Genomic DNA, 52,179 nt, shown 5'->3' with positions numbered 1-52,179 from the left:
GCAGACCACCCTGGCTGCTGGTCGACAATCGCCGGGATCCGGCTGCGGAACGCATCGACCTGGCCGCGTCCGAACTGGCCGGCTCGTTGCTGCAACGCGCCGGCGTCGATGATGCCGCAATCTTCGCGGAAATCGAGCAGTTGCGTCGCGCACGCGTCGCCGGCGAACTGGATGCCGAACGCGTCGAGGCCTGGCAACGCGCACTGGCCACGGATTCGAACTGCCGGAACGCCCGGCCAGCACCGCCGAACGGCGACGCGACCGCGCAGGTGATCGTCAGAATTGCGTCGGGTCGACGTCGCGGGCGAAGAATCCTGCACGTCCTCCAGTTCGGATACGCGTGCGCGGCAGCGGCGGCAGGCTGTCGAAGGTGCGCCCGTATCCTTTGGGCACTCAGGCGCGGATCGCACAGCACCAGCACGCCGCGGTCGTCGTGGGTGCGGATCAGCCGCCCCGCGCCCTGCTTGAGCGCCATCGCGGCGTAGGCGGCTGCCAGTTCCGGGAACGGATTGCCGCCCTGCGCGGAGTCGCATTCAGGCGCGCTTCCAGCACCGGATCGTGGCGCGCGAACGGCAGTTTGTCGATCACCACCACGCTCAGCGCTTCGCCGGCGACGTCGACCCCCTCCCAGAAACTGGCGGCGCCGAGCAGCACGCCGTTGCCGGAATGGCGGAACCCTTCCAGCAGGGTGTGACGGGGTGCGTGCCTTGCACGAACAGCGGGAAGCGCCACTCCGCCAGCATGTCGGCCACCTCGCGCAGTGCGCGATGCGGGTGAACAGCAGGAACGCCCGGCCCTCGACGCATCCAGCACCGGCAACACCACCTCCACGACCGCGTCGATGTGCCGCGCGCATTCGGCTCGGGCAAGCCCCGCGGCAGGTAGGCCAGGGCCTGGGTCGGGAAATCGAAAGGGCTCGGCTCCAGCAGGGTGCGCGGCGCATCGATGCCGAGCTGGCGCGCAAGGTGGTCGAAGTCGCCGGCCACCGCCAGCGTGGCCGAGGTGAATCCACGCCGCGCGCGATCGCTCGCGGATTCGGCGCAGCGGCGCGGACGCGTCCAGCGGCGTGAGGTGGCAGCGAGAAACCACGCGGCGTGGTCTCGTACCAGCGCACCTCGCTTCCGCATCCGGGTCGCTGCCGATTGCACGCAGGCGATCGCGCAGATCATCGGCGCGCTCAGGCAGCCTGGCCAGTCCGTCACTGCGCTCGCCCTGGACCTCGAGCACGGCATGAGGCGCCTGCAACGCCAGGCGAGACCGCTTCCAGCGCCGTGGCGCAAGAGGCGTCGCTCAACAAGCCTGGCAGCGCGCCGCGCCCGGGCAGGGATCATCGCGAGGCGCAGTTCGCGCGGGCGCTGTTCGAGCTGGCGCACCGGTTCCTGCAGCGCGCCCCAGGCACCACTCGCCGGATCGCACTCGGCCATCGCATCGCGTCGCCAGCTCCTGCAACTGGCGTGCGATGCCCGCCGAAGAACTGCGAAGCCAGTTCCGGCAACTGGTGCGCCCTCGTCCAGCACGAAGGCGTGCGCGCCCGGCAGGATCTCGAAACCCTTCGCGCTGGAGCGCCAGATCGGCGAACAGCAGATGATGATTCACCACCACAGATCGGCCTCCTGCGCCGCCCGTCGCGCCTTCACCACGAAGACAGTCCACCAGAACGCGCAATCCGCGCCGAGGCAGTTCTCGGTACTGGAGGTGACCTGCGGCAGGAGCGGCGAATCTCCGGCACAATCCCGATCTCGCCCAGGTCGCCGCGCACGCTGCGCCCGGCCCAGGCATGGATGCACCGGCAACTGTTGGGCCAGATCGCGCGAGGGGAACTGGCCCTCGCCGTTGGCCCGCTCCAGGCGATACCAGCACAAGTAGTTGCTGCGCCCCTTGAGCACGCCGTCTTGGCCGGACGCCCAGCGCCTCGCGCACGCGCGGCAGGGTCACGGTGGCAAGCTGGTCCTGCAAGGCGCGCGTGCCGGTGAGACGATCACGGGCAGCCCCGGAAAGCAGCGCCGGCACCAGATAGGCAAAGGTCTTGCCGGTGCCGGTGCCGGCCTCGACCACGAGTTCGCCGCCTCGCGGATCGTGTCCTCGATCGCCGTCGCCATGTCCTGCTGCACGGCGCGCGGCGTGAAGCCCTCGATCGCTGCAGCCAGCGCCGCCTTCCGCCAGCGTCTGCGCAGCGCGAGGTCACCTCGGCATCCGGATCGGTGCAGGCACTGGCGCAGGCATCGGCCTTGCCGCGTGCGTCGGCTCTCGCCGATGGCGTCGTGCGCCCATGCCGGGCCGCGCCACGGTCAGCCAGTTGCGCACGCACAGGCTGCCGAGCTGGGACCGATCGCCTCGACTTGCGGCGATGCGCGACGGCATCGTCGAAGCGACGCCCGGCCAACGCGATCTCCGCGCGCCATTGCCACAGCGCCGGATCGCTGGGCGTGATCGCAAGCGCCGCATCCAGGGTGGCATCGGCGGCATCGAACTGTCGGCGGTTTCGCGACGCGCGCTCGCGCAAGTCCTCGACCGCGGCTTCCCTGCAACGGATCACCTCGACGTTCGACGGCAGCTTCCGCGCCTCGGCACGAATCTCGGCCACCCAGTCGCGTGGCGGCGGTCGGCGCTTTTCGCCACCGCTTTCCCGGCGGCGCTTGGTCGCGCGGGCGGCCAGCGCAAGGGCAGCGATCAGAGCCGCCAGTCGACGGGATCAGGTTCATCATCATCGTTCCATTGTCCATCGGCCGATGGCGGTTCGCGATGCAACACGCGATTGCGGAACGCCGTCATCGATCTCGTCCAGCGGTCGCAGTCCATGTGGTCGGTCGGCTCGTAGCCGTGAATGAAGAGCAAGGCGCGCGCGCCCTCGCATTCGGCACTGGTCGCGCGCTGGGTCGCGGATCGATCCAGCGCACCACCGGATTGCCGAGATCGAGTTGCGGCGGCTCGCTCGGCAGCTTCTCGAACAAGCCGGCCCACAGCCGCATCGCGCCGGTCAGAGCCGTAGAAGCCGGTCTCTTTGTCGTCGCGGCCGAGCCAGACCACGGCCAGGTGCCCACCGGTAGAATCCCGGCGACCGGGAATCACGCAGGTCATCGGAAGCGTGCCGTGCTTGCCGGCGACGTCGAGATCGCCGGAGACCGAGTCCGATCAAGGCCGCACCGGTGCCGGTGCGAGAGCCTTCCTGCATCGCGAAGCTGACCAGACGCGCCGCTTCGACCCAGCTCACCGGCCCGCTGCGTCGCCCGATAGCGCGAGATCGTGCGCCATTGCGATCGATCACCGCGGTGACCGAGGACAGCGGCAGCTGGTGCCCGTCGGCGGCGAGATACTGGTATGCGCGACTTGCAACGGCGTCATCTCGGTCGCACCCGAGCAGCAGCGACGGATGCGGCGAGACATCGACGCCGGGCACCAGGGCTTCGAGCAGGCGCTCGATTCCTGCACGCCGACATCGAGGCCGAGATGCACGGTCGCAAGGTTGTGGGACCGTGCCAGCGCGTCGATCAGGGCAACGTCGCCGTGCTCGAGGTTGTCGGAGTTGCGCGGCTGCCGTCTGGCCGTTGCGCTGTCGCAACGCGATCGCGCGATCCGGCAGCGGTCATCAGCGACCAGCGCTCCGGTTGCGCGAGGGCGACCAGATTCACGAAGGGCTTGACCAGCGAACCGATCGGGCGCGCCGCCATCGCAGCGCGATTGAATCGGGCCGCTGCGGATCACGGTCGCCGACCACCGCCTCGATCGCCCCGGTCGCGGCACGCGTCACCACCATCGCCGTCTGCAGGCCGCTGGGTGTCCTGGCCAGCGTCTTGATCTTCTCGGCGACCACGCGCTCCGGCATAGTCCTGCGTCGATGGCGCCAGCGTGGTGTGGATGGCAGGCCTTCGCTGGACAGTTCGGCGGCAGCGTAATCGCGGGCGATCTGCGCCTGCCAGCTCGATGAAACCGGGATAACGATTGCGTGCATTGGCGCCGCTCGGCGTCACGGCCAGACCGAGCGTTACGCCCGCGGCCTCGATGGCGCTGGGCAGCCCGGCCTCCTGCATCTCGCGCAGCACCAGTTGCGCCGCTTCGCAGCGCATTCGCCGGCGAACGTCGCGGGTCGTACAGCGACGGCCTCCTGGATCATGCCGACCAGCAGGGCCATCGTGCGGCGCCAGCGCTTCGAGTCGCGCCCGAAATAGAACTCGGCCGCAGCGCCGACGCCATGCACCGATTGCGCGCCATGCTGGCCGAGATAGACGTCGTTGAGGTGGGCCTCGAGGATCGCGCCCTTGCTGTAACGCGCCTCGATCAGCAGGGCGAGCCCGATCTCGTTGAACTTGCGCGCCCACTTCTTGCGCCGATCGAGGAACTGGTTGCGCACCAGCTGCTGGGTCAGGGTCGACCCGCCTGGGGACAGTTCGCCCGCCACGTTGACGAACATCGCCCGCGCCATGCCCCAGGATCGATGCCGTGATGGGTCGCGAAGTCCTTGTCCTCGACCGCGAGCAGGGTCCGCAGGAACAGCGGCGGCACCTCGTTGATCTTGACCAGTCGCCGCTCCTGGCGCGCCTTGCCATACAGGGTTGCGATGCGCGCCGGATCGATCACACCGATTCCAGCGCACGCTTTGCCGCCACGTCCTCCAGCTTGCCGACGCGCCGATTGGCCCGGTGACCCGGATGCGCCGCGAGGGCTGCGCCGGCTCCATCGACGAAGGCACGGGTCTGGATCAGGAAGCTATTGCCGTCACGCGCATAACTGCCGGGCTGCAGCGCATCGGTGGCCTGGCCATAACGCGCGGCGTCGGTTCGAGCAGCAGGGTCTCGGCATCCATGGCGCGACCGGGACGCAGCTCCAGCGCCCGCGCATAGACGCGACTCGGCGTATCGAAGCGCAGGCCATCGAATCCGGCACGCACCAGCCGGTCCAGATACCAGAGATAGGGACCGAGAAAACCGATCGCGAGGCCCAGTCCCAGCCAGATCGGCACCCGGAACCAGCGGTAGAACCTGCGCAACAGGTCGAGGAAGCGGGCCAAGCGGACACCGGGGACGAGGAATGGCGTCGCAGTCTAACGGAGCGAATTTGCGCCTCGCATGGCGGCCCGCGGGCGATTCCGCGATAATTCAGACTTAGCGCACCACCCAGAGTGCGCAGCGCCCAACTCCGTGACCCATGCCCGCCCGCTCTGCGTGGCCGTGCTCGGCCAGCCCGACGAGGCCTGGCTGGGTGCGTTGCTCGCGCAACTTCCTCCCGACATCGAACTGGTCGTGCTCGATGCGCATGCGCGCGTCGTCGACAGCGTCGATGTCGGCCAGACTCCTGCGCGTGCTCGCCAACGCACCGCTACCGCCATCCGCGATCCGACGTCTGCGCGATGCCGCGGCGGCAGTGCCGGGCTTCGATGTGGTCACCGCAGCCGATGTCGGCGTCGCGACGCTGAACCCGTTGCCGGAAGCGCAAGCGTTCGCGGGCGATGCGATGACGCTCGATGCCGCGCTGTGGTTGCTCGGCACCCGCAGCGTGCGTCCCTGCGATGCGGCGACCGGCGCACTGGCCTTGCTCGGTGGGGACGCCGCGACACGCATTGCCCAGGGCCTGCCGCTGCGGTACGGCGTCCTCGACAGTCTGCACGTCGCGGCCGCGGGCGCACCGTTGCGCGGCCCGGACGCGCCCGAACATCGCCATCTCGCGGCGCCGCAGGTGGCGCTCGCGACCTGCGCGCCGAACTCGCGGTCGCACCAGAAGCTTCACCGAACCTGCGTCCCGGACTGGACCGTCGCGGCGTGGTACTGCATGTGCTGCACGGCTGGGGCGGTGGTGTCGAACAGTTCGCGCACGATCTCGCCGAAGGCGACAGCGAAACGCTGGCACCTGGCCCTGTCCGCACGCGGCGAATCATCGCGACAACGCTGCGGTGAAGTGCTGGAACTGGCCTTGCTGCAGGCCGGCCGGGCGTGGCCGCTGGCGCGCTTCGAACTGGCTGCGGCGATCACCACCTGCGCCGTCGACAGCGTCGAATGGCGTGCAGTGTTCGAGCAGATCCGGCTGCGCTTCGGCGTCGGCAGCGTGATCGTGTCCTCGCTGATCGGACACTCGCTCGATGCCCTGCTACCGGCCTGCCGACCGAACTCGTCTGCCACGACTACTTCCCGCTGTGGCCGGTGCTGCATGCCGATTTCGATGCCGTCGATGGCAGCGCGGCCTCGCTTGCGCAGGCGCTCGTGCAGGCGCGGGCGCCGGAGTTCCCGTTCGCCGAGCGCGAGCCGGCATTCTGGCTGGCGTTGCGGGCGGCCTTCCTGGCGCGGCTGTCCAGTGAACTCGTGGTCCTGAGTGCACCGACCGCCGGAGTGCGCCGCAATTGGCTGCGCCTGGCCCCCGAACTCGCCACGCGCCGTTTCGATCTGATCGGGCACGGCCTGCGCGCCTTCGGCGCAGCACCCCTGCCGAAGCCGCCGGTGCGCGGGCGCATGCGCATCGTCGTGCTCGGACGCCTGAACGGCGGCAAGGGCGAACGCCTGTTGCGCGCCCTGCTCGCGACCGATCTGCGCGAACACGCGGAACTGTTCCTGGTCGGCTGCGGACGCAGCGGTCTCGGCTTCCTCGGCGAACGCGACGTGCACCTGGTCTTCGACTATCGCCGTGACGAACTGCCGCAGTTGCTGGCCCGCATCGCTCCCGACGCCGCCCTGTTGCCGGCCACGGTTGCCGAGAGTTTCAGCTACACGCTCAGCGAACTGCGCGCGCTCGGCATCCCGGTAATCGCGACGCGACTCGGTGCCTTCGCGGAACGCATCACGCACCCGCACGATGGCCTGCTGGTCGAACCCGATGCGGGCGCGATCGCCGCCCTGGTCGCCGAACTGCATGACGAACCCGGTGCATTGGCGGCGATTCGCGAACAGCTCGCGAGTGCGCCGGCCCAACCCGGCATTGCCGAGATGGCGATCGCGCACCGTGCCCTGCTCGTGGCCGATGCCGCGGCACCCCACTGGCAATCACCGGTCGATCCTGCCGGCGCGACGCTGGCCGCACGGGTGCTGTCCGCCGAACGCGAGCGCGACGCGCTGCGCATCAGCGATGTCGAGCGGGAACACGAATTGGCAAGACGCGCGGAATGGGCACTGGCGCGCGAACGCGAGCGTGCGAATGCCGCCGCGCTTGCCGACCAGCGCCTGCAGGAATGCCATCGTCTGGAAGGCACGATCGACGAACTGCATGGCCGCATCGGCGGACTGGTCCACGACTTCGACGAGCGCACCGCCTGGGCGCGGCAGCTCGATGCCGAAGTGCAGCGACTCGGCAGCGAACTGCAGGCCGCAGGCCAGCGCCATCACGATGCGCAACGCGACTGGGACGCCGCCGCCGCCCATTTCATGGCGCAGATCGCGCAACTCGAAGCCGACAAGGCCAGCCTGCTTGGCAGTCTCAGCTGGCGGTTGATGGCGCCGCTGCGCGTGGCGCGGCGCACGCTGGGCAATGCGCGCGTGCGCACCGGCTACCTCGCACGCCGCCTGCTCGGCCTGCCACCACGTGTGTTGCGCAGTCTGCGCAGTCGCGGCCTCAAGGGCACGATTGCGCGCGCCCGCGATGGTTCGGGTGCAGGCCTCGTCGCGACCGATCTGCCGACTCCGGCGCTGATGCCGACCACCCAGCCGGGCACTGGATTCGAAGGCTTTACGCTGCCGCGCGCAGAGGTGCCGCGCGCCAGCATCATCATCCCGATCTACAACAAGTGGGGCTATACCGAGGCCTGCCTGCGTTCGCTCGCGAAAGAGTCGCAACGCTCCGGTTTCGAGGTCATCGTCGTCGATGATGGTTCGACCGACGAGTCCGCCGAACGCCTGACCCGGATCGCCGGCATCACCGCGCATCGCAATGCCGAGAATCTCGGCTTCGTCGGCTCCTGCAATGCCGGCGCGGCCTTGGCGCGGGGCGAATATCTGGTCTTCCTCAACAACGACACCCAGGTCGCACCGAACTGGCTGGACACCCTGCTCGACACGTTCGACCAGCATCCGCGCGTCGGCCTGGTCGGATCGAAGCTGGTCTATCCGGATGGGCGCCTGCAGGAAGCCGGCGGCATCGTCTTCAGCGACGGCTCCGGCTGGAACTATGGCCGCTTCGGCGACCCGCGCGATCCGGCCTGCAATTTCGTGCGCGAAGTCGACTATTGCTCGGGCGCCGCGATCGCTATTCCGCGCGCGCTGTTCGAGCAGCGCGGCGGCTTCGATGCACGCTATGCGCCGGCTTACTACGAAGACACCGACCTCGCCTTCCAGGTGCGCGAAGCCGGCCTGCGCGTGCTCTATCAGCCGGCCTCGACCGTGTTCCATTTCGAAGGGGTGTCGGCCGGCACCGACACGACGACCGGGATGAAGAAGTACCAGGTCATCAACCAGCAGAAGTTCCTCGAACGCTGGGCCACGGTGCTGCCGAAGCAACCGCAGCCGGGCACGTCGATTGCGCTCGCGCGCGAACACCGTGTCGGTCGGCGCGTGCTGATTGTCGATGCGACCACGCCGCATCCGGACGAGGATTCCGGTTCGGTGCGCATGGTCAATCTGATGCAGTTGCTGGTCGCACTCGGTGATAAGGTCTATTTCTTCGCCGAGAACCGCGCGTTCGACGGTCGCTATTCGGAAGCGCTTCAGCAGATCGGCGTCGAGGTGCTGTATCACCCGTGGATGCCCGAGCCGATGCGCTGGCTGCGCGAGAACGGTGCGCAGTTCGATGCGGTGATCCTGAGTCGCCACTACGTCGCCGCGCCGCTGCTGCAGGCCGTGCGCCACTATGCGCCGCAGGCGAAGCTGGTGTTCGATACTGTCGATCTGCATTACCTGCGCGAGGAGCGCGAGGCCGCGCTCGCCGACCGCGAAGACCTTCGCCGCCAGGCCGCTTCGACCAAGCTGGCCGAGCTGCGCCTGATCCGGCAGAGCGACGTGACCCTCGTGGTCAGCCCGATCGAGCAGGAGCTGCTGCAGCGCGAGGTGCCGGGTTCACGCATCGAGGTGCTGTCGAATGTGCATGAGGTGGTCGGCCTTCGCGCCGGCTTCGATCAACGCAAGGACCTGTTCTTCGTCGGCGGTTTCCAGCATCAGCCGAACGTCGATGCGATGCTGTGGTTCGTGCATGCGATCTGGCCGCTGGTCGCGAAGGCACTGCCGGAAGCGCGCTTCCACATCGTCGGCAGTCGCATGCCGGACGCGATCAAGGCACTCGCCGGCGATCGCGTGATCGTGCACGGCTTCCTGCCCTCGCTCGACGAGATGCTCGACGGCTGCCGACTGTCGGTGGCACCGCTGCGCTACGGCGCCGGCGTGAAAGGCAAGGTCAACCAGAGCATGGCGCACGGCCAACCGGTCGTCGCGACCACGGTCGCCGCCGAAGGCATGTACCTGAAACACGAAGTCGACGTGCTCGTCGCCGACGACGCCGAAGCCTTCGCCCGAGAGATCATCCGCCTCTATACCGACGAAGCCCTCTGGACCCGGCTGGCCGACGGCGCCCTCGCCAACATCGCCACCCACTTCAGCTTTGCCGCGGCGACGCAGGCGTTGCGGCGCGTGTTGGGCTAGTTCATCGCGGGCAGTACACTGGCAGCTGGCGGACCTTCAAGCGACAGCCAGGAGTGTGCATGCCCGTTGACCTGTCCGATCATCCGGCCGGAAGCACGCCAGCGTCCTTTCTCCGTGCACTCGATGTTTTGATCCGCGAGATCAACGGCGTACTGGTCGTGCGCGCGCTTGGCGTCGCACTGAGCGCGGTCGCGGGCTTGGGCTTGGTGCTCGTGCCTGGCGCGACCCACGCCACGACGAGGACGGTCACCAGTCTCGCCGACACCCCGCTCGACGGATGCGATAGTAATTGCACCCTGCGCGAGGCCGTCGTGTCGTCCCAAATCGGCGACCAGGTCGATTTCATGCCCGGCCTGACCGGCACGATCATCTTGAGTCGCGGGACGATCTCGGTGCTCTGGAGCATGACCATCAACGGCCCGGGGGCCGGCGTGATCACGCTGGATGCGAACTCCGACCCCAGTGACGCTCAGGGCGAATCACGCATCTTTAATGTTCTGGGGTCCGCTCCGCTGGTCACGATTACCGGATTGACGCTGCAGAACGGATTCAACGCCACCAATGGCGGCGCGATCTATGCCGGTGGCGAGGACACGCATCTCATTCTGGACGGCGTCGTGGTGCAGAACAGCCAGACGGACGGCGACGGTGGTGGGATCTATTCGGTGGGAAAGCTCACGTTGATCAACAGCACCCTCCACGGCAATGTGGCCGGATCTGGCGGTGGGTTTTACGCCCAAGACGCCACCCTGACGCGCAGCACGATCAGTGACAATGCAGCGTTGGACGCCGGCGGTTTCTTCCTGATTGGCGTCGCCACGCTGACCCAAAGCACCGTCAGCGGCAATTCGACCAGCAGCGTCGGCGGCGGGTTTTGGGCGCAAGGCGACGTCACCCTGACCAACTGCACCGTCAGCGACAATTCGGCGGAGAACGAAGGCGGCGGAATTGGCATGTATGGCGACGCCATCGTGATCAACAGCACGATCAGCAACAATTCTGCGAATGTAGGCGGCGGGCTTCATCTGGTCGGCGATGCGGTGACCACGAACAATGGCACCCTCATCCTGCGCAACAGCGTGGTGGCCGACAATGTCGCCGCAACCCCGAGCCAATGGAACGAGTTCAAGGCCAATGTGGCGACGGTCTCCTACAGCCTGATCGAAGGCGGCAGCCTGCCCAATCTCCCCGTTGGCACCAACGGCAACCTCATCGGTGTCGACCCCAAACTCGGCCCCTTGCAGGACAACGGCGGACCGACCCTGACTCGGGCCCTGTTGAGCAGTTCGCCGGCGATCGATGTCGGGCAGAACAGCACCTGCGCGACCACCGACCAGCGCGGCGTCACCCGGCCGGCGGATGGAGACGGCAACGGCAGCAAGATCTGCGATCTCGGTGCCGTGGAGAAGGTGATCGACGCCGTCTTTTCCAACGGCTTCGAGAGCACGTAGACGCGTTGACGGATGGAAGCCGGTGCGGCTTCGGTCGCGCCCATTTTCGTGGGCGCCGTTGACTGCCCGCGAACGCAAAAACTCGTGCCGTTCCCGCACTGGAACGGCTCCGGAAATTGGACTAGTGTCGCTCCGGCCCGGCTTGTCACGATGGACATGCCGTCCTCTCGGCGGCACACCCGGGACAGCGCCACAGGCAGTGCCCGGTGAGTGCGGGATCTATTGTTCTCTCCGCCCCTCTCTTCAGACCCGTACCAGGAGCGCGACATGGCGTTCGAACTGACGATCAACGGCAAGGCAGTGCCGGTGGATGCCCCCGACGACATGCCTTTGCTGTGGGTGTTGCGCGATATCGCCGGGCTGACCGGCACCAAATACGGCTGCGGCATGGCCCAGTGCGGCGCCTGCACGGTGCATGTCGCCGGCCAGCCGATCCGCAGTTGCGTGACGCCCGCGAGCGCGCTGGTCGGCCAACCGATCACCACGATCGAAGGCGCGGCCGCCACCGGGCCGGTCGCCAAGGCGGTGCAGGACGCGTGGGTCGCCGGTGCGGTGGCGCAGTGCGGCTACTGCCAGAGCGGACAGATCATGGCCGCGGTCGCGCTGCTGGAACGCAACCGCAATCCCGGCGACGACGATATCGATGCGGCGCTGGCCGGCAATCTCTGCCGCTGCGCTACCTATCAGCGCATCCGCGCAGCGATCAAAGCTGCGGCCGCGACGCTCGCCTGAGGAGCACAGATCATGTTCAACGGTCGCAAACTCTCCGCCTTGGCCACCGCCATCGCGACACCCACGCTGTCCCGTCGCCAGTTCGTCCTCGGCGCGAGCCTGATCGGATCGGCGCTGATGGTCGGCTGCCGCATGGACGCCGACGACGCCGACAACGGCGATGCGCCGGCCGCCGGCGCCGCGGTCAAGCCCGCGGCGGATTCGCCATTCGAGGCCTACATCGCGATCGCGGCCGACGGCTTCGTCACCGTGTACTCCAGCCAGTTCGACATGGGCCAGAATTCGTACCACGGCCTGGCGACGCTGGTCGCCGAAGAACTCGACGTGGCGCTGGACCGGGTGCTGGTCGAAGGCCGCGCCGGCAATCCGACGTGGTACGGCAACCTCGCGATGGGCGGCGCTTTCCAGCTCACCGGCGGCTCCAGCAGCATGCCTTCGTCGTGGGAGCGCTACCGCAAGGCCGGCGCCGCCGCGCGCGAGCTACTGAAGCAGGCAGCCGCGAAGCAGTGGAAGGTCGACATCGGTGAACTCACGACCGCGAACGGCGACGTCGTGCACGCCGACGGCCGCCGTGCGCCTTACGCCAGCCTGATCGCCGCCGCCGCGCCGCTGCCGGTGCCCGGCGACGTGGCGTTGAAGGACGCGAAGGCGTGGACGCTGATCGGCAAGGACGAGACTGCGCGCATCGACGCACGCGCCAAGTCCGACGGCACCCAGGCCTACACCATCGACATCCGATTGCCGGGCATGCTGGTCGCCACCGTGGCGCACAGCCCGCGCTTCGGCGGCAAGGTCGCCTCGTTCGACGCCACCGCGGCCAAAGCGGTGCCGGGCGTGGTCGACGTGGTCCAGATCTCGCGCGGCGTGGCGGTGGTGGCGAACAACACCTGGGCCGCGATCAAGGGCCGCGAAGCACTGCAGGTGACTTGGGACGACAGCGGCGCGGAGACGCGTTCGTCGGACACTCTATTCACCGAGTACGCCGCCCTGTCGAAGCAGGACGGCAAGGTCGCGCTGCAGCGCGGCGACGCCAAAGCTGCGCTGGGCAAGGCTGCGAAAACGCTCGAAGCGACCTACCGCTTTCCCTATCTCGCCCATGCCGCGCTGGAACCGCTCAACGCCGTCGTCCACAAGGACGGCGAGCGCCTGCACGTCCACGGCGGGCTGCAGATGCCCGACGCGGTGCAGGCCGCCTGCGCACAGATCGCCGGAGTCAAACCCGAGCAGGTCGACCTGCACGTGATGAAGACCGGCGGCGGCTTCGGTCGACGCGCGGTGGCCGACTGCGACGTGTTCGTCGAAGTCACCGAGATTGCCAAAGCGCTGGCATTCCGCGCCCCGATCAAACTGCAGTGGACCCGCGAGGCCGACATGGGCGGCGGCCGTTATCGTCCGCTGCACCTGCACCGTGTGCGCGTCGGCCTCGACGCCGACGGCAAACTCAGCGGCTGGGAACATCACATCGTCGGCCAGTCGATCATGGCCGGCACGCCGTTCGAAGCGATGATGCTGAAGGACGGCATCGATCCGACCTCGACCGAAGGCGTCGCCGATACGCCTTACGCGCTGCCCGACATCGACGTGCGCGTCACCCATCCGGTGTCACCGGTACCGGTGCTGTGGTGGCGGTCGGTCGGCCACACCCACACCGCGTACGTGATGCAGACCATGCTCGACGAGATCGCGACCGCGACCGCGCAGGACCCGGTCGCGCTGCGGCTGGCGCTGCTGCCGGCCGACGCGCGCGAACGCGCGGTGCTGTCGCTGGCCGCCGAGAAGGCGGGCTGGTCGCAACCGGTCGCGGCCGGCCGCTTCCGCGGCGTGGCCGTGCATCAGTCGTTCGGCAGCTACGTCGCCACCGTCGCCGAAGTCTCGAAGACCGCCGACGGCGGCATCCGGGTCGAACGCTGCGTGGTGGCCTCCGACTGCGGCACCGCGATCAATCCCGACGTGGTGCGCGCGCAGCTCGAAGGCGGCACCGGTTTCGGGCTGAGCGCGATGCTGGGCGAAGCCATCGTGCTGGACAACGGCGCACCGACCGCGCGCAACTACGACGCCTACCGGGTGCTGCGGATCGATGCGATGCCGTCGGTCGAAGTGCACATGCTGCCGTCGACCGTCTCGCCGACCGGCATCGGCGAATGCGCGGTGCCGCCGATCGGCCCCGCGGTCGCCAATGCGATCTTCCAGGCCACCGGCAAACGCGTGCGCGATCTGCCGTTCCGTCAGGCATGACTGCGGTGCGCGATGCCGCGTGCACTTGAGCTGTTGATCGCCAGCGCGCGGCGGAACGAAGGCTGCGCGCTGGTCACTCTCGTCGGCATTCACGGCGCGGCCCCGCGCCGCATCGGCGCGCAGATGGCAGTGACCGAAGGCGGCGAGATCGCCGGATCATTCTCCGGCGGCTGCCTCGACCGGTCGGTGATCGAGGACGCGCGACGCGCGCTGACCGACGGCAGCAGCCGGCGCGTGCGTTACGGCGAAGACTCGCCTTACGTCGACATCGTGCTGCCCTGCGGCAGCGGCCTGGACCTGCAGTTCGACGGCGCAGTGCCGGCCGCGACCGTCGAGGCGATCGCGCAGGCAATCACGCGCCGCGAAGCTTTCGCGCTGCACTGGCGCGATCCCGCATCACCACCGAAATGCGTTCCCGACGCGATGCCGGTCACGGATGCGGTCGTCGTCCAGCACATGCCTGCACTGCGGCTGATGCTGGCCGGTGCCGGCGACACGCTGCTGGCGATGTGCCGGCTGGCGCGGGCAGCGGACATCCAGGTGATCGCGTTCAGCCCGGAGCGCGACCTGCAGGCGCCGCTGGATGCGCTCGGCGTGCGCCTGCACGTGTTGCAGGCGCAGCACGCCCTGCCACCGCTCGCGCTCGAGGCTTGCCTATTCGATCCTTGGACTGCGGCCATCACCCTGTTTCACGATCACGACTGGGAACTGCCGTTTCTGCAGCGGGCGCTCGCCAGCGACGCCTGCCTGGTCGGTGCGATGGGTAGCCCGCGCACGCAGGCGCTGCGCCTCGAACGTCTGGAAGCACGCCGCGTCGATGCCGCATCGCTGGCGCGCTTGCGCAGCCCGCTGGGGCTGTTGCCGCGCGCGCGCGACCCGCAGGAACTCGCGGTATCGATCCTCGCCGAAGCGATGCAGGCTTATCGCGAACGCTGCCATCCCGAAGAATCGCGTGCAGCCGAAACGCGATCGACAGAAGCGCGTGCGACCTCCGCGACGCACGCGGACGCATGAGCACCGCGGTCGCCATCCTCGCCGCCGGGCGTTCCTCGCGTCTGGGCCAACCCAAGGCGCTGGTGACATGGCAGGGCCGCTCCCTGCTGCAACGCGCGCTCGACACCGCCTGCGCGGTGACGCCGCGGGTGGTCGTCGCGCTCGGTGCGGACGGCGATGCATTGTGGCGGACGCTGCTGCTTCCGACCCAAGGCACGTCCATCGCGCGCGTCGATGTCGGCGCTGCCGGCGACGGCCTCTCGGCCTCGCTTCGTGCGGTGGTCGCGCAGGTCGACGCGGACCCGGCGGTCGAGCGCCTGTTGGTGCTGTTGACCGACCAGTACGCCGTCGACGCGGTCTGGCTGCACGCGCTGCTGGCGCAGGCGGACGCCCACCCGAACCGGATGGTCGCTTCGCGTTACGACGGCGTACGCGGCGTCCCGGCGGTATTCCCACGCGCGGTCTTCACCGCGCTGTCGACCCTGCGCGGCGACCAGGGCGCACGCACGCTGCTGCGCGACGAACGCGATCCTGTCGATCATCCGGCGCCGCACCCGCCCGGCGATGTCGATACGCCCGCGGACTTGCCACGCGAGTGAGCGCGGTTGATGAACGCGCTGGATCCTCCCGAAGCGTATGCGTTGAGACGCTGGAGCAAACCCCGCGAGCGCATGCGCGGCAGAGTCACGGATGCGTGTCTTCGGCCAATAACGGTCAGTCATTGCGCTTGAACCCGCCTCGGCCCGCCGCGCTCCGCTTGGGGCGCGGCAAGCTGACCGTTATTGCCGCTGCCGCATGGCGAATGCCGCCAGCAAACCGACCATCGCCAGCAACAGCCAGCGACCGTAATCGCCCAGCGTCGGTATCGGCTGTGGCGTTGCCGGCACTCCGAAGCCCTGCGCGAACGCCGGGCCGCTCGGGTCGACAATTGTGCCGTTCGCGAGCAGATCATCATCGCCCGCACCACCGTCGGTGAGCGTGTAGGTCGCGGTCGCACCGACGATCGCCGCCGGGTACTGATACCAATGCGCCGTCGGATTGGCCTGGGTGCGTCCGTACTTCCAGAACACCGTGCCGGCCGCGAGCGCTTGCGGGTAGGTGACAGTGAAGCTGAGCGTCGCGCCGGTGGTGCAATTACTGATCGTGCTGGCAAAGACGCCGTGCGGGAACACGTAGCCGCCCGCGGGCAACGGTTGCGGCGCCGCCACCAGCGCGCTGCCGGCGTCGAAGCCGCAGGGGTCGCCACCACCGGTGAAGACGATGGTCTGCGTGCCGCTACCGGGCTGGGTCGGACCGCTGAAGATCTTCACGCCAGAGACAGGTGCATCGTCGTCGGTGATCGTGAGCACGGCAGTGTTCGGTGCGCCCAGCGATGCGCCGCCTGTGGGCAGGCTCAGCGCGAGGTTCACCGTTTCATCGAGTTCGTCGATCGCGTCGTTGTTGATCGGAACGGTGAACGTCTTGTCGGCGACATCGCCGGAGAGCCAACTCAGTGTGCCGCCCGTGGCGGTGTAGTCGCTGCCCGCGATCGTGGCGGTGCCGTCGGTGGTGGCATAAGTCACACCCACAGGGCCGCTGCTTCCGCCGGTTCTCGTCACTGTAATCGTTGCAGCGACGCCGGATTCGCCCACGGCATACGTGGCGGCGGAGAACTGCAGCGAGCCGTTCACTGACGGTAGATCGTCGTCGGTAATGGTGAGTACCGACGTGCTCGGTGCACCTAGCGCCGCGCCACCGGTCGGCAGACTCAGCGCGAGATTCACCGTTTCGTCGGGCTCATCGGTGCTGTCGTTGTTGATCGGCACGGTGAACGTCTTGTCGGCGACATCGCCGGCCAGCCAACTCAGTGTGCCGCCCGCGGCGGTGTAGTCGTTGCCCGCGATCGTGGCGCTGCCATCGCTGCTGGCGTAGGTCACGCCTACGGCGCCGCTGCTGCCGCCGGTTCTCGTGACCGTGATCGTGGCTTGAACGCCGGCCTCGCCGACGCTGTACGTCGCTGCGCTGAACTGCAGCGTGCCGCCAGCAGGCGCAACGGCGTCGTCGTTCTGGATCGTGCCGGTGGCGACCGCGTTGGCACCCAGCGTGGCATTGTTCGGTGCGCTCAGGGTCACGTCGAAGGCCTCGTCGGCGCCTTCGTCGACCGCATCGCCGACCACACTGACCGTGAACATCTCGCTGGTGTCGCCCGGCGCGAAATTCACCGTGGCCGACAGGCTCGCGTAATCACCACCCGCCACGGCGCTTCCGTCGCTCGTGGTCGCTTGCGCGCTGACCGCGCGACCACTGGGCTCGGACAAGGTCACCAGGAATGCGAATGGCGTGGCTCCCGGCCCGTTGCCTTCGGGCAGACTCAGGTCCGCGATCGACACGATGGGCATCGCATCGTCATCGGCGATCGTCAGCGTCGCCGCCGAGGGACTGACGAGGCTCGCGCCGCCCTGGACGTTGCCCAAGGCCAGCAGCACGGTCTCGTCGTCTTCGTCGAGCAGGTCGTTGTTGATCGCAACGCTGCAGTTCTGTGTCCCGCCGATGCCCGCACCCCAGTTCAGGGTCTGCGTCGCGGGCGTGAAGTCGGCCGCGGTCGCGGTGCCCACGCCGGCGACACAATCCACCATCACGGCACCGGCGGTGCCATTCACGCGTTCGACGGTGACCACGGCCGGACCGGCGCTCTCGTTCACGCCAAACGTGGCCGCTGTGAATCGCAACTGCCCTGCGGCCGGAGGCGGTGCATCGTCATTGACGATGGTCGCGGTCGCGGTCTCCGGCGTGTCCTGTGGCGTGGCATTGACCACGTTGGAAAGGCTCACCGAGAAGGTCTGGTCGCCCTCGTCAGCAGCGTCGCCGATCACGCTCGCCGCGACCATCTTGCTGGTCTCGCCTGGCAGGAACGTCAGCGACTGGTTCACCGCCTGATAGTCGTTGTCGGCGACCGTCGCGCTGCCATCGGTGCTCGTTGCCAGCGCCGTGACATTGCGTCCGCTGGCGGCCGACAGCGTGACCAGGAAGGTGAACGGCGTGATATCGGGGGCGTTGCCTTCGGCCGTGGGAATCGGCGCCACGATCGACACCACGGGCAGGGCGTCGTTGTCGAGAATGGTCAGGGTCGCCGTCGCTGGCGAACCCACGACCGATCCCGCGACGTTGCCCAGGCTGAGCGTGACGGTTTCGTCATCTTCGTCCAGAAGATCGCCCGCGATCGGGATCAGGCACTGGCGCGTACCGCTCTCGCCCGTGTTCCAGCTCACGCCCACGCTACCGGCGGTGAAGTCGGCGCCGGCCGTAGCGGTGCCGGCCGCCGCAATGCAGTCCACGCTGGCGGGGCCATCGCTGCCATTGACACGTTCGACCACCACGACGGCATTGGTGCTGGCTTCCGTCTCGTTGACGTCGAACGCGACGGAAGTAAAGCGAACCTCACCGGTTTGGGCCGCATCGTCGTCGGTGATGGTCGCCGTGCCGGTGCCGGTGCCGATCGAAGCCTGGCTGGCGTTGCTCAGTTGGACATTGAAAGTTTGGTCCGGCGCGGGCTCGAAGACATCGTCGCCGACCAAGGTCAGCGAGATCGTTCGTTGGGTGTCTCCGGCTGCGAAGTTGAGGGTGCCGCTGAGCGGATCGACGCCTGCGGCGTAATCAGCCGGCGTAACCGCGGTTCCCGCGATCGCGTCGTAGCCGACGCTGGACGCGAACTCGGTGAGCCCGACCTTGGTCACCGTGAATACCAGCGGCACGTTGGCGTCGGTCTCGGTCAAGTTCTGGTTGTCGATGTTGAACACGACCGGGGCGTCACTGGCCGCGATCGACGCGAGTGCGAAATTGCCGCCGATTGCGTTCAACATGCCATTGACCGGGTTGCTGAGCTCGGTCCGCACGACTTCGGCCGGTTCGTGGATCGCATCGTCTACCGCGAGCACGGAGATGGTCGCGCTACCCGCGCCCGGTGCGATGCTGACCGTGCCGCTGAGCGGATCGACCCCGGCGGCGATGTCGCCCGCCTCGGTGCCGGGGTCGGGTGTCACCGCGTAGTCGACGCTGGTGGTGAACTCGGAGGCGCCATTGCGAGTGACGGTGTAGACGAGTTGGTCGCCCTCGACCGCGCCGGTCCCAGCGATCGTCAGCAACGGCGACGCATCGTCGTCGGTGATCGTGACCTGCGCCGTCGCCGGTGTGCCCGCGACCGCGTTGTCCGAGGAGTCGATCACGAAGTCCAGCGAGAGCGACTGATTCGGCTCGTCGATGTTGTCCTGGACGATGGGCAAGGTGACGACCTTGTCCGGCGCCTCGTCGGCGGCCCACGTCAGCGTCGTGCTGCTGAGCGCGTCATGGTCGGCAGGTTGGGTCGTGCCTTCGGTCAGATTCAGCGTGATGCTGGCGGCGCCGGTGCCGTTGCGCGACAACGTGATGGTCGCATTGCCGTCGCTTTCGGCCACGATGTAATTGGCCGACGAAAACACGATCTGGTCGGGGATCGTCGCGGGCGCGGAATACTCCGAGGTGTTGTTGATCGGGCCGTCGTCCGTGTCCGAGCCCGGCGGATTCGGCGGCACCGGCTCCAGCGGCGGGATGTCCGCGATGTTCGGGTCGATGCGCGTCGCCGTCATCACGATTTGCGTCCCGCTGGTGTTGGCGGACGCAAAGCTGCTGGTGCACAGTCCTGCCGCGTTGCACGGACCGTTGCTCGTCGCAACGCCCGTGGTGGCATCCGTAGTCAGGTTGGCGACCTCGCCCAACCACTTCGCATCGTCATCGCTGATCGAATAGAAGTCGATGCGGAAGGTGGCATTGCGAAATGAGAACAAGGTCCACTGGATGTTGGTGTTGCCGCCCCCGAAGCTGGGCGAGGTCGCGCCGGCGCAGGCACCCAGATCGCCGGTGCTGCAGATCTGCGGGGCGTTCTGGCCCCAATTGGCATAGTCGAGCGGATTGACGTCGTTGTCGTCGTCATCGATCGGGTCGGGGATGTCCTGTCCGCCGAAGCCGTCACGGTCCAGCTCGATGCCGATGAAGTTCGCGGGCACGCCGTAGATGCGGTTGCGGCTGAGCAGGTTACCGAACGCGTTCGTGCCGTTCAGCCGGATGCCGCTGGCGCCGGGCGCAGCAATGATGTTGGGACCGAAGAGGGGCGCATCGCCGGGCTCGAATCCGACGATATTGCCACCGGAGTTGTCGAGACGGATGCCGTAGCCATCGTTCGGGAACGTCAGCGTGTCGAGATAGTCGCGGCCGATGCGGTTGCCCTTCACCACGTTGCCATTGGTGTTGCTGGTGCGCAACAGGATGCCATCGCCGTCGTTGGCGCCAATGGCGTTGGCATCGAGGATGTTGGCACCGCCGATGATGTTGCTGCCGTACGCGACGTTGATGCCGGTGCAAAGGTTGCCCAGATCAAGGATGCTGCCACCCGAGGGCGGAAACTGCGCGACACCGATCAGGTTGCCGACCAGCACGGTCTTGTCGGAGTCGGTCCCGGTGACCGCGATACCACCGTCCTCGGCGTCAGGGCTGAATGGCGGGAGACCGTCAGCATCGGACCATGTGCCGCAGCGATTGAACCCGATGAAGTTCGCCGCGACGACGGCGGCAGTTTCGCTCGCGTTGCCGGCACTTGGGCGGCTGCCGATGAACACGCCGCTCTCGTAGTTGCCCCAGGTATTGGGACCCAGGCTCAGTGGATTCGGCACATCGACGGGATTCGGCAGACCGATGAAGTTGCCGCCGACCACGTTGGGGAAGTCCACTTCCCCGGTCGAGATGTTGACGCCTTGTCCCTGGTTCGCGGCGATCACGTTGGCGATGACGAAATTGAGCGCCGCATTGAGTTCGATCAAGACGCCGCTGCCGTCGCCGCTCGTGCCGGTGCCGTTGGGCACGGCGTTGGTGCCGAGGGCATTGGTACCGATGTGGTTGCCGGCGAGGATCACGCCCGCCGTCAGCACGTCGTTGCCCATGCCATCCTGGCCGCCGGCGATGCGCACACCGGCATCGCCATTGCCGGAAATCACGCTGTTGGTAATCGCGATCGCGTTGTTGGTGCCCAGCAAGGCGGTCGCGGCAGTGACGAAGGCTGCCGGATTGGAGCCAAAGGCGGTGAACAGCTCGCCAAACGAGCTGATCCCCAGTGCAGAGAGCAGATCGTCGAGATTGCTCAGTATCGGCGGCGCCTTGCTGACGGTGTTCTGGATCTCGATGCCGTTCTGGCTGTTGCCGGCCGCCGCGGTGCCGGCCACGTTGAGACCGACCCAGAGGTTGTCGAGGATGTAAGGCGACCCGTCGAGACGAATGCCCGTGCCGCTGGCGTTCATCAATTTCAGATTCTTCACGCTCGAACCGCCGTTGAGCGAGGCGGCGTTGTCGAACGAGAGCAGGCCGTTGTTGGCCGCATTGATGGCCGTCAGCGGATTGCTGCCGCTGACGTTGCCCTCGATGTCGACCGGATGCGCGATCGACGGCAGGCCGGTAGACAGCGTGATCAAGTCCAGTCCCGCGAGGAACTGGATTCGGTCGCGATTGGCGTTGAAGTTCGCCTGCTGGATCGCCGCGAACAGGGTGCAGTTGTGTGGCGGCGCCGGGTTGTTGTCGACATCGCAATCCGGGTCGCTGAGATTGAAGTCCTGCACCGTTCCGTGATTGGCAATCGCGGTCGCATCGTTGAGATTGACCTCGAAAACCGCCGCTGCGAGCGGCATCGCGAAGACGCTCAAGGCTACGGCCATCGTAAGAACGCGCATTCGCTGCATCGTGTTCGCTCGCATCGCATTACTCCCCAAGTTCGACACCGGACCAACACCGGCGTCTAAAGGTCAAGAACGAAAAAGGGATCGCAAAGGGGCCATCATCCCCACGTCCAGGTCTAGGTATAGGAAATTCAATGGCTTTTTTTGGCCGTTTGGCGGTTAGGCGGCGGCAATGCGCTTTCGATAGAGCACCGTTGTTCTCGAAGTGATCGAGGATGGCCCGGATGGCTGTGGGTTCTTCGATGCTGGCCACGATCCGAACCGCACTGCCGCAGTGGACGCAGGTGCTCAGCGAAATATACGTGCGCTGGAGTGGTTGTCTGCATCTTGCGGACGGCGAGCTCCGTCCGAAGCGAGCGCGGCAGGCGCCGATCATCCGCAAGCATGCGAGCTTGAATCACCGTGCGAATGTCTGAAATGGGTCGAGGCGAGACGCCGGCAGATCCACTCGACCGCCCGAGCAGACGCATCACTCAGCCTTGTTCTTCGCGTCCCACGCCATCGGCTGCCAGAGTTCGAGCTTGTGGCCGTCGGGGTCCATGATCCAGGCGAACTTGCCGTTTTCGTGGGACTCGGGGCCGCTGATGATGTCGATGCCGTCGGCGCGCAGTTGTGCGAGCAGGGCGTCGAGATCGTCGACGCGGTAGTTGATCATGAAGGGCGCTTCGCTCGGACTGAACCACTTCGTGTCGGGCTTCGCCAGCGTCCACACGGTCAGGCCGCCGTCGTCGGCGCGATCTTCGGGCCAGCGCAGGATCGCGCCGCCCCAGCTTTCCAGCGGCATGCCCAAGTGTTTCTGGTACCACGCGGCCAAGGCCGCTGGGTCGTTGCGGCTCTTGAAGAACACACCGCCGATGCCGGTCACTTTCGCCATGGTTCGCTCCTCTGGATGCAAGGTGTCTATCGTGGACCGCTTACGGCAGCAACACCAGCTTGCCGATGCTCTGCCCGGACTCGATGCTTCGTTGCGCGTCGGCGGCACGTTCGAGCGGGAAGGTTGCGACCGGCAGCGGCTGCAATTCTCCGGATTCGAAACGCGACATCAGCCAGCGCATGCCTTCGCGCAGTCGCGGCGCCTCGGATTGCAGGAAGCTGAGGTTGGCGGCGAGCACGCTGCGGTTGCGCTGGGTCATGTCGAGCGGATTGAAGCGCGGCGTGCGCAGCCAGTCCCATGCGAGTCGCAGCCAGTTCAGGCGTCCGTCGTGCGGCAGCATCGAATGGAAGCCGTAGATGACGAGCCGCCCGGTCGGTGCGAGATGCGCATAGCTTTGGCGCAGCGTCGCCACGCCGTTGGCGTCGAAGATGGCGTGATAACCGTCGGGCGCCGCGCGTTGCGCCTCGATCCACAGATCCTCGCGCGACTTGTCGATCACGCGATCCGCGCCCATACGCGTGCAATGGTCGATCTTGTGCGTGCGACCAACCACGCCCGTCACCTGACAGCCCGCAAGTCGTCCGATCTGCACCAGCGCGGACCCGACCCCGCCCGCCGCCGAATGCACCAGCCAGCGCTCGCCGGCCCGCGGATGCAACTGCTGATGGACCATGAACCACGCCGTGAGGAACACCGTGGGCAGACTCGCGCCTTCGGCCATCGACAAGTGCTCGGGCAGCGCAAACACCTGCTCGGCATCGAAGCAGAGGCTGCTGCTGTAGCCATTGAACAGGCAAAGCCCGATGACCCGCTGTCCGACCTGCCACGACGTCACACCCGCGCCGATCGCGTCGATGCGCCCGGCCACTTCGAAGCCCGGCGTGATCGGATAACCATGCAACTGCTTGGCCGACGCATACAACCCCATGCGGATGATGCCGTCCGCATAGTTCACGCCACACGCTTCCACCGCGACCCGCACCTGCCCGGGCCCGGGCTGCGGATCGGGACCGTCTTCGACGCGCAACGCCTCGTAACCGCCGGGTTGCTGGATGCGGATGCGTTTCATGGCGATCGATTCCGTTGCGGGCTCATTTCAGGAGGCGAACGCCATCGGCATCAGTGGGCAATTCGTCGAGTTCCGTGATTGGCACACGGCCCCGCACACGCGTCGAATCGTTGCGCACGATTTCGATCTCGGGCACCGGGTCGTGGCCGATTGCGTGTCCGAAGATCATGAACTCGCGGATGCAGCGACCCTCGACCTCGGGCAGTTCGAGGGTGAACACACCCCGGGCATCGGGCGAAACAGTCGATTTTCCGCCCGACAGGCGCATCGCGTACTCGCCGGAGGTCGCACCCGGCGCCCCCCCGCGCAAGACAGCAATGATGCGGCACGAGGCGAACCGCTTCCAACAACGCTCATGGACCTCCGACAGAAGTCGATGACAACGGACGCATCATCACGATATCCCGCTGCGGGTCATCGCCGACCGGGAAGATGTGGTCGCCGACTTCGGTGAAATTGAATTTGCGATAGAAGGCGATGGCGCGCGGGTTGTGTTCCCAGACGCCGAGCCAGGCGACATCGGCGCCGCGGTCGCGCAGTGCGGCGAGGCAGGCGTCCATCAGCTGCTGCGCGAGGCCGCGGCCATGCCAGTCGCGATGCACGTAAAGACGCAGGATCTCGCCGGGGTGCTCGCCACGGACACACGCGGGCGCAGGTCCGAAGCGGAGTTGTGCGTAGGCGACCAGCGCGCCTTCGTGTTCGGCGACGAACGTCCGCATCGACGCGTCGGCGATCTCGCGCACCTGCGCGGCTTCGCCGTAACTGACGCGGCAATGCGCGTCCATGTTCTCGGTCGTGTTCGCGGCACTGAAGGTGTCGCGGAACGTGGCTTCGGCCAGCGCCGCCAGCGCCTTGGCGTCATCCAGCTGGGCGATGCGCAGAACGGGCACGTTGATGCCGCTCAGAGCAGGTTCGCGATCTCGGCCGTGACCGGCGAGTTCGGCGCCAGTTCGCGCGCCTTGACGGCGGCGCGCTTGGCTTCATCGGTCTTGCCGGCGACATTCATGGCCTTTGCCTTGTCGACATAGGCGCGCACTAGACGATCACGCATGGTCGCGAGATCGGCGTCGTTCGACGACAGTTCGCGCAGCGCATCGAAGTATTCGTAGGCCGCGTTCAAGCGATTGCCGGTCATCGCCTGCTCGAACAATTCCTTCGCGCGCGCCGGCAGGGACATCAGCCCGGCACGGGCCTCGGCGTTGTTGGGATCGATGCGCAGCACGTTGTTGTAGGCGTCGATCGCGTTCTGGCCGGGTTCGCCGAACAGGTCGCCATTGCGCGCGTAGTCGCGGGCACGCGACAGCAACTCGGCGAGACGCTGCTGGTCCGCGGGTCCGACCGGGCGTGGATTGTTGGCGATGTCGCGGCGCTCGCGTGCCTCGCGCAATTCGAGCCTGGTCGTGCGCAATTCGGCGGCGGCCGGACCGAGCGCTTCGGCGCGGCGCACGAGTTTGTCGGCGGCATCGAGATCCTTCTCCGCGATTCTCGCGCGCGCCTGCGTCAGCAAGGCATTGCCGATGCGCGTGAGCCCCTGCTTCGCGGGCACGTTCACCGGATCGCGCACCAGCACGCTCTGGTACAGCGCCAACGCGTTCGGCTCGCTCGGCGGCGCCAGTGCGCCATCGGCGAACAGGCGTGCGGCACGCTCCAAATCGCTGCTGAGTGCGTCGAGTGCATCGCCCTGGCCTTCGGACAAGCGTGCCTTCAAGTCGGACAACTGCGCGAAATTTGGACTGATCATCGTGATCGACTGGATCGTCAGCGCCGCGGCGGAGAGATCGCCGGCCTTCAATTCGCTGTCGGCGCGCGTGCCGAGCAATTCGAGAATCTTGGCGATACCGTTCGGTGCGATCGCATTCGCTGCGTCGACGCTCATCACCTGCTGGTAGAGCTCGTAGGCGCTGTCCGGCGTGCCAACGTAGTTGCCGGCCGCAAACGCAGCCTCGGCCCTCGGAACGAGATCATCAATCCGGGACTTGGAATTTTCCGCTTCCTGCAGACGCGCCTTCAGCTCGGTGACCGCCTGGCCACCTTGCAACAATTCCTCGGCCTCGTTCGCAAACGTCCTGGCGATATCGAGATTGCCGCCGGCACGGGCTTCATCGGCGCGCGCGATCAACACCGCGCCGATACGCTGGATACCGTCGCGCGCCTGGGTGTTGTCGGGATCGATCTGCAGCACGGCCTGATACAGGTCGCGGGCATTGCCCTCGCCTTCGATCAGGCGATTGGCGACCACGGCCGCGTCGGCGCGCTTCAGCAACGTGGCGACATCGGACTCCGGCAACAGCCCCGACAGGGGCGCGCGGAACACATAGCCGCCGGCCAGCACGGCCACCAGCACCACCGCAGCGATGTAGGGCCACAGCCGGCGCGGCGCGGTGCTCGACGCGGGACGCGGCGAGGCCCGCTTCACCGCCGATGGCACTGCCGGCGTCACCCGCGTGCGGGCCGCACCGTCGGTCACCGTGGGCATGTCGCGCAGGTCGCCGAACGAAGGCTCGGAGCGCCCGCGCACCGGCTCATTGTCCGGCGGTGGCGTCGGCAGGCGCTGGGTGCGCGACGCCTCGGCAAACACGCGCCGGCGATAGGCATCATCGGGCGTGGCCAGATGCGGATACTGGCCCTCGGCGATGTCGATCTCGATCTCGCGGATCGCGTCCGCGACCTCGCCCCCGTTCTGGAAGCGTTCTTCCGGCGTCTTCGCCATCAGCCGGTCCAGCAGCGGCTGGATCGGCACCAGATGCGGCGACAACTTCGGCACCGGCTCGGTGATGTGCATGATGCCGACCGCCAGCGGATCATCGGCCTGGTAGGGCACGCGGCCCATCAGCATTTCGTACAGCACGCAGCCGAGTGAATAGAGGTCGGCGCGACCGTCGAGCGGACGCCCGCGCGCCTGCTCCGGGCTCATGTAGTGCGGCGTGCCGATGACGGCACCGGTACGGGTCATGCGCGTCGCCGAATCGTTGGCGCGGGCGATGCCGAAATCGGTCAGTGCCGACGAGCCGTCGTCGCGCATCAGGATGTTGTCGGGCTTCACGTCGCGATGCACGAAGCCCTTGCTGTGCGCATAGCCGAGCGCGGTCGCGATCTCGCGCACGACGCGGAGCACGTGGGTCGGGTCGTCCGGCTTGCCGTCTTCATGGTGCGCCGATCCGCCGGAGACGAACTCCATCGCGATGTAGTGGATGTCGCCGTGCTTGCCGACATCGTGCACGCCGACGACGTGACGATGATGCAGCTTCGCGGCGATGCGGGCCTCGCGCAGGAAGCGCTCGCCGAAATTCGGGTCGACCATCAGGGCCGGCGACATGATCTTCAGCGCCACTTCGCGATCGACCGACTCCTGGAGCGCCAGATAGACCGTGGCCATGCCACCGCGGCCGAGCTGCTTCAGGATTTTGTATCCGGGGATGTCGATCACGGCGCCGAGGTCAAGTCACGATTGATCGGCAGCATAACACTCAGCGTGCGCGCAAGGCCTCGGTCACCGGGATGCGCGCGGCATGCAGGGCGGGCGCCAGACCACCGACGAAGCCGATGCCAAGCGCCCAGCTCAGGCCCTTGAACAACAGGTCCGGGGTGACCGCGAAATCGAACGCGATCTGGGTGAAACCGCTGCCCAGCGTCGAGACCGTGTAGCCATTGAACAAGACCGCGGCGATGCCGGCGCCGAGCAGACCGCCGGCCAGCGCCAGCAGCAGGGACTCGGCCATCACCGACGCGAGCACCGGCAGTCGTCCGAAGCCGAGTGCACGCAAGGTGCCGATCTCCGCGGTCCGCGTCGACACCGCCGAGTACATGGTGTTGATCGCGCCGAACATCGCCCCCAACGCCATCACGATGCCGACCAGGGTCGTGACCACGCCGATCTGGCGCGTCAATCCGGCCGACTGCGAACGGAAGTATTCGCCTTCGCGCTGCACTTCGACATTGAGCTGTGGATCGCTGGTCAGCCGCGCCTTGACCGCATCGAAGGAATCGGCATTGGCGAGCTTCAGCAGCACGCTGGACACGCCGTTGCGCCGGAACACGCCCTGCACGGTTTCAAGATCGGCCCACAGTTCGGAGTCATGCGCATCGCCACTGGCGAACACGCCGACCACGCGCCAGTCGGTGCCGCGAAAGCGCAGCATCGAGCCCGGGTCGAGATTCGCGAACTGGCTGCGTGCGCCGCTGCCGACGATGATCTCGCGCAGGCCGGGGCGGAACATGCGGCCTTCGACCAGACGCAGTTCCGGTCGCAACGCCAGCCCGCTCGGCTCGACGCCGCGCAGCGACACGTTGGCGCCGCTGCTTTGTCCCGGGCGCATCACTTCGGTGATGACGACGACCTCGCCCGACGCCGCCGGCAAGGACGACGGCAGCCGCGCCACGCCGGGGTCCTGACGGACCAGGGTGCTGGAGGCGCGATCGAGGAAACTCGACAACTCCACCGTCGAACCGCCGCGCAGCACAACCACGCGATCCGGCGCACCGGTGTCCTCCAGCGTGCGCGACAATCCGCGCGACATCGCCAGCATCGCCACCAGCACGGCGACGACGCCGGCGATGCCGATCACGATCACCAGCGACGCGCCAAGCCGCGAGGGAATGCTGCGCAGGTTCAGCAGCACGATTTCGCGGGTTTGCGACAGGACGCCCATCTCAGCGCCCCGCCAGTGCGTCGACGACTTTCAGGTGCATCGCCCGCCAGGCCGGCGGCAAGCCGACCACGACCGCCAGCGCGACCGCGGTCGCGGCCGCAATCCACAGCACCCGCGCATCGATCCGCGCCGGGTAGTCGGCCGGCAGGCTCGCGGTCACCACGTAGGCCAGGCCAATCCCGAGCGCGGCGCCGGTGACGCACAGGGCCAGCGCCTCGGCCAGCACCAGGCCGAGCACGCTGCGATCAGTGAAGCCGAGGCACTTCAGCACGCCAAACTCGGGCACGCGCTCGCGCACCGATTGATTCATGATGAAACCGGTCAGGATCAGGATCGAGAAGAACGCGGCACCGAGAATCGCGTTGATGATGAAGGCGATGTCGCCGATCTGGCGCAGGAAGCCGATCTGGAACTCCTGCTCGCTCTGGGTCTTGGTCTCGTCCGGCGAGTTCGCGAACTGCGCGTCGATCCGCGCGGCCACCGTGTCGACCGCGCCCGGATCACTCAATCGGACCACGAACACGCCGGCCAGGCCGGCTGCGCCGGCCACGCGCGATTCGTCGAAGTGGGCGAAATTCAGGTACATGATGCTGGTGCGCTTCTGCCATTGCTCGTCGCGGCCATCGAAGATGCCGACCAGCTTCCATTCCCAGGCGTTGCCGCCGTCGCGCTTCTGCCAGATGAACGAATTCAGCGGAATGGTGTCGCCGACCTTCCAGCCGTACTTCTCGGCCAGCAAGCGCCCGGCAATGGCACCGTTGCGGGTGGCGACGAAGTCACGCTTGGCGTCGGCATCGAGCTGCCATTCCGGATAGGTGTCGTACAGCCGCGCCGGATCGACCGCGAACTGGGCGAAGAAATTGCGCGGGTCCTGGTAGACACCGCCGAAGAACTGCGACCAGCCGACCCGCTTCACGCCCGGCACGGCCTCGATGCGCGGCAGCAGGCGCAGGGGCAGCGGTTGGGTGAAGCTGGTGCGCGCCTGGGTGATCAGTCGATCGACACCGAGGAACTCGGCGCCGCCCTCGACCAGCGAATTGATCGCTTGCCCGAGTCCGAGCAGCAGGAATGCCGCCATCAGTGACAGCAGGGCCAGCAGGGTGCGCCATTTCTTGCGAAACAGCGCACCGAGGACGAGGGGGAGATATTTCATGCGCGCCTCAATGCACCGCCTCGTCCACCAGCACGCCCTTGTCGAGGTGCACGGTGCGGGTCGCGTATTCGGCAGCCTTCGGGTCATGCGTGACCATGACGATGGTCTTGCCATGGTCGCGGTTCAGCGACTGCAGCAGACGCAGGACTTCGTCGGCGGTCTTGCGGTCGAGATCGCCGGTCGGCTCGTCGCAGATCAGGATGCGCGGGTCCGACACCAGCGCGCGAGCGATGGCGACACGCTGCTGCTGGCCACCGGACAATTCGTTCGGCTTGTGCGCGGCGCGATCGGACAGTCCCACCAGTTCCAGCGCGACCTGCGCGCGCTGGGCGCGTTCGCGCGCGCTCATGTCGGCCAGCAGCAAGGGCAACTCGACATTGCGTTGCGCACTGAGCACCGGCATCAGGTTGTAACTCTGGAAGATGAAGCCGACCGTGTTGGCACGCCATGCCGCCAGCGCCGCGCCGGACAGTGCATCGACCCGCTCGCCGTCGATCTTCAGCGAGCCATCGGTGAGCGTGTCGAGGCCGCCGATCAGGTTCAGCAGCGTGGTCTTGCCGGACCCGGACGGGCCCATCAATGCCACGAAATCACCGGCGGGGATGTCCAGGTCGATGCCGTGCAGCACTTCGATGCGCTGCTTGCCGCGTTCGTAGACCTTGGTCAGGCCGCGGATTTCGATCAGGGCCGGCATGGCTCAGGATTTCTTGGTGGTGACGCGAGCACCGTCGCGCAGCGCCTCGAACGGCCCGAGCACGATCTGCTCGCCGCCCTTCAAGCCCTGGGTCACCAGCTGGTCGGCATCGCGCTTTTCGCCGAGCACGACCGGCACCCGCTTCGCCTTGCCTTCGGCGGTCACCATGAACACGGCCACGTCCTTGTCCTTGCCGTCGATGGCGCGCGTCGGCACCCACACGCCCTCGCGCTTCGGCGCGCCCGGCTTGCGTTCTTCGAGGAAGGACACGCGCACACCCATGTCCGGGACGATGCGCGCATCTTTCGATCCGAGCGCGATGCGCACCTTCACCGTCGCCTTGGTGCGGTCGGCGGCGGGGATGATCGCGATCACCGAGGCCGGGATGTTCCAGTCCGGGTAGGCATTGAGCACGGCATTGACCGGCTGCCGGGCATTGACGCGATTGATGTAGGCCTCGTTCACGTCGACCTGCACTTCCAGTGAATCCATGTCGACGATGGTGCCGATGCCGGTGCGGGTGAAGCCGCCACCGGCCGAGATCGGCGAGATCATCTCGCCCGGCTGCGCGGCCTTGACCGTGACCACGCCGGCGAAGGGCGCCCGCACGACCATGTTGGCGAGCTGGTTGCGTGTCGCTTCGAGCTGGCGTTCGGCCACCGGCACCTGCGCCTGCGCATTCGCGAGCCGCGCTCGCAAGGCATCGACCTGGGTGCGCGCGGCGTCCAGCGCCTGCTGCGAGCTGAGCTTGCGCGCCGCCATGTCCTGCTGGCGCGCCAGTTCGCGCTCGGCATCGGCCAGCGTGGCGCGAATCTCGCCCGTGGCAGTCTTCGCCGCGGCAAGGCGCGCCAGCGCCAGGCCTTCATCGGTCTTGGCTTCGGTGTCGTCGAGATAGGCAACGATCTCGTCGGCCTCGACCTTCTGGCCTTCCTCGATCAGCACTTCGCGCACCTTGCCGGTGACCTTGGAAGACACCGTGGCTTGGCGCCGCGCGGTGACATAACCCGAGGCATCGAGCACGGAGGTGTTCTCGTCGCTGGCGACGGCCCGTGCTTCGGCCGTTTCGACCGGCACCGGGCGCCCGCCGGAAATCGCCACCCAGGCACCGATCGCGACCACCGGCATCAACACGAACCAGGGCCAGCGGCGACGTTTCGGCGCCGCGCTCTTGCGATCGATACGAAGCTGCGCGATCAGCGCTTCCTGACGGTCCATGCATTCACTCCAAGATATTGCCGCGATTCTGACAGCGCAGCTTGCCTTCCGGACGTGACGAACCGAAGTGACAGCCGTCATCGGCGCGTTGTGTAATCGGTGCTTCGCTCCCGCCACCCTTGCCCACCGATGAATCCCGCGCATCCCTTCCCCGCACCCGCACCAACCGACATCGCCATCGTCGGCACGCGTCAGCGCTTCCCGGTCCACCGCATCTACTGCATCGGCCGCAACTACGAGGAACACGCACGCGAAATGAATGCGACGGTGTCGCTGGATGCCCCGGTGTTCTTCATGAAGCCGGCCGATGCCATCGTGACCGACGACGCCGACGTGCCTTATCCGTCGGCGACGACTGATCTGCATCACGAGATCGAACTCGTGGTCGCGCTGCAGTCCGGCGGCCGCGACCTCGATGCCGCGACGGCGCAGGCCGCGATCTTCGGCTATGCGGTCGGCCTCGATCTCACCCGTCGCGACCTGCAGGCCAGGGCCAAGGCCAAGGCCCTGCCCTGGGACACCGCCAAGGGCTTCGATGCCTCGGCCCCGATCGGCGCGATCACCCCCGTCGCGCATTGCGGACATCCCGCCAGCGGCGAACTGCGTCTCGACGTCAACGGCCAGACGCGCCAGCGCGCCGACGTCGCGACGATGGTGATGAAAGTCGCGGACATCATCGCAGCGCTGTCGGTCTACTATGCTTTGCGCGCCGGCGACCTGATCTATACCGGCACGCCGGCCGGCGTCGCGGCCCTGCATCGCGGCGACGCCTTCGTCGCCAGTTTCCCCGGCCTCGCCGATCTGCGCGGCCGCATCGTCTGAACCCCGTCAAGGAGATTCGAAGCATGGGCATGATCTCGGAATTCAAGGCCTTCGCGATGCGCGGCAATGTCGTCGACATGGCCGTGGGTGTGGTCATCGGCGCGGCCTTCGGCAAGATCGTCAGCGCCATGGTCGACAAGATGATCATGCCGATCGTCGGCTACATGACCTCGGGCCAGAACTTCTCGGAGATGGCCTGGAAGCTCGGTGCGAACCCCGACGGCACGCCCATGGTCAGCATCGGCTACGGTGCCTTTCTGCAGTCGATGCTCGACTTCGTCATCGTTGCCTTCGTGCTGTTCCTGGTCATCAAGGGCATGAACAAGCTCAAGAAGGCCGAGGAAGCGGCACCGGCTGCGCCGCCGGCGCCGACCGAGCAGGAAAAGCTGCTGGCCGAGATTCGCGACCTGCTCAAGCAGCGCTGAATCACCCGGCTCGCACGCTGCGGTTGGCCGAACATCCGGGCTGACCGCGGGTAGCAGGCACGGCGATGCTGTAGAATCCCGCTGCTGAGTTCACAATTGTCCACATTGACCTGATTGGGGAGAATCACCGGTGCTGCGGAAACATGTCGTTCTTTCCCTGTTGGGCTTGTTGGCCGGCACGTCGGTCCTGGCGTCGACCAATCCGGCTACCCAGGTCGATGCCGCCAAGTTGTCGGCGAGTCCGGCGCAGACACTGCCGATCAGTGCGGGCATGGATCGCGCCAGTACGCTCGGCGGCAAATTGAGCATCAGTTGGAATGACGACCTGCTGCATGATCTCGGCCTCAATCGCGTCGGTGCGCAATTCGGCAAGGTGAATCAGGATCGCGCCCTGCGTCATTTCGAACTCGGCGCAGACAGCGCGCTCGCGGTGGACGCCGTCGACCTGAACGTGCGCGGCCTGGCCGGCGGCAGCGGCCATCTGCTGGCGACCGAAGAATTCATGGCGGGCGGCAAACGCATCGAATGGCGAAACGCGCGCATGGTCGTGCGCCCCGGCGAGGCTCCCCGCATCGACCTCGTCAGCCGCGATGGCGAGACGCTGTTCTACGTCGATCGCATCATGTACGAGTTTCTCGATCAGGGCCGCATCTTCAGCATCCGCAGCGCCGATCTGCACGTATCCGCGCTACTGGCGAAGAAGATGCAGAATGCCGATGCCGCCGACCAGGCGGTGGCCGAATTCAAGTTGCAGGCACCGGTCCGGAATTGGGTCGCCGCCAAGGCCATTCGCGCTTCCGGCGCCCCGTATTGGCCGGGCATGGCGGTGACCGACCAGGGCCCGAGTACGCCAGCGGGCGCGACCTGGCAGGCCGACGTGTTCATGAAAGTCTTTTCGGCGTCCTACATGCGCTGCGGTACCTGCGATGCAAACAACCTCAACTGCAGCGCAGGCGGCTGCGACGGCCCGGTGAACGCTGGTCTCGGCAAGGTCGTGTTCGCCCCCAGCTCGACCCTGACCAACAACCGCAATCGCGGCAACAGTCTGGTGACCGTGAACCGCATGGACGGCACGCCGGATCCGCTGGGCACCAGCAAAGCCGCTTACGGCGCCGATGTGCCCTGGTATGGCAAGTTCACATCGGCACCAAACAACGCGAACTACAACTATCCGTATCAGGGCCACGACCAGCATCCGAACCTGATCTGGAGCCTGTACCGGCGCGAAGTCGATGGCCGCATCACCCAGATCGGCCGTTCCGGCATGAAGCATGCGTTCCTCACTACCAATAGCACCGCAAGCAATCCGTCCGATAATTGCGGCACGGAAAATGGCAACCATGTGCTCGGTCGCGCCTGCCAGGACACCTATGGCACCGGCAACAACGACGCGACGTCCGATCTCGGTCCAACCCGCGAACTGATGCCCGCGTTCGGTATCTGGGGCCGCTGCGGATCGGTGTTCGATTCAAATTGCGATGGCGTTGAAGTTGCGCCGTCTGGCAGCTTCAGCAATCGCATGCTGGTCGATGAAACCGACCTGCCGGCGGTGGCCAGCGGCGTCAGCTACCTGTTCGAATCTTGGTACATCGTGCGTGACGACATCGACATCTACAACACCATGGCCACCCGTGGCGTGGTGCCAAGCTGGAGCGGCAGCAGCTGGAGCATCAGCAACGCCACTCAGGATTCCCCGGACGCGTATGCCCTGGGTTCGGCCATCGATCGTTGGGTCCCCGCCAACTCAATCACGCCCTCGGCCGTCAACCAGGAACTCAATGTCGCGCGCAGCGTGATCGCGGGGACCACGCCGGGCGAGTCGATCTACGAAGGCGGTCACGCCAAGGTCGCGGTCAAGGTGACCGATCTCGGCGACGGGCATTGGCGCTACGACTACGTGGTGATGAATTTCGACTATGCGCGCTCCGCGACCACGGGCGTCGAGTCGACGCATACGCTGCGCGTCCTGCGCAACCACGGCTTCAAGTCGTTCTCGGTGCAGAGAGATGCCAATGCCACTATCTCCAATGTGGAATACGCCGACGGCGACTCCGTTCGCGCGGACTGGGCACTGGTCGACGACGGCAACCGCCTCACCTGGAGCGCACCGAATGACGCCGCGAGCCTCGACTGGGGCGTGATGACCCGCTTCAGCTTCGTTGCCGACGCTCCGCCTCGTAGTGCCCAAGTGACCCTGGATGTCACCGAACCGGGAGTGCCGCCTTACGGCATCCGCAACTTCGCCGTCGGCGCGCCCGGATTGCTCTTCGAGGATGGACTCGAGTGATCTTCGGACAATGAGTCACGTCAGGTTTGGGTGGTGAGACTTACCCTCCCTTCGGTGCTGGCTCTGTCGCTTTCGGCCGTGGTGGCCGGCGTCTGCCACCTCGGCGTCGCTCGCCGGCACCGACTTCACGCCTCATGGGACGCAGCCCGGACTTCAATCCGTGCTGCAATCCTCGGGCGATTGTTATGGCTGCCATGCGGGCTTTTTCGGCGACCAGAAGCGCTTCATGCCGCACAGCACCTGGTCGGGCTCGATGATGGCCCATGCCGGTCGCGATCCCTTGTTCTGGGCCGCACTCGACGTGGCCAATCGCGATATTCCCGGTGTCGGCGACTACTGCCTCCGCTGCCACGCGCCGGAAGGATGGTTCGGTGGCCGCGTGGCCAAGAGCGTGACCGGCACGCCGCTGGATGGCGCGAATGGCTGTCTGCTCACCGGCGATCACGACGACCCGGACTATGGCGGCAACGACTTCGCGGGCGTCGGCTGCCACCTCTGCCACCGTCAGCAGGACACTGGCGCATTGCCTCCCGGTGTCCGCCACGACAGCGGCCAGCTGTTCATTGACGACGGCGACTGCAATGGCGAAGGCGAGCCCTGCCGCATCGGTCCCTATCGCTATCCCGAGGCGGGCATCGTCGCGCCCCCGCACGCCAACGCCTACTCTGCCTTCGTGAAGCGCGGAGAATTCTGCGGCAGCTGCCACGACGTGACATCGCCGATCACCAGCGCGGGTCCGGCACGCACCCTGATCGACGCGACCGGGAACGACACCGGCATCCCGTTTCCGATCGAGCGCACCGCGAGCGAATGGTCGTTCAGCGATTTCGGCGACACGCTCTTCGTGGACGGCTTCGCAGAAAGCGAGCCGGCGGGCGATGTCGCACGATTCGGCCAGACCTGCCAGTCCTGCCACATGCCGCAAAGTACCGACCCCGACACGATGGCCTGCCAGCAGAACAACGAAGGCAGCCGTACCGGTCGCCTGGGCCGGCATGACCTGGTCGGTGCAAACGCGTGGGTGCTGGGCCTGATCCGAGACCTCTACGGCGGCGTCGCCGGTTTGTCGCGAGAGGTCGAGATCGATCAGGCGATCGCGCGCACGCTGGACCTGCTGACCCAGCACAGCGCCCAGCTCGACGTCACGCTGGACCCCTTCGCCGGCCCGGGCAACACGCTCACCGCACACGTGCGCGTGACCAACAAGACCGGCCACAAGCTGCCCACGGGGTATTCCGAAGGTCGCCGGATGTGGCTGAACGTGCAGGCGCGCGACGGCAACGGCGCGCTCCTCTTCGAGAGCGGCGCCTACGATGCGAGCACCGGTACCCTGACCGAGGATGCGCAAGCGCGGGTCTACGAAGTCCAGCAAGGGATCTGGAACGCCGCCACCAGCCATTGCGATATCCGCGACGACAGCGCGCGCAAGATGTTCCATTTCGCGCTCAACAACTGCATCGCCAAGGACAATCGCATTCCGCCGCGCGGCTTTCGTGGCGGCAACGATCCGGAATTGAAACCCGTGGCGCATGTCTATCCCGAAACCAGCCCGGGATCCGGCCGCCTGGTGAACTACGACGACGCCACCTGGGTGATTCCGATCGCGCCGGGTACGGTCCTGCCGATCAGCGTCGAGGTGCGACTGCAGCATCAGGTCGCCAGTCGCGAATACATCGAGTTCCTCAACAACGAAGCGATCGAACATGCCATCCCGAGCGAGAACCTGATGTGCCAGTCGGCGCGTCCGCCCCTCGCCACCGGGCCGCGCACGCAGACCCGAGCGCAGTTCATGTTCGACCTCTGGACGGACAACGGGCGCTCGCCGCCCGTGGTGATGGCTTACCGCATCGCCACGACGCCCTGAGTGACGAACCGGGTACGGGGCATGACCAATGCCCCGCAGCAAGGGGATGGGGCTCTGGCAGAATCGTCGGATTGCCCAATGGAGAATCGCGATGCGCCTGCTGCCCACCTGTTTCCTGATCGGTGCCGGATTCGTGCAGGCACAAATGCCGGTCGCGCCGTCGCCGATCGCGGAGTCCGCGATCACCACCGCGACGCGATTGCGCGATGACGCCCTCGCCGGCAGCGGTGCCTACGCGATCGTCGAATCCCTGACCACCGAAGTCGGTGCACGCATGGCCGGCAGCGAAGCCGACGCCCGCGCAGTGCGCTGGGCCGAGGCGCGATTCAAGACCCTCGGTTTCGACCGCGTGACACTGCAGCCGGTCAATATTCCGGTCTGGCGCCGCGGCCGCGAACATGCGGAAGTGGTCTCGCCCGCGCCGCAGAAACTTGCACTGCTGGCCCTGGGCTGGTCATCAGGCACGCCGAAAGGCGGCATCGAAGCCGAGATCGTGCGTTTCGCGAACATCGACGCGCTCAAGGCCGCACCCGATTCGGCGGTCAAGGGCCGGATCGTGTACGTGTCGCAGAAGATGCAGCGCCGCCGCGACGGCGGTGGCTACGGCGTGGCCGTCGGCGCGCGCGCGCAGGCCGCCGAGATCGGTGGCCGCAAGGGCGCGGTCGCGGCACTGATCCGCTCGATCGGCACCGACAGCGACCGTTTTCCGCATACCGGCGGTGGCGTCTGGTTCGGCCAGATCGCACTCGACCCGGAACTGCGCAAGCGTGCGATCACCCTGTCCGATGGCAGCCTCATCGCCACGACCCTGGTGCCGGCGGCAGCACTCAGCGGACCGGACGCGGACCAGCTCGACCGCTTGGTCGCGCTCGGCCAACCGGTGCGCATCAAGCTGGAGCTCGATGTCGGCTACGTCGGCGAATACAAGGGTCACAACGTCATCGGCGACGTGCTGGGACGCGAGCGTCCGGACGAAATCGTGCTGATCGGCGGCCATCTCGATTCCTGGGACCCGGGCACCGGCGCGATCGACGATGGCGCCGGCATCGCCATCACCATGGCGGCCGGTGCCGCGATCGCGAAGTTGCCGGAACGGCCGCGCCGCACGGTGCGCGTGGTCGCCTTCGCGGACGAGGAACAGGGCCTGTTCGGTGGCCAGGCCTATGCCAAGGCGAATCCGGATGCGGCCATGACCCATGTCGCGATCGCCGAATCGGACTTCGGCGCCGGACTGATCTATCGCTTCGACTCGAACGTCGCTGCGGAGGCTCTGCCCACCGTCAATGCGATCGGCAGCGTGCTGTATCCGCTCGACATCGAACGTGGCGGCAACGACGCGCGCGTCGGCAGCGACATCGGGCCGATCCAGAAGCTCGGCGTGCCCGCCTTCTCGCTGGGCCAGGACGGCATCGACTATTTCGACTACCACCACACCGCCAACGACACGCTCGACAAGATCGACGCCAAGAAGCTCGACCAGAACGTCGCTGCCTACGCCGCATTCGCTTATCTCGCCGCGGAAGCCGAGCACAAGATCGCCGCACCCAAACAGCCCTGATGCGTCCTGTAGGAGGCCCATTCGTGGGCCTCCTACACCAACGTCAGTACATCATCCCGGTTTCCAGTCGCGCGGCATCGCTCATCATCGACTGGTTCCACGGCGGATCGAACACGAGGTCGACATCGGCCTCGTCGATGGCCGGCAGCAATTCGAGCTTGCTGCGCACATCCTCGACCAGAATGTCGCCCATGCCGCAGCCGGGCGCGGTCAGCGTCATCTGCACTTCGGCGCGACGCTTGCCGTCCTCGTTCTTGCGGATCTCGCAGCGATAGACCAGGCCGAGTTCGACGATGTTGATCGGGATTTCCGGATCGAAGCAGGTGCGCAACTGCGTCCACACCGCCTGTTCGATTTCGTCGTCGCTGGCGTTGTCGGGCAGTTCCGGCAGCGGCATCGGCTCCTTGCCGATCGCGTCCGCGTCTTCGTTGCGGATGCGGAACAGATTGCCTTCGACGAAGACGGTGAAGCTGCCGCCCAGGGCCTGGGTGATATAGCCGGTCTGGCCCGCAGGCAGATTCACGAGGTCGCCCGAGGGCACCATGATGGCGGCGCAGTCGCGCTCGAAGCGGACCGGTTCACTGGTTTGCGAATAACGGGACATGGCGATTCGGAGTAGGTTCGATTGAAATTGTACCGAATCGGTCCGGTTTTGGCGTGCACGCACGCCGGTGCCGTTGCAACGCCATGTCACAATGCCGAATGCCGTCCCTGCCCGCTCGTCTCATCCACTTGTTGATGCTGTTCCTGCTGCCGCTGTGTGCCGGTGCCGTGTGGTCGGTGGCATCGCAGTTGCTGCATCGTGACCTGCCCTGGGCGGCGCTGGCGATGCCGCTGGTGCTGCTGCTGATGCGCGGCCAGCTGGGCTTCCTGCCGCCATGGTTGCGGGTGCTGTTGCATGGGTTGGCGGCCACCGCCGGCATCGCCTATGCGCAGGCCTTGATCACCGGCGTGCGCGTGGCCATGCAGTTCGGTTACGGCCCGATCGAAACGCTGCAGACGATGGGTGCGGCGATGACCTGGGAACTGGTCTGCCTGCGCAGCGGTGCGATCGATGCCCTGGCCGCAGCCGTTGCGGTCACGCTGGCGATGTGGATCGGCTACGCCGGGCAATCGTCGCCGACCGGCGTCACACCGCGATCGGGGCCTTGATCGCCGGGTGCGACTGGTAATCCGCGATGACGATGTCCTCGAAACGGAAACCGTCGATCGATCGCACGTCGGGATTCAGTTGCAGGGCCGGCAAGGGCAGCGGCGCGCGTGTCTGTTGCAGCCGCGCCTGTTCGAGATGGTTCGAATACAGGTGGGCGTCGCCGAGCGTGTGCACGAAGTCGCCGACGCCGAGGTCGCAGACCTGCGCGACCATATGCGTCAGCAGTGCATAACTCGCGATGTTGAACGGCACGCCGAGGAAGATGTCGGCGCTGCGCTGATACAGCTGGCACGACAGCTTGCCGTTCGCGACATAGAACTGGAACAGTGCATGGCAAGGTGCGAGCGCCATTTGCGGGATCTCGGCGACATTCCAGGCGCTGACGATCAGCCGCCGCGAATCGGGGTCGCGCTTGATGCGCTCGATCACCTCGGCGACCTGGTCGATCACGCGGCCGTCGGGCGTCGCCCAGCGCCGCCACTGCTTGCCGTACACCGGGCCGAGGTCGCCGTTCGCATCGGCCCACTCGTCCCAGATCGTCACCCCGTGTTCGCGCAGATAGCCGATGTTGGTCTCGCCTTTCAGGAACCACAGCAGCTCGTGGACGATCGAGCGCAGATGCAACTTCTTGGTGGTGACCAGCGGGAAGCCGGCCTGGAGGTCGAAGCGCATCTGGTAACCGAAGACGCTGCGCGTGCCGGTCCCGGTGCGGTCGTTCTTGTCGGCGCCCTGATCAAGCACATGCCGCAACAGGTCGAGATAGGCCTGCATCACGCGCTCCGGCGGCGATAGGCGAGCACCAGCAACACCACGCCCAACGCGATCAGGGGCAACGACAGCAACTGGCCGGTGGTCATCCAGTCGAAAGCGACATAACCCATCTGCACGTCCGGTTCGCGCACGAATTCGACCAGGAAACGACCGAGCCCGTAGATCAGCGCAAACACGCCGCTGGCGGCATAACGTGGCCGCTCGCGTCGCGTGAACCACAACAACACGCCGCCCAGCACGACGCCTTCGAGCACGGCCTGGTAGAGCTGCGAGGGATGCCGCATCTCGTGGTTCAGCAGGCCCTGCGCAGCCTGCACTTTGATTTCTTCGATCGACAGGCCGAGCTGCCCGATCGCCTTCGGAAAGATCACGCCCCAGGGCAGGTCGGTGTGGCGGCCCCACAATTCGCCGCCAATCCAGTTGCCGATGCGGCCGAAGCCCAGTCCGAACGGCACCAGCGGCGCGATGAAGTCGATGGTGTCGAAGGCATGCCGCTGGTGCCGCCACGACCAGAATGCAAGTGCTGCCATCACCCCGACGAGCCCGCCGTGGAAGGACATGCCGCCTTCCCAGACGCGGAACAGCGACAGCGGATCGGCCGCGAGTTCGGCACGCCCGTACACGACCATGTAGCCGATGCGGCCGCCGATGATGACGCCGAGCATGCCTTCGAAGATCAGGTCCGAAAACTGCTGCTCGCTGATGCCGAAACGCCCTGCACGCACGCGACCGCGGCCGATCCACCACGCCGCGGCCAATCCGCACAGGTACATGATGCCGTACCAGTGGATCGCCAGCGGCCCGATGCGGAGCAGGATCGGATCGATGTCATGGACGTAGGGCATGCAGTTCCTTGATCACGACGGCAGCACGCGGCAAACGTAGCCTTTCAGGTAGTCGGTTTCCGGGATGGCCGGATGCACCGGATGACAGGCCGACTGCTGCAGGCTCATCAGGACCTGCACGCTGCGATCGAGATGGCGCGCGCCCTGGTTGATCGCATCGAGCAGCACGCTGCGCGGCAGATGATGCGAGCAGGAGCAGGCGATCAGCAACCCGTCGCGGGACAACAACTGCATCGCCATCTCGTTGATGCGGCGATAGGCGAGACGTCCCTCGGCGAAGTCCTTCTTGCGCTTGATGAAGGCCGGCGGATCGACGATCACGACATCGAAGCGTTCGCGTTGCTGGCGCAGTTCCTTCAACAGGTCGAAGGCATCGCCCTGCATCGTCCTGACCTTGTCGGCGAGGCCGTTGTCGTGCGCGGCGCGGTTCACCACCGCCAGCGCAGTAGCGGAGGCATCGACGCAGACCACTTCGCTCGCACCCGCCGCCGCGGCACGCAATCCCCAGCCGCCGCCATACGAGAACACGTCGAGCACGCGCTTGCCTTTCACGAGTTTCGGCAGCCGATCGCGGTTGTCGCGCTGGTCGTAGAACCAGCCGGTCTTCTGGCTGTCGCGCGGATCGATGCGAAAACGCACACCGCCTTCGATGACGTCGAGAAACTCAGGCCACTCGCCGATCGCGCATTCGTCGTATTCGGGCAGGGCTTCGAGCTTGCGCACCGAACCGGCATTCTTCCAGATGAATGCCCGCGGCTTGAACACCTTGGCGACCGCCTCGACCACCCAATCCTTCATCCGCTCCATGCCGAGCGTGCCGATCTGGCCGACCAGCACGTCACCGAAACGATCGATCACGAGTCCCGGGCAGGCCATCGGATTCGCCGAACACCAGTCGATAGTGCGGGCTGTCGTACAACTGTTCGCGCAGCGCCAGCGCCACGTTCAGGCGATGCACGAGCAAGGACTTGTCGAGCGGATGGTGGGCGCCGCGTTCGACCATGCGCGCGCAGATCAGCGCGTTCGGATTGATGTAGCCGAGCCCGAGCACACGCTCGGACGCATCGACGATCGCGACCTGCTCACCCGGCGTGAATTCGCCGAGCGGCGAACGCTTCACGTCGACCTCGTTCGAGAACACCCACGAATGCCCCTGGCGCAGACGCGCGTCCTCGCCGCGCTTCAGGAACAGGCCCGGCAGTTCGGCACCGTTCTCCTGCGCGGTGTCTTCGGTCGTCGTGGTCATTGGCCGCCATCCTGTTGCTCGCGCCGATCGGTCTTCTTCTGGCGCCTGCTCTTGGCGATCAGGTTCAGCGCTTCGACGCCGGCCGAGAAGGCCATGCCGAAATACAGGTAGCCGCGCGGGATATGGAATTCGAGCCCATCGGCGATCAAGGCGACACCGACCAGGATGATGAAGGCCAGCGCCAGCATCTTCACCGTCGGGTGCTTGTCGATGAAATTGCCGACCGGGTCCGAGGCCAGCATCATGACCAGCACCGCGGCGATGATCGCGGTGGCCATCACCGGGACGTTGTTGACCAGACCCACTGCGGTGATCACCGAATCGAGCGAAAAGACGATGTCGATGATGGCGATCTGCGCGATCACGTAGCCGAACGCGGCCGAGGCGCGCCCGCTCGGACCATCGCCATCGTCGCCCTCGACCGATTCGTGGATCTCCATCGTGCCCTTGACCAGCAGGAACAGGCCGCCGCCGATCAGCACCAGGTCGCGTACCGAAATGTCCTGGCCCATCGCGCTGAACAGCGGCGTGGTCATGCGTGCCAGCCAGGCCAGCGACATCAGCAGGCCGATGCGGGTGACGCAGGCCAGCGCCAGACCGAACTTGCGTGCCTCGGACCGGCGCTCGGGCGGCAGGCGGCTGACCGCGATCGAGATGAACACGAGATTGTCGACGCCAAGCACGATCTCGAGCGTCGCCAGCATCAACAGCGACAACAGGCCTTCGGGGGTGAACAGGACTTCCATCGATTCAGATCCAGCGCGGTGCGAGCAGACACGCCCAGACCGCAATCACGTTCAGCATGGTGACGAACACGGCAGCGGAGCCCATGTCCTTGGCGCGACCGGCGAAGACCGCGAATTCGGGGCTGATCTTGTCGACGACCTGTTCGATCGCCGAGTTCAGCAATTCCGCCGACAGCACCAGCAGCAGCGAGCCGAACAGCAGCACGCGCTCCAGCGGCGACTGGCCGAGCAGGAAACTCAGCGGCGTCAACGGAATCATCAGGTAACACTCAAGCCGGAACGACGACTCGATCGTGAACGCGGTATGCAGCCCCTTGAGCGACCACTGCAGCGCCCGCCAGATCTTGCCCGGCCCGCGCGGAAACACACTCACTTCGTCGGCCATTCAGCACGCTCCGCGCGGCGATGCAGGCCGGCTGGGTGCATGCCCGAAACGGGCTTGCTGCGTGATCGACATTGTGGAATCCGCGAAAAATTCAACGCCTATCATGCCAAGGCCCAGTCCCCGCAACAAGTTGGCCCTGCCCCGGGCTTGCGATTTCCGGCACCGGCCCCACCGTGAACACGCGACCCAATGGAGATTCAGACCATGTTCGATGCGCAACGATTGCTCGGCCAATTGCTCGGGGACGCCCTCGGTGGCGGCTTCGGGCACCGCAAGAAGCACGGCGGTGGCCTGAGTTTCGGCACCAAGGCGCAACTGGGCCTGGGCGCCCTCGGCGTCGCGATGGCCGCCTACGAACACTTCAGCAGCCAGCGGACGCCCGCGGCCACCGCCGTTCCGACGTCGCCACCAGCGCCGCCCCAGGCCGCCCTGGCCGTGCCGCCACCGCCACCGGTCGCATTCAATCCGGCACAGCTGCCACCAGCACAGGCTGACGCCGTGCTGCTCGTGCAGGCGATGATCGCCGCCGCCGCGGCCGATGGCCGAGTCGATGCTAACGAGCGTGAACGGGTTCTGGCGCGCGCCGAAGCCGCCGGCGTCGATGCCGAGACCCGCGCGTTCCTCGAAGCGGAACTGGCGGTGCCGAAGACCGCCGACGCCATCGGCGCGATGACTCGCCCCGGCCGGACGCGCGACGCCTATGCCGCAGCCGCGCTGGCGATCGATCTCGATACCGAGGCCGAACGCCGATTCCTGAACACCCTGGGCAACGCGCTCGGCCTCGGGGATGACGAACGCATCGCGATTCACCAGCAGATCGAAGGTTGATGAGAGTCACAGAGGGCGAAGAGACGCGCCGAGGGCCCGGCTTCCCAAAGATCTTCCCCAAGGTCGGATCAAGCCAGCGTGGGAGCGGGCTCCGTCCCGCGATCTTCACTTCAACAAGGGCGTCGCCCACACCTTCGACTTGCCGCCAGAATTCTCGATGGCGGCCGGATATCGAGAGACGGCCTGGGAAGCGCACCTGAGGATCGCGTGACGTGGACGTCGTCGATGTCCCGGTCCATACCGTTTCACGTTGGAGACCCGGAACGAAATCCGAGCATCGACGCGAGCGGCACGCTCGGCTTGACGCCCAAATTTGCAACAAACTGTTGACAGCCCCCCCCCCAATGGAACGATTTCGGACCTACGAGTTGACCGACTGCAACCCACGAGGCCGCAATGCACGATTTTCGTTTCCTGCTGTTTATTGTCTCACTGACATTTTTCCTGCCGACACCGGCACCGGCACTGGCACTGGCGTTGAGAGAACCGACTCAACTCCCAACTGAGCAACTTCAAAGGTCACCCAGCACTAACGAAAAAATTTACTACACGCGCGATTGCATTACTGCAACGGTCTCAACTACCGACCCGTTGACTGGCGCACCGATCTCGCGAACAGAAGTGACGTGCTTCACAACGTTTTATTTTGATGAAGGCATTTGGCAAGTGCCTTGGCGCGTGCCGGGAGGGGAGATCGGCTACGCCTACCACATGTGTTCTCGTTTCGACTTGGACATGGACGGCCTGATCGATTGCTTCAAGGATGTCGTCGTGGGCGAGCCGAGTAGTGCCTATCCTCTGGGCGAATCCCGCGACTGGGGCCCGCGCCCCGATGGCAATGGCGGTTCGGACTTCCACGATGCAGTCGACATTTCTGCACCGGAAGGATCAATGGTTCGTTCTGCGCAGGAAGGGCGTGTCGGCGAAGTAGGAAACGACGCCCGCAACGGCAACTACATTCGCGTCAATCATGCCGACGGGTCGCAGACGGTTTATATACACCTCCGAGACGCTCCCATCGTCCGCGTCGGGCAATTGGTCATGGCCGGTACGCGCATTGGTGTTTCCGGCCAAACCGGCGCTGCGCGAGGCCCGCATCTTCACTTCACGATTTGGGGTGGTCAGGACGCTGCCAGCCGCTGCGAAGGCTGTTCCTATGATCCTGAAGCCGCATTCAACTGGGACTGCTGACACCATGAACCATCGATTCCGATTCATCGCTTTTTCGATTGCTGCAACATTCGGTGCGTCGCCTGCCCTAGCAGAGTTCCTGTTACCGCCAGTACAGCCCGACGAAGAACGCGTGCGCGTGGCGTCGATCATTGTCTCGGACCAGGGCAACGGCATCGCCTTGATCGGCGAGGATGACCGCGCCGAGGTGGTGGCCTTTGCACGCGGCCAACGCCAGCGAACGGTGGCCACCGTTCCCGGGCGGGCGGAGAGCGCGACGCTCCTGCACACGCAAACCGTGATGGCAATTCACTACAAGCCGAAAGGTGCGTTCTGGCCGCGGACGATGTTGATGAATGCCGACGGCAAGCGGATCGCCCTCGCCGACCGGCCGGCCGTCTACGGCGTGCTCGACTACGATCCGCGCAGCGGGACCGCAACGACGCTGGAGTCGGCGGGGGCAGTAGCAACCGAAGAATCGATGCAATTCGTCATCGCACTCGTCGATCACGACGGCGCTCGTTTGACCGAGACTCGCGCGTTCAAGCCAATCGAAGGCGGAGACATGCCCCACGCGCGCATCGCCGTCGATGCCAGTGCCGCCATCGTCTGCCTCGAACCTCAGGGATTGAGAAGCGGCCAGGCAACGTTGCTCGATGGTCAACGCCGCGAGCGGCGCGACCTCGATTTCGGCGTGCCCGTGAATGATTGCGCGATCGAAGGCGATGCCGTGTTCGGCTTGGCGAAATTCGATCAAGTGGTCGAATTAGATCGAACGGGCGATCATCGCGCTGCGGCAGACACGGTGTCACCCACGATGGGATTCCGTCAGTCGACACACGGCAACGTCATGTTGCGGCGAGGTCTGGCCGATGTGCCGAGCCGACGCCCGACCCAGCGCCCATTGCACGGCCGGCTCAGGCAACTGGAACCGCCGGTCCTTGACCCAAGCGGCAAGACCCTGTCCATGCACGGGCGAGTTCTGAACGAAATTCCTGCTGAAGCGGCGGGGGACATCGCAGTCAGGTTCAGTGCAGCAGACCGCTTTGGCGAGCAAGGCGTGCTGGTGTTTCTCGACTACTACGGCCTCGCGGTGAACATTTCTCCCTCGGGTGAAACGCAATGGTTCGAGTGGTCGGCCGACATCGCCTTCTCGCCATCATTGAAGTTCGCGGCGATTCGTCGTGGTCGCGAAGTCGACGTAGTCCTGGCCAACGAAATCCGCCTGAAACCAGACGAAGTCAGGGGTCGAATTTCCAAGCGCTGGACAGAAATGACACAGCCAGGACTTCGTTGAGCAATCGCGCCTGAAGGCGCTCCAACAGACAACATTTTGGCGGGCTTGCAGGGTGGCTTTGGTCGTCCTGCCGCGATCTTCACTTTAACAGTGGCGTCGCCAGCACCTTCGACTTGCCACCCAGTACCTGCTCGGTGGCTGCGATGAATTCCAGCGTCGACACCTTGCGCATCACCTTGAGGATGCGGGCCACGTCGTCGATGTCCTTCGCGTTCTTGGTGCGTGCGCGGATTTCGGCGTCGAGCTCGTGCAGCAGCACCACGGCGCGCGCCGTGACCTCGGCGGTGGAGCGATCGGTGCGCAGCGAACGGACGTCACGACCCCAGTCGCGCAGGCTCTGGTAGACCCGTTCGCGACGCACGTCGCTCATGCCACCGGCACGCCAGTTCAGCTCGACCGAATAGAATTCGGCCAGGCCTTCGGCGATCCAGTCGGAGCGATCCTCGCCGCTGATGCGCGTGACCACGTGGGTGAGTTCGTGGAACAGCGAACTGGTCCCGTTCTCGCTCACCAGCGGCCGCTGCGAATGGAAGAACAGCGAGTTCGGCGCCGACAGGCCGCCCCGCCACATCGGATCGCCCGCACCGACGATCAGCACCTTGCGCGGCGTACGCCCGAAGGCATGCTCGACTTCGGGCCAGACGAAATTGATCATCGTCAGCGCATCCATGCGGTCCAGCGCATCGCCTTTCGGCGCGGCGACGACGACCTCGGTCATGCCCGGCTTGTCATAGCGGGTGCCGACCTTGCCGGCGATGATCCAGCCGATCGGGCGGTCGAAGCTGCGCTCCGGATTGTCGATGACGAAGCGGTTGTTCGGCAGTCGCGGCCAGCCGGTGTCGACGTTGTTCCAGCCCGACGGCAACACGAAGCCAAGGTGGGTGACCGCCACCGTGTTCTTCTTCATCCGCGCGGTGACGAACGGGATCACCTTGTCGCCACGGAACAGGGCCCAGTCCGGCGTCATGCGCGCATCGAAATCGCCACTGTCGCGCTGGCGCGTGATGCGCACCCGATAGCTCAGGGTCGATCCGCCCGCGGCCGGCGTCCAGACCGCCTTGCCGGCACCCGCTGCTGCAAACTTGCCGCCGCTGACGGCGAAATCGCTGTAGCGCTTGGCATCGTAATCCAGCGCGAGCTGCGTGACCCGCTCGCTGCCCTTGCCGAGTGCGATGCGGATGCGCGCCTGGTCCTGCTTCGGCAGCAACTCGATCGTGTAGTCGAGCGCGAACGTCTTCGTCGCCGGCGTCTGCGTCGGCGGTGCCGGAAACGCCACCGACGCCGGGGCGAGCAACCGGCAGGGAAACGATTCGGATCATGCGCCTTCTCGCCGGAGTCAGGGCCGCGATTGTGACGCCCACAGCGCCGCAAACACAGCGAAGGCCGCCGAGACGTTCAGGCTCTCGACGGCACCGCTGCCGGGAATGCCGATGCGGCGATCGCAACGCGCGATCAGCGCATCGCTCATTCCGGCTTCTTCGGCGCCCATCACGAAGACCGCACGTTTCGGCAGCGGCACCGCGAACAGATCGTCGCCGCCGCGCACGACCGTGGCCAGCAGATCGAAGCGATGCCGATGCAGGATCGCGATCGCGGACTCGGCCGCATCGATGCCGATCAGCGGCACCGCTTCGGCGCCCCCTTCGGCCACACGACAGGCGGCGCCCGACAGGCCCAGACCGGCATCGCGTGGCACGATCAATCCGGCACAACCGAAATGCGCGGCACTGCGCAACATCGCGCCGAGATTGTGCGGGTTGCCCACCCCGTCCAGCCATGCGAACCAGGCCGGACGCTCCGGCGCGATCGCCGCAAGCGCGGTCTCCAGCGACAACAACGGCGCACGCAAGACTTCGAAGCAGACGCCTTCGTGATGCTGCGACTTCGTCAGCTTCTCCAGCTCCTCGCTCGGCAGCAGCCGATAACCGATGCGGTTCGCGACGCAGTGGGCGATCACCTCGCGCAATGCACCGAGCCGATCCTTCTCCAGATACACCTTGCGAATGGCCGCGCGCCGGCGCTGGAACACGGCCAGGCAGGCATGCAGGCCGAACACGCGCAGCTCGCTCTGGCGCTGCTCGCGACGCGGGTGCAGCGGGCGCGACTCACGATCGACATCACGTTCGTGCATCAGAAGCCTCCACCGGTCTTGAAACCACCACCACCGCGGAACCCGCCGCCGGTGCGAAAACCACCGCCACTACCGAATCCGCCGCCACTGCGGCCGCTGCCGAATCCACCGCCTCCGCCGCCGATTCGCGGCAGCCGCGTGATCGGCGGAATGCGCACCCGATGATGGCGATTCACTTCCTCCCAGGCGTCGTTGAAGACGACGGCGCCACGCAGCAGTCGATCCAGCACCGCACCGATGGCGAGGCCGCTCTCGAACTCGGAGTTGTCGCTGTCATAGGCCTTGGCGCGGAACCGCGCGCGCAACTGCTCGGCCTCGGCCAGCTGCTTGAGCAAGGTCGATTGCTGCGTTTCCAACGGACCGAGCTGTTCCGCGAGGCGGCCGGCTTCGGCGCGCAGGCTCGCGAGCGCGCTGACCATCGCATCGTCGCGCGGCGTCGCCGTGCCTCGTGCATCGTCGTGCAACTGGGTCAATTCCTCGCGACCGAGTTGTGCCGCGATGACGTTCAGGGCCTCGGTCGTGTACGGATCGGTGCCGGCGACCATCGCCGCCCGCTCGTCGAGCTGCTGCTGATGCGTCGCCTCCTCGGCCTCGATCTGCTGCTCGGCGGCCATCAGCGCGGCCTCCGCGACATCGAGCAAATCATCGAGCGCCGGCACGCCGGCCGCTGCCAGCGCCGCATCTTCCGCTGCCACCCGTCGTGATTGCGCATCGTTCAGCGCCGCTTCCTGCGCATCGGCATGCGCCGCAAGATGGTCGGCGAGCGCGAGCAGCATGCGGTAGTTGCGATGCGCACCGTCGTAACCGACCAGTCGCGCGACCCATTGGTCGAGCGTGCGTGTCATCGCGTTCGCGCTGTACTCGGGAAAGCCGAATCGGCGTTGCCACAGGTACATGAACAACTTGTCGCGCTCGTAGGGCGCGCGCTTCGTCTCGCGATCGGCCGCGGCCGTGGTCGCCTTGTCGCGCGCCTGCTTGGCCATGTGCGCAGCCTGCGCGCCTTGTGCCTGAAGGGCTTGGTAGTCGGCCGTCGCCGACAGTGCGGTACGCACGGCGATCGCTGCTTCATTCGCGCGCGCAGCCGCAGCGTCACGCTCGGCCAGGCGTTCGCCGCGCACCGCCTTCAACGCCTGCTGGCGGGTTTCGGAGGCCGCGATCGCGAGATTCACCGCGTCCAGCGCCTGTGCGCGCTGCGACAACAAGGCCAGCGCGCGCTGGTCGGCGGCATCGATGCCGCTCGCGACCTGGTTCGCCTGCAACAGGTCGAGGCGCAGCATCGCCAGCTCGCGCGTCTGCCCGGATTCTTGCGCACGGGTGGCATTGCGGCGCGCGGTCAGCGCATTCAAATCGTTCGCGAGTGCATGCGCCTGCGCACGCAGGGCGTCGATGCGCCCGTCCATGTCGCGGAGCACGGATTGTCCGGATTGCATCGCGCTCACCACTCCGTGATCGCGCCGCCGGCAACGGCGACGCGGTAATCGACATCGAACTCGCCGCGACGTTTCTCGCCGACCATGGCCTCGTCGATCAGTCCATTGTCGAGCTTGTCGGCCTTGACCTTGTCGTATTCGGACTGCGGCACGCGGATCGCGAAACGGGAAACGGTCTCGGTGCGCTGGGTTTCCTCGTTCGTGACCGGCAACGACAAAACCTGCCCGCCGGCATCGATCGCCTCGACGACAAGGTAGTAGTTCTTTCCGCCCGGCGCGTCCTCGTGATACCGCCAGACACCACTCTGCACGCCGTCGCGGTTGACGATGCGCAGGGTGTAGGCCAAGTCGACTTGGGCCATGGCCCGCTCGAACTCGGCCAGCGCAAGATGTGCTGAACCGACCTCCCCCGACGCCAGCGCTGCAGCGCTGCGCTCCTGCATCACTCGCATCTGCAGCGCCGCGCCCTCGCCGAGCGCGAGGCCGGCCAACTGCCGCGCAAGCTGATCGTATCGGTGCGCGCCCGTGGCCAAGGCATGGGCATCGGCAAGTCGATCTTCGACGCGCTCCAGGGTCGTGCGATGACGCTCGACCTCGTTGCGGTAGTCGGTCACCGCACGTCGCGCGGCATCGGCATCCTGCAAAGGCCGACTTCGAGACCACGTCCAGCGGCAATCCGGCGAGTCCCGCCCCGATCGTCGGGAAGTCGCGTTGCACCTCGGCTGCGATGACAGCGACGGGCGACGCGACCAAGCCGGGCGGCTCGGCCAGGTCGGAATTCAATCGAGCCGAAACCAGTCCCTGTCGTTCCTTGAGCGCATGCGCCACAGCGGACACTTCCAAGTATTGCTGCTGGAAGGATCGGTACTCGCGCGAATCCATCCACGCGTTCGGAACCGCCACGATGCCGTACCCGAGCACGCCGACGACGCCCGCGATCAACGCGCGTTTCGTCCAGCGCCAGCGGTCGACCCAGATCTCGGCCAGTCGCACCGAGACCGAGCGCGGCGGCGGCACGTAAGCAAAGCGGTCCTGCTGCAACGCCTCGACGCCCTGACGCACCAGCGCCTCGCTGACCTCGATGCCCTGACTCGCGTAGATCTGCTTCACGCGCGCGACGAAATCGGCATCGCGCGTCTCGGACGCGAGTTCACGCTCGACCAGCGACTGCTCGTGGCGCAAGGTGTCGACGATGTCCATCGCGAGCATCAGCTCGTCCATCGACGTGCGCGGCTGGCCGGGTGCCGGCACTGCGGCCGGCAGACGCGTGTTCATCGTTCGCGCTTAACGCGGTGCCGGCAAGGTCGACGCCGAGCGGCCGAGCGCGACCAGGCGCTGCTTGCCGTCCTCGACGGCGGCCTGGATCTCGCGTTCGTTCGCGGTCGACAGATCGCGCATCTCGTCGATGATCTGCACCGACTTCTCCTGGAACGCGACCACCGAATCGACGAGCTTGGCCACCGATTCGGCGCGCAGCGTCGGGCCGTAACCGGCACGCGTCGCCTCTTCCAGCACCTTGGTGCCGATGTCGCCGAGCGTCTCCAGGCTCTGGTTCATGCCCTGCTTCATCGCATCCAGCGTCTGCGTGCTCTCGTGCAAGCCGTGCATGCCGGTGAACGAGGCCGACAGCGCCGTGAACACGGTTTCATTGGTGCCGAAGAACATCACTGCCTGCGAATACACGCGCTCCTTGGCATCGGTGATCTGCATCAGCCGCGCCATCACCACTTCGGTGGTGTTGTAGGAGATCGACAGATTCTCGGCCAGATCCTTCGCGATCTGGTAACGCTTGTCCTCGTCCTGCAGCGCGCGCATGGCGTTGTCGCGGGCCATCTCGAGAGTCGCGTGGGCTTCGCGATCACTGCCGTTGCTGACAT

Annotated in this window: 41 protein-coding genes and 2 pseudogenes (1 of these 43 only partly in view); 15 read left to right on the top strand and 28 right to left on the bottom strand. The window is 66.4% G+C overall.

From position 1 onward, the window contains the following. The 7 genes and pseudogenes from IPP28_07250 to IPP28_07220 form a co-directional block, all read right to left on the bottom strand. On the bottom strand, positions 1 to 197 hold a 197-nt coding region (locus IPP28_07250; GenBank protein ID MBL0040832.1), incomplete at its 3' end, for a hypothetical protein. 79 nt (positions 198 to 276) lie between these two features. After that, a pseudogene (locus IPP28_07245) lies at positions 277 to 1,114 on the bottom strand (ATP-dependent DNA helicase). A 1,556-nt stretch (positions 1,115 to 2,670) separates the two neighbouring features. Then, positions 2,671 to 3,069: a hypothetical protein gene (locus IPP28_07240; GenBank protein MBL0040831.1), complete on the bottom strand. Its 399-nt coding sequence runs from the start codon at positions 3,067 to 3,069 to the stop codon at positions 2,671 to 2,673. A 556-nt stretch (positions 3,070 to 3,625) separates the two neighbouring features. Then, positions 3,626 to 3,949 carry a hypothetical protein gene (locus IPP28_07235; protein MBL0040830.1) on the bottom strand — a complete coding sequence of 108 codons (324 nt, stop codon included), beginning with the start codon at positions 3,947 to 3,949 and terminating at the stop codon, positions 3,626 to 3,628. A gap of 33 nt (positions 3,950 to 3,982) precedes the next feature. After that, the gene (locus tag IPP28_07230) at positions 3,983 to 4,408 is read right to left on the bottom strand and encodes a transglycosylase domain-containing protein (protein ID MBL0040829.1); all 426 of its coding nucleotides are present in this window, start codon (positions 4,406 to 4,408) and stop codon (positions 3,983 to 3,985) included. Next, positions 4,360 to 4,575 (bottom strand): transglycosylase domain-containing protein, encoded by a 216-nt coding sequence (locus IPP28_07225; protein ID MBL0040828.1) that lies wholly within the window; start codon positions 4,573 to 4,575, stop codon positions 4,360 to 4,362. Before IPP28_07225 ends, IPP28_07230 begins: the two co-directional genes overlap by 49 nt. 121 nt (positions 4,576 to 4,696) lie before the next feature. After that, on the bottom strand, positions 4,697 to 5,005 hold the full coding sequence (locus IPP28_07220; GenBank protein ID MBL0040827.1) for a hypothetical protein: 309 nt from the start codon (positions 5,003 to 5,005) through the stop codon (positions 4,697 to 4,699). A gap of 1,126 nt (positions 5,006 to 6,131) precedes the next feature. Between IPP28_07220 and IPP28_07215 the strand changes: the two genes are divergently transcribed. From IPP28_07215 to IPP28_07190, 6 genes are all read left to right on the top strand, one after another. Further along, entirely contained in the window at positions 6,132 to 9,545 is a 3,414-nt protein-coding gene (locus IPP28_07215) for a glycosyltransferase (GenBank protein ID MBL0040826.1), read from the top strand. 59 nt (positions 9,546 to 9,604) lie between these two features. Next, a complete protein-coding gene (locus IPP28_07210; protein ID MBL0040825.1) occupies positions 9,605 to 10,996 on the top strand; it encodes a CSLREA domain-containing protein in 1,392 nt (463 codons plus the stop codon). A 267-nt stretch (positions 10,997 to 11,263) separates the two neighbouring features. Further along, complete coding sequence (locus tag IPP28_07205; GenBank protein ID MBL0040824.1) at positions 11,264 to 11,728, top strand: (2Fe-2S)-binding protein; 465 nt, start codon at positions 11,264 to 11,266, stop codon at positions 11,726 to 11,728. A 12-nt stretch (positions 11,729 to 11,740) separates the two neighbouring features. Beyond that, positions 11,741 to 13,963, top strand: a complete 2,223-nt coding sequence (locus IPP28_07200; protein ID MBL0040823.1) for a xanthine dehydrogenase family protein molybdopterin-binding subunit — start codon at positions 11,741 to 11,743, stop codon at positions 13,961 to 13,963. A 12-nt stretch (positions 13,964 to 13,975) separates the two neighbouring features. Further along, entirely contained in the window at positions 13,976 to 14,977 is a 1,002-nt protein-coding gene (locus IPP28_07195; GenBank protein MBL0040822.1) for an XdhC family protein, read from the top strand. Further along, positions 14,974 to 15,555, top strand: a complete 582-nt coding sequence (locus tag IPP28_07190; GenBank protein ID MBL0040821.1) for a nucleotidyltransferase family protein — start codon at positions 14,974 to 14,976, stop codon at positions 15,553 to 15,555. The genes IPP28_07195 and IPP28_07190 overlap by 4 nt, the downstream gene beginning before the upstream one ends. Positions 15,556 to 15,735: 180 nt before the next feature. Here IPP28_07190 and IPP28_07185 read toward each other — a convergent pair whose 3' ends face one another. The 10 genes from IPP28_07185 to IPP28_07140 form a co-directional block, all read right to left on the bottom strand. Further along, on the bottom strand, positions 15,736 to 21,684 hold the full coding sequence (locus IPP28_07185; protein MBL0040820.1) for a hypothetical protein: 5,949 nt from the start codon (positions 21,682 to 21,684) through the stop codon (positions 15,736 to 15,738). 475 nt (positions 21,685 to 22,159) lie between these two features. Further along, positions 22,160 to 22,564, bottom strand: a complete 405-nt coding sequence (locus IPP28_07180; protein ID MBL0040819.1) for a VOC family protein — start codon at positions 22,562 to 22,564, stop codon at positions 22,160 to 22,162. A 40-nt stretch (positions 22,565 to 22,604) separates the two neighbouring features. After that, positions 22,605 to 23,633: a zinc-binding dehydrogenase gene (locus IPP28_07175; GenBank protein MBL0040818.1), complete on the bottom strand. Its 1,029-nt coding sequence runs from the start codon at positions 23,631 to 23,633 to the stop codon at positions 22,605 to 22,607. 22 nt (positions 23,634 to 23,655) lie between these two features. Beyond that, positions 23,656 to 23,901 (bottom strand): hypothetical protein, encoded by a 246-nt coding sequence (locus IPP28_07170; GenBank protein MBL0040817.1) that lies wholly within the window; start codon positions 23,899 to 23,901, stop codon positions 23,656 to 23,658. An 85-nt stretch (positions 23,902 to 23,986) separates the two neighbouring features. After that, entirely contained in the window at positions 23,987 to 24,523 is a 537-nt protein-coding gene (locus IPP28_07165; GenBank protein MBL0040816.1) for a GNAT family N-acetyltransferase, read from the bottom strand. Between the two features lie 11 nt (positions 24,524 to 24,534). Next, positions 24,535 to 27,060 (bottom strand): protein kinase, encoded by a 2,526-nt coding sequence (locus IPP28_07160; GenBank protein ID MBL0040815.1) that lies wholly within the window; start codon positions 27,058 to 27,060, stop codon positions 24,535 to 24,537. A 40-nt stretch (positions 27,061 to 27,100) separates the two neighbouring features. Continuing rightward, the gene (locus IPP28_07155; GenBank protein MBL0040814.1) at positions 27,101 to 28,282 is read right to left on the bottom strand and encodes an ABC transporter permease; all 1,182 of its coding nucleotides are present in this window, start codon (positions 28,280 to 28,282) and stop codon (positions 27,101 to 27,103) included. Between the two features lies 1 nt (position 28,283). Then, positions 28,284 to 29,435 carry an ABC transporter permease gene (locus IPP28_07150; GenBank protein MBL0040813.1) on the bottom strand — a complete coding sequence of 384 codons (1,152 nt, stop codon included), beginning with the start codon at positions 29,433 to 29,435 and terminating at the stop codon, positions 28,284 to 28,286. Between the two features lie 7 nt (positions 29,436 to 29,442). Next, on the bottom strand, positions 29,443 to 30,129 hold the full coding sequence (locus IPP28_07145; protein ID MBL0040812.1) for an ABC transporter ATP-binding protein: 687 nt from the start codon (positions 30,127 to 30,129) through the stop codon (positions 29,443 to 29,445). 3 nt (positions 30,130 to 30,132) lie between these two features. Further along, positions 30,133 to 31,344 (bottom strand): efflux RND transporter periplasmic adaptor subunit, encoded by a 1,212-nt coding sequence (locus IPP28_07140; protein ID MBL0040811.1) that lies wholly within the window; start codon positions 31,342 to 31,344, stop codon positions 30,133 to 30,135. A gap of 129 nt (positions 31,345 to 31,473) precedes the next feature. Here IPP28_07140 and IPP28_07135 point away from each other — a divergent pair, with 129 nt between their 5' ends. The 5 genes from IPP28_07135 (at position 31,474) to IPP28_07115 (ending at position 38,300) form a co-directional block, all read left to right on the top strand. After that, complete coding sequence (locus tag IPP28_07135) at positions 31,474 to 32,166, top strand: fumarylacetoacetate hydrolase family protein (GenBank protein ID MBL0040810.1); 693 nt, start codon at positions 31,474 to 31,476, stop codon at positions 32,164 to 32,166. A gap of 29 nt (positions 32,167 to 32,195) precedes the next feature. After that, the gene (gene mscL / locus IPP28_07130) at positions 32,196 to 32,591 is read left to right on the top strand and encodes a large-conductance mechanosensitive channel protein MscL (GenBank protein MBL0040809.1); all 396 of its coding nucleotides are present in this window, start codon (positions 32,196 to 32,198) and stop codon (positions 32,589 to 32,591) included. A gap of 130 nt (positions 32,592 to 32,721) precedes the next feature. Further along, a complete protein-coding gene (locus IPP28_07125; protein ID MBL0040808.1) occupies positions 32,722 to 34,878 on the top strand; it encodes a hypothetical protein in 2,157 nt (718 codons plus the stop codon). Between the two features lie 160 nt (positions 34,879 to 35,038). Continuing rightward, positions 35,039 to 36,742, top strand: coding sequence for a hypothetical protein (locus IPP28_07120; protein ID MBL0040807.1), 1,704 nt, complete (start codon positions 35,039 to 35,041; stop codon positions 36,740 to 36,742). Positions 36,743 to 36,833: 91 nt separating this feature from the next. Then, on the top strand, positions 36,834 to 38,300 hold the full coding sequence (locus IPP28_07115; GenBank protein MBL0040806.1) for a M20/M25/M40 family metallo-hydrolase: 1,467 nt from the start codon (positions 36,834 to 36,836) through the stop codon (positions 38,298 to 38,300). A 43-nt stretch (positions 38,301 to 38,343) separates the two neighbouring features. Here the strand turns inward: IPP28_07115 and sufT are convergent, their stop codons facing one another. Beyond that, entirely contained in the window at positions 38,344 to 38,904 is a 561-nt protein-coding gene (gene sufT / locus IPP28_07110) for a putative Fe-S cluster assembly protein SufT (GenBank protein ID MBL0040805.1), read from the bottom strand. 98 nt (positions 38,905 to 39,002) lie between these two features. On the opposite strand from sufT, the gene IPP28_07105 reads away from it, so the two are divergent. Then, entirely contained in the window at positions 39,003 to 39,452 is a 450-nt protein-coding gene (locus IPP28_07105; protein ID MBL0040804.1) for a hypothetical protein, read from the top strand. Here IPP28_07105 and IPP28_07100 read toward each other — a convergent pair. From IPP28_07100 to IPP28_07080, 5 genes and pseudogenes are all read right to left on the bottom strand, one after another. Then, positions 39,430 to 40,224, bottom strand: a complete 795-nt coding sequence (locus IPP28_07100) for a thymidylate synthase (GenBank protein MBL0040803.1) — start codon at positions 40,222 to 40,224, stop codon at positions 39,430 to 39,432. The two genes, IPP28_07105 and IPP28_07100, sit on opposite strands and share 23 nt — an antisense overlap. Beyond that, a complete protein-coding gene (locus tag IPP28_07095) occupies positions 40,224 to 41,069 on the bottom strand; it encodes a prolipoprotein diacylglyceryl transferase (GenBank protein ID MBL0040802.1) in 846 nt (281 codons plus the stop codon). The genes IPP28_07100 and IPP28_07095 overlap by 1 nt, the downstream gene beginning before the upstream one ends. Positions 41,070 to 41,081: 12 nt before the next feature. Beyond that, positions 41,082 to 42,315, bottom strand: a pseudogene (locus tag IPP28_07090) (class I SAM-dependent rRNA methyltransferase). Beyond that, a complete protein-coding gene (locus IPP28_07085) occupies positions 42,312 to 43,061 on the bottom strand; it encodes a TerC family protein (protein MBL0040801.1) in 750 nt (249 codons plus the stop codon). Before IPP28_07085 ends, IPP28_07090 begins: the two are co-directional and overlap by 4 nt. Before the next feature lie 4 nt (positions 43,062 to 43,065). Further along, entirely contained in the window at positions 43,066 to 43,446 is a 381-nt protein-coding gene (locus IPP28_07080; protein ID MBL0040800.1) for a diacylglycerol kinase, read from the bottom strand. Between the two features lie 204 nt (positions 43,447 to 43,650). Between IPP28_07080 and IPP28_07075 the strand changes: the two genes are divergently transcribed. From IPP28_07075 to IPP28_07065, 3 genes are all read left to right on the top strand, one after another. Further along, positions 43,651 to 44,274 carry a DUF533 domain-containing protein gene (locus IPP28_07075; protein MBL0040799.1) on the top strand — a complete coding sequence of 208 codons (624 nt, stop codon included), beginning with the start codon at positions 43,651 to 43,653 and terminating at the stop codon, positions 44,272 to 44,274. Between the two features lie 396 nt (positions 44,275 to 44,670). Then, complete coding sequence (locus IPP28_07070) at positions 44,671 to 45,465, top strand: M23 family metallopeptidase (GenBank protein MBL0040798.1); 795 nt, start codon at positions 44,671 to 44,673, stop codon at positions 45,463 to 45,465. Next, the gene (locus tag IPP28_07065) at positions 45,431 to 46,741 is read left to right on the top strand and encodes a hypothetical protein (protein ID MBL0040797.1); all 1,311 of its coding nucleotides are present in this window, start codon (positions 45,431 to 45,433) and stop codon (positions 46,739 to 46,741) included. Before IPP28_07070 ends, IPP28_07065 begins: the two co-directional genes overlap by 35 nt. A gap of 79 nt (positions 46,742 to 46,820) precedes the next feature. Here IPP28_07065 and IPP28_07060 read toward each other — a convergent pair whose 3' ends face one another. The 5 genes from IPP28_07060 to IPP28_07040 form a co-directional block, all read right to left on the bottom strand. Beyond that, the gene (locus IPP28_07060; GenBank protein ID MBL0040796.1) at positions 46,821 to 48,035 is read right to left on the bottom strand and encodes a hypothetical protein; all 1,215 of its coding nucleotides are present in this window, start codon (positions 48,033 to 48,035) and stop codon (positions 46,821 to 46,823) included. 42 nt (positions 48,036 to 48,077) lie between these two features. Further along, positions 48,078 to 48,872, bottom strand: coding sequence for an rRNA methyltransferase (locus IPP28_07055; protein ID MBL0040795.1), 795 nt, complete (start codon positions 48,870 to 48,872; stop codon positions 48,078 to 48,080). Next, positions 48,872 to 50,311 (bottom strand): hypothetical protein, encoded by a 1,440-nt coding sequence (locus IPP28_07050; protein ID MBL0040794.1) that lies wholly within the window; start codon positions 50,309 to 50,311, stop codon positions 48,872 to 48,874. Before IPP28_07050 ends, IPP28_07055 begins: the two co-directional genes overlap by 1 nt. Further along, positions 50,308 to 50,946 (bottom strand): hypothetical protein, encoded by a 639-nt coding sequence (locus tag IPP28_07045; protein MBL0040793.1) that lies wholly within the window; start codon positions 50,944 to 50,946, stop codon positions 50,308 to 50,310. The genes IPP28_07050 and IPP28_07045 overlap by 4 nt, the downstream gene beginning before the upstream one ends. 640 nt (positions 50,947 to 51,586) lie before the next feature. Then, on the bottom strand, positions 51,587 to 52,179 hold the 3' portion of the coding sequence (locus tag IPP28_07040) for a cell surface protein (protein ID MBL0040792.1). It continues 613 nt past the right edge of the window; only the last 593 of its 1,206 coding nucleotides appear in the window; its start codon lies beyond the right edge, outside the window; the stop codon is at positions 51,587 to 51,589.

Source organism: Lysobacterales bacterium, assembly GCA_016721845.1.
Lineage (GTDB): Bacteria > Pseudomonadota > Gammaproteobacteria > Xanthomonadales > Ahniellaceae > JADKHK01.
Note: the sequence above shows the minus strand (reverse complement) of the source record. Positions and strands in the feature narration are given on the sequence as shown.

What these genes read in the sequence shown, in the direction of transcription:
- IPP28_07235 (MBL0040830.1), bottom strand. Translation starts at nt 3,949, where the DNA reads ATGCACGCAATCGTTATCCCGGTTTCATCGAGCTGGCAGGCGCAGATC.
- IPP28_07230 (MBL0040829.1), bottom strand. Translation starts at nt 4,408, where the DNA reads ATGTTCGTCAACGTGGCGGGCGAACTGTCCCCAGGCGGGTCGACCCTG.
- IPP28_07210 (MBL0040825.1), top strand. Translation starts at nt 9,605, where the DNA reads ATGCCCGTTGACCTGTCCGATCATCCGGCCGGAAGCACGCCAGCGTCC.
- IPP28_07205 (MBL0040824.1), top strand. Translation starts at nt 11,264, where the DNA reads ATGGCGTTCGAACTGACGATCAACGGCAAGGCAGTGCCGGTGGATGCC.
- IPP28_07200 (MBL0040823.1), top strand. Translation starts at nt 11,741, where the DNA reads ATGTTCAACGGTCGCAAACTCTCCGCCTTGGCCACCGCCATCGCGACA.
- IPP28_07195 (MBL0040822.1), top strand. Translation starts at nt 13,976, where the DNA reads ATGCCGCGTGCACTTGAGCTGTTGATCGCCAGCGCGCGGCGGAACGAA.
- IPP28_07190 (MBL0040821.1), top strand. Translation starts at nt 14,974, where the DNA reads ATGAGCACCGCGGTCGCCATCCTCGCCGCCGGGCGTTCCTCGCGTCTG.
- IPP28_07185 (MBL0040820.1), bottom strand. Translation starts at nt 21,684, where the DNA reads ATGCGCGTTCTTACGATGGCCGTAGCCTTGAGCGTCTTCGCGATGCCG.
- IPP28_07180 (MBL0040819.1), bottom strand. Translation starts at nt 22,564, where the DNA reads ATGGCGAAAGTGACCGGCATCGGCGGTGTGTTCTTCAAGAGCCGCAAC.
- IPP28_07175 (MBL0040818.1), bottom strand. Translation starts at nt 23,633, where the DNA reads ATGAAACGCATCCGCATCCAGCAACCCGGCGGTTACGAGGCGTTGCGC.
- IPP28_07170 (MBL0040817.1), bottom strand. Translation starts at nt 23,901, where the DNA reads ATGCGCCTGTCGGGCGGAAAATCGACTGTTTCGCCCGATGCCCGGGGT.
- IPP28_07155 (MBL0040814.1), bottom strand. Translation starts at nt 28,282, where the DNA reads ATGGGCGTCCTGTCGCAAACCCGCGAAATCGTGCTGCTGAACCTGCGC.
- IPP28_07150 (MBL0040813.1), bottom strand. Translation starts at nt 29,435, where the DNA reads ATGAAATATCTCCCCCTCGTCCTCGGTGCGCTGTTTCGCAAGAAATGG.
- IPP28_07145 (MBL0040812.1), bottom strand. Translation starts at nt 30,129, where the DNA reads ATGCCGGCCCTGATCGAAATCCGCGGCCTGACCAAGGTCTACGAACGC.
- IPP28_07140 (MBL0040811.1), bottom strand. Translation starts at nt 31,344, where the DNA reads ATGGACCGTCAGGAAGCGCTGATCGCGCAGCTTCGTATCGATCGCAAG.
- IPP28_07135 (MBL0040810.1), top strand. Translation starts at nt 31,474, where the DNA reads ATGAATCCCGCGCATCCCTTCCCCGCACCCGCACCAACCGACATCGCC.
- mscL (MBL0040809.1), top strand. Translation starts at nt 32,196, where the DNA reads ATGATCTCGGAATTCAAGGCCTTCGCGATGCGCGGCAATGTCGTCGAC.
- IPP28_07115 (MBL0040806.1), top strand. Translation starts at nt 36,834, where the DNA reads ATGCGCCTGCTGCCCACCTGTTTCCTGATCGGTGCCGGATTCGTGCAG.
- sufT (MBL0040805.1), bottom strand. Translation starts at nt 38,904, where the DNA reads ATGTCCCGTTATTCGCAAACCAGTGAACCGGTCCGCTTCGAGCGCGAC.
- IPP28_07105 (MBL0040804.1), top strand. Translation starts at nt 39,003, where the DNA reads ATGCCGTCCCTGCCCGCTCGTCTCATCCACTTGTTGATGCTGTTCCTG.
- IPP28_07100 (MBL0040803.1), bottom strand. Translation starts at nt 40,224, where the DNA reads ATGCAGGCCTATCTCGACCTGTTGCGGCATGTGCTTGATCAGGGCGCC.
- IPP28_07095 (MBL0040802.1), bottom strand. Translation starts at nt 41,069, where the DNA reads ATGCCCTACGTCCATGACATCGATCCGATCCTGCTCCGCATCGGGCCG.
- IPP28_07085 (MBL0040801.1), bottom strand. Translation starts at nt 43,061, where the DNA reads ATGGAAGTCCTGTTCACCCCCGAAGGCCTGTTGTCGCTGTTGATGCTG.
- IPP28_07080 (MBL0040800.1), bottom strand. Translation starts at nt 43,446, where the DNA reads ATGGCCGACGAAGTGAGTGTGTTTCCGCGCGGGCCGGGCAAGATCTGG.
- IPP28_07075 (MBL0040799.1), top strand. Translation starts at nt 43,651, where the DNA reads ATGTTCGATGCGCAACGATTGCTCGGCCAATTGCTCGGGGACGCCCTC.
- IPP28_07070 (MBL0040798.1), top strand. Translation starts at nt 44,671, where the DNA reads ATGCACGATTTTCGTTTCCTGCTGTTTATTGTCTCACTGACATTTTTC.
- IPP28_07065 (MBL0040797.1), top strand. Translation starts at nt 45,431, where the DNA reads ATGATCCTGAAGCCGCATTCAACTGGGACTGCTGACACCATGAACCAT.
- IPP28_07055 (MBL0040795.1), bottom strand. Translation starts at nt 48,872, where the DNA reads ATGCACGAACGTGATGTCGATCGTGAGTCGCGCCCGCTGCACCCGCGT.